Origin of the sequence: Streptomyces sp. NPDC086777 (genome assembly GCF_040702065.1) — a bacterium.
Taxonomy (GTDB): Bacteria; Actinomycetota; Actinomycetes; order Streptomycetales; family Streptomycetaceae; genus Streptomyces.
Window position 1 is genome coordinate 1 of record NZ_JBFBJI010000056.1, and the last position, 48281, is coordinate 48281.

Here is a 48281-nt window from a genome sequence, read left to right on the forward strand (position 1 = left end):
GGAGCGACCCGCTCGGAGATCAAGGTGCGCCCCCTTCGAAACCCGGGTCCCGAGGCGCCCCGAAAGGGGCGCGGGGAACCGCGCGACCAGACCCCACGCACCCGCTGCGATGCACGGCCCGCCACAAGGCCCTCGGCTCCCGCCGACCGGACAACGCCTGAGGGGTGACCGTCCAGTGACGGTCACCCCTCAGTCATGCTCTGTTCAGCCTGTCGGCCCCACCGGCGGAGCCGTCAGCGGCCCTGCTCGTCGCGCCGCCGCTGCCAGCGCTCCTCGATGCGGTCCATCATCGACCGCTTCGGCCGGCCCTGGCGCCGCGCCTGCGGACCCGCGGGCTGCTCGCCGGGCTTCGGAGCCTTGCGCCAGCCGGTGACGGCGAGGACCGCGCAGCCCAGCATGACGAGGAAACCCACCACGCTGACCCAGACCTGCTGGACGACCATTCCGGCGATGAGGAGCGCGATACCCACGAGGAAGCCGGCCACCGCCTGGTAGACCCGTCGCCTGGTGTACGTCCGCAGGCCGCTTCCCTCAAGCGCTGTCGCGAACTTGGGGTCTTCGGCGTACAGCGCTCGCTCCATCTGCTCAAGCATTCGCTGCTCGTGCTCCGAGAGCGGCACGGCGTCCTCCTCATCGTGCAGTCGCCGGGGCGACCCGGGGGGTCCCTTCAGGATAGGCAGGGAATCGCCCCCGTGAAACCCGCCCCTCTAGGCCAATTGGCCAACCGGAACCCGCCATGGCAGTCCCGGCTCGCTGAGGCTTCCATTCCCCGGGAGCCGACCCGTCATGCCGGGCTGGTCTCCCTCGATCATACGGCGCAAACCCCTCGATCGGGGGGCCTGTGGCGTACTCCATCCGCTGTCGAGCCCCTGATCAGCGGGCGAGTCCCAGGAGGATCTCAGACCCCGGCGGCACCCGGTGTCTCGCCGAGTACGTGCAGCTGGGTGGCGACGGCGTGGAAGGCCGGGAGCTCGGCCGCGGCTGCCTCCAGCTTGAGCAGGGCCTCCAGGGCTCCCGGCTCGGTGTCCACGAGGACGCCGGGGACCAGGTCGGCGAAGACCCGTACGCCGTGCACGGCGGTGACGGCAAGGCCCGCTCCCTCGACCAGGCCGGTGAGCTGCTCGGCGGTGAAGCGGCGCGGCATCGGGTCGCCGCTGCCCCAGCGCCCGTCGGGGTCCTCCAGGGCCTGCTTGGCCTCCGTGAAGTGGCCGGCGAGGGCGCGCGCGACCACGGCTCCGCCGAGCCCGGCGGCGAGCAGGCTGAGGACGCCTTCGGAGCGCAGCGCGGCCACCGTGTTGCGCACGCCCTCGGCCGGGTCGTCGACGTGCTCCAGGACGCCGTGGCACAGGACCACGTCGTGGGCGCCGCGCTCGACCACGTCGAAGAGGCCGAGGACGTCGCCCTGGACGCCCTTGACCCGGTCGGCCACGCCGGCCTCGGCGGCCCTGCGCTCCAGCGCGAACAGTGCGTTCGGGCTGGGGTCGACGACGGTGACGCGGTGGCCGAGGCGGGCCAGGGGGACGGCGAAGTTGCCGCTGCCGCCGCCGGTGTCCAGGACGTCCAGTGCGTCCCGGCCGGTGGCCTTGACCCGGCGGTCGAGGGCGTCCTGAAGAACCTCCCAGACCACGGCGGTACGGAGAGAAGCGCGGGGTCGAGTGGGGTCCGGCACGGCAGTTGACTCCTCGGCGCGGCACCGCCTGTTGCCCGGCGGCGCGAACTCGGTGCCTGCCCGGGCCCGGAGTGCGGGAGGCGGGAAGGCTTCAGGCGCTGTCCACCCTATTGCCTCCGCCGCCCGTTGCCTCCGTCGCCTTGCCTGGTCATCCCGCGTCGGGCAGCTCTCTTGCCGGGTCGCCGGGCGGCCGCTCGCCGTCCTGCAGGCGCGGCCGCGGCAGCACCGGCTGCAGGACGAGCATCCGCTCGACGATACGGACGAACATCGCGACGTCCCGTATCAGGTCGTCGGCGTCCCGGCGGCCCGCCGCGCCCAGGATGCCGGCCTCGGCGCGGGCCCGGCGGGCGGCGCCGGAGGCGAACAGGGCGCTCCACTCGGTGAGCTCGGGCGCGACCTCGGGGAGCACCTCCCAGGCGCTGCGGATCCGGGCCCGGCGCCGGGGCGAGGTCTCGGGGCGGGCGCGGGCGGCGAGCACGGCGGCGGCCGTGCGCAAGGCGGCCAGGTGAGCGGTCGCATAGCGCTCGTTGGGGGTGTCGAGCAGTTCGGCCTCGTCGAGTGCGGCGCGGGCCTGGGTGAGCAGGTCGAGGGCGGCGGGCGGGGCCGTGGCCCGGCGGAGCACGGGGTGCACGTCGCTCGCCGGGCCGGTCAGTGAGGGGGCAGGGCCGGTGGTGCGGCGCCGGTGTGCGGCGGACGCTGACGAGTTGGCCATGACGAACCTCCTGTCGTCTGAGTGACGGCGCCCTCACACGGGGTGCCGTATGTGCCCATCGTGGGGTATGGCACTGACAATCCGTTCTGACCTGGGGTTTTGCTTCGCTCGCAGGTTCGGAGTAGTTTTTGCACTGACCAGTCAGTTCAAAAACCAGCTTCCGAAGAGAGAGGCGGGGGAACCTGTGCACGGCGTACCTGTCACGGCCGAGCGCCTCGGGCTCGAGGGCCCGCGGGGCTGGGCGTTCCGGGACATCTCCCTGGACGCCGGGCCCGGCGCGCTGATCGCGGTGGAGGGGCCGTCCGGCTCCGGCCGCACCTGTCTGCTGCTCGCGCTCACCGGCCGGATGAAGGCGACCGAGGGCATCGCTACCGTCGGCGCGGCCCGGCTGCCCAGGCAGCTCGCGGCGGTACGGCGGATCAGCGCGGTGGCCAACGTGGCCGGGGTCACCGACCTCGAACCCGCCCTGACCGCCGGCGAGCACCTGCGCGAACGGGCCCTGCTGCAGCGCCGGTTCGGCGACTCCCTGCGCGATCTGGTGCGGCCGCGCGCGGAACGCCGGGCGGGGGCGCAGCAGCGGATCGACGACGCCCTGGCCGCCGCCGGACTCGATCTGGAGTCGCTGCCCAAGGGCGCCCGGACGGCCGTGCGGGATCTGGAGCGGATCGAGGCGCTGCGGCTGTCGGTGGCGCTGGCACTGGTCGGCAAGCCGCGGCTGCTGGCCGTGGACGACGCGGACCTGAAGCTGTCGGAGTCCGAACGGGCCGAGGTGCGGACACTTTTGGCGTCGATCGCCGAGGCCGGGACGACGGTGGTGGCGGTGTGCGGAGAGGCGATGCCGGGGGCCGTCGTCGTCCACACCGGAGGCACCGGAAGCACCGGAACCACCGGAGGCACCACCGCAACCGGGCCGACCGAGACGGCGCAGACGCCGAAGGCGCCGGAGACGCCGGAGACGGCGGAAACGGCGGAAACGGCGGAAACGGCGGAGACGGCGAAGGCGGCCGAGACAGCGAAGGCATCGGAAGACGAGGAGGCCGGCGATGCGCTCGCCGCGACTGGCCGCGCTTGAGCTCAGGCGCTTCGGACGGGGCAGGCTGCCGCGCGCGGCCCTGGTGGCCCTGCTGGTGCTGCCGCTGCTGTACGGCGCGCTGTACCTGTGGTCGTTCTGGGACCCGTACGGCCGCCTCGACCGCGTTCCCGTGGCGCTCGTCAACGACGACAGGGGCGCGACCGCGGGCGGGCAGCGGGTCACGGCGGGCGACGACATCGCGGCCGGGCTCAGGGACAGCAAGAGCTTCGACTGGCACCAGGTGAGTGCCGCCGAGGCCCGCCGGGGCGTCGAGAACGGCACCTACTACCTGTCGCTGACCGTGCCCGCCGACTTCAGCGCGCGCATCGCCTCCAGCGCGGGCGACTCCCCGCAGACCGGCGCCCTCCAGGTGCGCACGAACGACGCGAACAACTACATCGTCGGGCAGATCTCCCGCACGGTCTTCAACGAGGTGCGCTCGGCCGCCTCCACCAAGGCGTCCCGGTCCTTTCTGGACCGGATCTTCGTCTCGTTCGCCGACATCCACGGGCAGACCGTGAAGGCCGCCGAGGGCGCCGACACCCTCGCCGGCGGCATCGGGAAGGCCGAGAAAGGATCGAAGGACCTCGCGGACGGCCTGGCGGACGCCAGGACCGGCAGCGGGAAGCTCGCCAAGGGGATCAGGAAGCTGGACGCGGGCGCGGGCACCCTGGCGGACGGCTCCCGTCAGGTCGCCGACGGCACCCAGGCCCTGGCCGACCGGGTCGACGGTGTCTACGGCAGGGTCGGCCCGTACCTGGCGCAGAACGAGAAGACCATCGGTGACACCGCCCGGCTGGTCGCCGACTCGGCGCAGACCGTCCGCGACAACCTGGGCGTCCTGGTGAAGACGGCACCGGCGGCCGCGAGGACCGCGCACGCGGCCGCGGACACCCTGGACGGGGTCTACGCGGCGCGCTGCTCGGCGGACCTGCTGACCGACCCGGTCTGCCCCGACCTGAAGAAGGCCAGGGACGCGGCCGACGACGTGGCCGCCGTCGCCGACGACCTGAACACGCTGATCGCCGACCAGAACGGCGACCTGAAGACGCTCGACAAGAACCTCGGCACGCTCCAGACCCAGGCACGGGCCCTCGCCGACCGCGCCCCGCACCTCTCCGAGGACGTGGCCGACGCCGTCGAGAAGATCGACAAGCTGAACGACGGCGCGGCCCGGGTCGCCTCGGGCGCCGCCGAGCTGCACACCGGGCTCGGCACGGCCGTCACCGGCGCCACCGGCCTCGACAGTGGCCTCGGCAGGCTCGAGTCCGGCGCCTACGACCTCAACGGCGGGATGTACCGGCTCGCCGACGGGTCCAACACGCTCGCCGGCGGCCTGCACGACGGCGCGGCGAAGATCCCCGACTACGACAAGCAGGACCGGGACGAGCGCACCGGGGTGATGTCCGACCCGGTCCAGCTCGCCTCGCGCGACCTGCACAAGGCGCCCAACTACGGCACCGGGTTCGCCCCGTACTTCATCCCGCTCTCCCTGTGGGTCGGCGCGATGGTGGCGTACATGCTGATCCAGCCGCTCAACCGGCGTGCCCTGGCGGCGGGTTCCGCGGCCTGGCGGATCGCGCTGGCCGGCTGGCTGCCGGTGGTCGCGATCGGGGTGCTGCAGACGGCCGCGCTGATGGCCGTACTGCACTGGGCGATCGGCCTGGAGATGGTCCGCGCGGCCGGGACGGTCGGGTTCCTGTTCCTGGTGGCCGCCTGCTTCGCGGCGATCGTGCAGTGGCTGAACGCGCGCTTCGGGGCGGCGGGGCGGATCCTGGTCCTCGCCCTGCTGATGCTCCAGCTGACGTCGGCGGGCGGCACGTATCCGGTGCAGACCAGCCCGGGCTTCTTCAACGCGATCCACCCGTTCCTGCCGATGAGCTACGTCGTGTCGGCGCTGCGGCGGCTGATCACGGGCGGCGGTCTCGGACCGGTTTGGCAGGCCTGTGCCGTCCTGGTGGCGTTCACGGCGGGTGCCCTGGCGCTCACCGCGCTCTCGGCCCGGCGCCGCCAGGTGTGGACGCTGGACCGGCTGCATCCCGAGCTGAGTCTGTGAGGACCTCCATGACCTCGTCTTCCGTGCCCGCGGGGGCCACTGTTCCTGTGAGAATCGGGACCATGGAAAGCAGCAGCACCACGGGCGGCAGCACACGCCGTGAAGCCACCCGGCAGAAGCTCTACGAGGCCGCCGTCACGCTCATCGCCGAGCAGGGCTTCTCGGCCACCACGGTGGACGAGATCGCCGAACGGGCAGGCGTCGCGAAGGGCACGGTCTACTACAACTTCGCGAGCAAGTCGGTCCTCTTCGAGGAACTGCTGCGGCACGGCGTGGGCCTGCTCGCCGCCTCCCTGAAGGAGGCCGCCGAGCAGACCGCGCGGGAGGGCGGCAGCCGCGTCGACGCCCTGGACGCGATGGTCCGCGCGGGCCTGGTCTTCATCGACCGCTACCCGGCCTTCACACAGCTGTACGTGGCGGAGCTGTGGCGCACCAACCGGGCCTGGCAGTCGACGCTGATGGTGGTCCGGCAGCAGGCCGTGGCGGTCGTCGAGGGGGTGCTGCGCGAGGGCGTGGCGAACGGCGAGTTCAGCGACGAGATCGACGTCCAGCTGACGGCGGCCGCACTGGTCGGGATGGTGCTGGTGGCCGCGCTGGACTGGAAGTCCTTCCAGCCGGAGCGCTCCCTGGACGACGTCCACGCGGCGCTGTCGCGGCTGCTCCAGGGGCGGGTGAGCGGCAAGGGCTGAGCGGCCTCGCGCAACCGCCACGCGCGCGTGGGCGTGCGAAGGCGCCGGTCCGCCGGCGGCCGCGTCCCCCGCGGGCCGCCGGCGGACCGGCGCCTTCCGTGCACCCCCGTGCTCCCCCGGTTTCCCGCTGTTCCCCCGGGTCCCCTCTCCCCCGTGTCTCGCTTCCGCCGAGCGAATCGGCGGAAGGAGCGGTCGAGGGCGAAGGTGCCGTTCCGCCGCCCCGTGTCGGCGGTACCGGGCCCCGCGCCCTTCTCCGTGCCTCCACTCTCCCGTTCACGCAGGTCGCGGCCCATCCGTGCGCGTACTCAACTCGTTCCCTGGGTACCCGTACTCAGATCTGCGCACCGAGGCCCACGACGCGCGGCCGCCGACTGGTTACGATCGCGTCCGTGTCGGTACTCCCCTTGGTCTTCACCACCGGCTGGGCCAGCGGAATCAACGCCTACGCGGTGGTGCTGCTGCTCGGTCTCTTCGGCGCGACGGGCCTGAGCGACGACGTACCCCAGACGCTGCAGCGCCCCGAGGTGCTGATCGTCGCGGGCGTGCTGTTCCTGTGCGAGGCCGTCGCCGACAAGATCCCGTACGTCGACTCGGTGTGGGACTCCGTGCACACGGTGATCCGGCCGGTGGCGGGCGCCTGGGTCGGCGCGCTGCTCGCCGGGCACAGCGGCTCGGTCAACGACGTGGTGGCCGGGCTGGTCGGCGGTTCCACGGCCCTGGCCAGCCACACCGTGAAGGCCGGGACCCGGATGGCGGTCAACACCTCGCCGGAGCCCTTCAGCAACATCGTGCTGAGCTTCGCCGAGGATCTCGGGGTCGCCGGGATCGTGTCGTTCGCGATGTTCCACCCGCTGGCCGCGGCGATCATCGCGGCGGTGCTCCTGGCGACCGGCCTCGTCGTGGTGGTGTTCCTGATCTCCCGGATCCGGCGCTTCTGGCGCCGCCGGGCCCAGCGCCGGGAGGAACGGCGGCTCGCGGCGCAGACGGGACGGCCACCCGGCTGACGGCCCGCCCATCCAGGCTGTCGGTGGCGGTCGATAAAGTCGCGGGCATGGGACGGATTGCGGTGATCGGCGCCGGGATGGGCGCCATGGCGGCGGCCGCCCGGCTGGCCGTCGCGGGCCACCGGGTGGCGGTGTACGAGCGCACGGAGACGTACGGCGGCGGGGTGCGGCGGTTCGAGCGCGACGGTTTCGCCTTCGACACCGGCCCGGGGCTGCTGCCGCTGCCCGCCGTCTACCGCGACCTGTTCGTCAAGACCGGCAAGGAGCCGCTGGAGGACTGCGTCGAGCTGGTCCAGGTGGACCCGACGGCGCGGCACGTCTTCGCGGACGGTACGGAGGTGTCCCTGCCGAACGCGTCCCGCGCGGGCGTCGTCACCGCCCTGGACGAGGCCCTCGGCGGGGGTGCCGGGCAGCGCTGGGGCGACTTCCTGGTGCGCGCCCGGGAGGCCTGGGACCGCACCCGGCGCCCGCTCCTGGAGGAGCCGCTGTGGCCGAACTGGCAGATGCTGGCCGAGCGCGAGCCTTACCCGTCGGTCCCGCACAAGAGGCTGCTGCGCACCCGCCGGGCGACCACGCTCCACGAGATCGGCGCCTGGGAGCTCGCAGACCCCCGGTTGAGTGAGCTGCTGGACGGTTACGCGCTCGCACACGGTATCGATCCCGGGATCGCCCCGGCGAGCGCGGCCGTGCTGCCGTACCTGGAGCACGCCTTCGGCACCTGGTACGTGCGGGGCGGCATACGGGAGTTGGCCCGCGCCGTGTACGAGCGGTGTGAGAAGCGGCGGGTCGAGTTCGTCTTCGGCGCCGAGGTCGTCCGGGTCCTGGAGAAGGACGGCCGGGCGGCCGGGGTGGAGTTGGCCGACGGCACGGTGGCAGAGGCCGACTTCGTCGTCGGTACGGGGCCGTGGCGGCTCGGCGGCCTGGTCGCGGACAGGGAGCTGTACGGCGCCCAGGACGTACGCCCGGAGCCCGAGGACCGCTACCTGGGCCGGGTGGTCGTGTGTCTGGCGCTGCGCGGTGCGCGCGAGCCGGCCGCCGTGCACCGCACGGTGGTGCACGGCCCCGACGCCGAGGGTGATCTGGACATGTTGGGGCACGGGGAGCTGCCCGACCGGCCGACGGTCGTCGTGGACCGGCCGGACGACCCGGCCCTGCGTCCCGACGCAGGGCACGAGTCCGTGGTGGTGACGGCCACGGTGCCGTCGGCGGGCCGGTACGACTGGGCCGCTCCCGGGGCCGCGGACGCCTTCGCGGACCGCATGGTGGCCGCCGCGGAACGTGCCGTGCCGGGGCTGCGCGAGCGGTTGCTGTGGCGCGAGGTCCGTACGCCCGTGGACACCGAGCGGGAGACCGGCGCTCTGGGCGGTACGGTTCCGCCGCCTGCGCTGGCCGCGGCGGAGGGCGTGCTGCATCCGTCCAACACCACGGCGGTACCGGGTCTGTTCACCGCCGGAGGCTGGTCGCACCCCGGTGGCGGCCTCGCGCACGCGGGGATGTCGGGGGCGCTGGTGGCCGGGCTGATCGTGGAGGGGCCGGAGTTCCGCGGCTCGCAGTGAGCCGGGGCCGCGGGACGGCTTCAGAAACGGTACTGCTCGTCGTACCCGTTGCCCTGGTGGCCCTGCTGCCGTCCCTGCTCGTCGCCCTGGTAGGGGTACTGCTGCTCCTGCGGGAGCTCACCGCCGTAGGTCTCGTCGGCGCGCTGCTGCGGGACCCAGACACCGCCCGCCGGGGTCTCGCCGTACCCGCCGGTGCCGTACTGGCCCTGTGCGTAGCCCTGTTGGTCGTACTGCTGGGTGCCGTACGACGACTGGTCGTACCCGGCGCCGCCGTAGGTCTGGTTGCCGCCGTACGGGTCGGAGTAGTTGGCGTACTGCTGCTGGCCGCCGCTCGTGTCGTACCCGTACTGCTGCTGGCCGTAGCCGGAGTAGTCGTAGGCGTAGTTCTGGTCGGTGCCCTGGGCGGCGTACGCCTGGTCCTGGCCGGCGGCCGCGTAGGCGGCCTGCTGGTCGCCCGCCGCGGCGTAGCCGGCGGCGTCGCGGTAGACGCCGTAGGAGCCGGTGTCCTCGGGCATCGGCTGCGGCTCGTACACCGCGGTGGTCTCGGCCGCGCCGGGCTCCATGGTGCGGGCCGCCGGGGTGAAGACGTCGTCGCGGTCGTACTCGTCGCCACCGTAGGACTGGCCGCCGCCCGTCGCGGCGTAGCCGCCCTGCTGCTCGGCGTAGGAGGATCCGGCCGCGTCCGGGCCGGTGGCCTCCGCCCCCGGGTCCTCGTCCTCGTCGGGCTCGCCGCGGCGGCGCTTGGTCGGGCCGTGGCCGTCACCGTCCGCACCGGGGCGCTTGACCGCCCAGCCGGCCTCGAAGCCGCGGCGGAAGGACAGCGTGACGTAGGTCTGGCCGACCGCGAAGGCGATCGCGCCCACGCCGATCACGACGACCGACGGGATCAGGACACCGAGGACGACGCCGAGGAAGCCGCCGAAGGCGAGCAACCGCCAGCGCAGGCGCGCCTTGTACTGCAGCAGCACCTCGCCCAGCAGCCACAGCGCGACGATGCCGAACGCTACGTAGAGGACCGTCCAGCCCATGTACGCCCCTCTCCCTGTAACCGCTACGCAGTGTGTCGTACTCCGGTGCGGCCGGTCTAGGCCTGCGGAGGATGGTGCAGGCCCAGGTTCTCGTAGATTTCCAGCGTCGCCGTGGAGTTGTTGAGCGTGATGAAGTGCAGTCCCGGCACTCCCTCGGCCAGCAGCCGTGCGCAGAACTCCGTGGCGTGTTCGATGCCAATGGAGCGTACCGCCGCCGGATCGTCTTTCGCTGTGAGGATCCGCTCTTTCAGGACGTCCGGGAAGGCCGCGTTGCTGAGTTTGGGTAGCCGTTCCAGCATCTTCACACTGGTGACGGGCAGGATTTCCGGAATCACCGGGGTCTCGCAGCCGGCCGCGACGACCCGGTCGCGAAGGCGAAGGTAGGACTCGGGGTGGAAGAACATCTGCGTGATGGCGTAGTCGGCGCCCGCGCGGCACTTGTCGACGAAGTGCCGGACGTCGGTGTCCCAGTCGCTGGAGCGCGGGTGCATCTCCGGGAAGGCGGCGACGCCCACGCAGAAGTCGCCGGACTCCTTGATGAGACGGACCAGTTCGGCCGCGTAGGTCAGGCCCCGCGGGTGCGCCACCCATTCACCCATCGGGTCGCCGGGCGGGTCGCCGCGCACGGCGAGCATGTTGCGGATCCCGGCGTCCGCGTACTGGCCGATGATGTTGCGCAGCTCGGCGAGCGAGTGGTCGACCGCGGTGAGGTGGGCGACCGGGGTGAGCGTGGTGTCCGCGACGATCTGCTGGGTCTCCCGGACGGTGCCCGCGCGGGTGGATCCGCCGGCACCGTAGGTCACGGAGACGAAGTCGGGGGCGACCGCCTCGACCCGCCGGAGCGCGCTCCACAGGTTCCGCTCACCCTTGGGAGTCTTCGGCGCCGAGAACTCGAACGAGTACGTGGTCTTGCCGCCGGCGAGCATGTCACGCACGGTACGTGCGCGGTCAGTCCTGGTGGATGCGGTTCCGAGGGCCATACCCGCAGGTTAGTCAGGGGCGGCCGGTCACCCAACCGCACTCGGGACATTTGCCCGAATTGTCAACCTCTTGTGGAGCCTGTGTCCGGATACTGGACAAGTTTCCGGACAGCCGGGCCCCGCCACCCGCACCCGCACCCGCACCCGCACCGCGGCTAGAGCGATCGCAGCCGCTTCGCGAACTCGGCCGCCGCCGCGCCCGGGTCGTCGGCCGCGGTGAGCGCGCGGACCACGACCACCCGGCGGGCGCCCGCGTCCAGCACCTGGTCGAGGTTGCCGAGGTCGATGCCGCCGATGGCGAACCAGGGTCGGTCCGTGCCCAGCGCCGCGGTGTACCGCACCAGGTCGAGGCCGGGCGCGTGACGGCCGGGCTTGGTCGGGGTGGGCCAGCAGGGGCCGGTGCAGAAGTAGTCCACGCCGTCCTGCACGGCGGCCGCGGCCGCCTCGGACTCGGCGTGTGTGGAGCGGCCGATCAGGACGTCCGGGCCGAGGATCGCGCGGGCGGCCGGGACCGGCAGGTCGCCCTGGCCGAGGTGGAGCACGTCGGCGCCGGCCGCGTGGGCCACGTCCGCGCGGTCGTTGACCGCGAGCAGCTTGCCGTGCCGGGCACAGGCGTCGGCGAACACCGCGAGGTGCTCCAGCTCCTCGGCGGCCTCCATGCCCTTGTCGCGCAGCTGCACGATGTCGACACCGCCCGCCAGGACCGCGTCCAGGAACGGGGCGAGGTCGCCCTGCTCCCTGCGCGCGTCCGTGCACAGGTAGAGCCGGGCGTCGGCCAGCCGGGCGCGGGCGGTGTCGGTCATCGGTGGTCCCCCGTTGTGTCGGTACTGGCTGCCTCAGACGGCGAGCGCCTGGGCGCGGCGCTTCACCTCCGTGCCGCGATTCTCGCTGAGGGCCTGCGCGGGGGTGCCGGGCAGGGTCGCGTCGGGAGTGAAGAGCCACTCCAGCATCTCTTCGTCCGTGAAGCCGTCGTCCCGCAGGAGCGTCAGGGTCCCGGTCAGGCCCTTGACGACCTTGTCGCCGTCGATGAAGGCGGCGGGGACGTGCAGTGCCCTGTTCTCACCGCGGCGGACGGCGATGAGCTGGCCCTCCTTGACCAGCTGCCGCACGCGCGTCACCTCGACGTCCATCATCTCTGCGATGTCGGGGAGGGTGAGCCAGGCGGGGACGAGAGCATCGATCTTCGTGTCAATCTCGGTCACGGGACCAGGGTAGGCGGTCCGCTGGTTCGGGCGCGATGGGTGGGTGTCCCAGGTGCGGCGCCGTTGGGGCTGATCGCGCGGTTCCTCCCCCAGCCTTCGGCCGGGGAACCCGCCCCTAACGGGGCGCTGCGGTCGCGTTCTTCAGGGGGCGGGCCGGGTCGGCGAGGGCCTCGGGGTCCATCCGGGTGCTCGCCTCGATCAGGCGGCGGCCCTGGGCCAGGTCGCGTGGGCGGCCTACCGCCAGGAGGGCAACCAGGCGGGTCTCGCGGAGCCAGCAGACGCTCCAGGACGGGCCGGCCGGATCGCCGCGCCAGATCAGGTGGTCGGCGGCGGCGTGGTGACCGGCGTACTGGACGAAGCGGCCGAACTGTTCCGACCAGAAGTACGGGACCGGGTCGTAGACGGCGTCGGTCTCGCCGAGGATGTTGGCGGCGACCGTGCGCGGGCCCTGGAGGGCGTTGTCCCAGTGGTGGATCAGCAGGCGCTCGCCGTAGCGGCCGGACGGGAAGGACGCGCAGTCGCCGACCGCGTAGACGTCCGGGACGGTGGTGCGCAGGCGGTCGTCGGCGAGCACCTCGCGGTGCGTGCCCAGCCCGATGTCCGACCCGGTCAGCCAGGCGGTGGCCGGGCGGGCGCCGACGCCGACCACGACGGCGCCGGCGGGCAGCCGCGAGCCGTCGTCGAGCACCACCGCGCCGGGCTCGACACCCGCCACGCGCGCGTGCGTGCGCAGCTCGGTGCCGCTGTCGGCGTACCAGGCGGCCATCGGCGCGGCGACCTCGGCGGGGAGTGCTCCGGCGAGCGGCCGGTCGGCCGCCTCGACCACGGTGACCGCACAGCCGGCCTCGCGGGCCGCGGTGGCGAACTCGGCGCCGATCCAGCCCGCGCCGACGACCACGATATCGTGCTGCCGGGCGAGCACCGGCCGCAGCCGCTCGGCGTCGTCCAGGGTGCGCAGCAGATGGACGCCGGGCACGCCCTCGGTGCCCGGCAACGTGATCGGCTCGGCACCGGTGGCGAGGACCAGGACGTCGTACGGCACCGGTCCCGACTCGGTGTCCAGCTCGTGGTCGGCGGTGCGCACGCCCAGCGCCTCGCGGCCCAGCGCCAGCTCGATGGAGAGCGCCTCGAAGTCCACCTCGAAGGCGGAGCCCTCCGACGTGCCGAGCAGGACGGCCTTGGAGAGCGGCGGCCGGTCGTACGGCTGGTGCGGCTCGGCGCCGATCAGTGTGACGGTCCCGGCGAACCCCTGCTCGCGCAGGGCGACGGCGGTCTGCACCCCGGCCATCCCCGCGCCCACGACGACCACGCGCCGCGTCTGTGACGTGCTCCGTCGCTCCGTCTGCTCGCTCACGTGATCACCATAGACAAGAACGATAGACACCTGACAAAGAGTCAGTCATGGGTCGTGTCGGGTGACCTGTTCCACAGCACCGCCCGCGACGCCGTCCGGGGCCGTCTTACGGGGGCGCAGCCCCGCGGGCTAGGGTGGCGGTGAAGCACACGCGGGAGCCCGGACGCACCGGGCTGAGAGGGAGGCTGGCGGCCTCCGACCGTACGAACCTGATCCGGGTCATGCCGGCGAAGGGAGGGGCTGGACGCCCATGTCCTCACGTACGTCCGACGTCCTCGTCATCGGGGGCGGAATCATCGGCCTGGTCACGGCCTGGCGGGCGGCTCGGCGCGGGCTCGCCGTCGCCGTGGCCGACCCCGAACCCGGCGGCGGGGCGGCGCAGGTCGCGGCCGGGATGCTGGCCGCGGTCACCGAGCTGCACTACGGCGAGCAGACCCTGCTGGGGCTCAACCTGGCCTCCGCCCGCCGTTACCCCGACTTCGCCGCCGAGCTGACCGAGTTCACCGGCCACGACCTCGGCTACCGGCGCTGCGGCACCCTCGCGGTCGCGCTGGACGCCGACGACCGCGCCCACCTGCGCGAGCTGCACACCCTCCAGCAGCAGTCGGGCCTGGAGTCCGAGTGGCTGTCCGGGCGGGAGTGCCGGCGCCTGGAGCCGATGCTCGCGCCGGGCGTGCGCGGCGGGCTGCGGGTGGACGGCGACCACCAGATCGACCCGCGCCGGCTGGCGGCGGCGCTGGTGGCCGCGTGCGAGCGGTCCGGGGTGGTGTTCCACCGCGACTGGGCCGAGCGCCTGGAGGTGGTGCGGGAGCGGGCCGCGGGGGTCCGCACCCGCGCGGGCGACGCCCTGGGCGCCGGGCAGGTGGTGCTCGCGGGCGGCAGCCTGAGCGGGCGGCTGGCGGGCGTGCCCGACGACGTGCTGCCGCCGGTACGGCCGGTGAAGGGGCAGGTGCTGCGGCTCACCGTGCCCGCGCGGTACGCGCCGTTCCTCAGCCGGACCGTACGGGCCGTGGTGCGCGGCGGCAACGTCTACCTGGTGCCCCGGGAGAACGGCGAACTGGTCGTCGGCGCCACCAGCGAGGAGCTGGGCTGGGACACGACGGTCACCGCGGGCGGGGTGTACGAGCTGCTGCGCGACGCGCACGAACTGGTGCCCGGGATCACCGAGCTGCCCCTGACCGAGACCCGGGCCGGACTGCGCCCCGGCTCCCCCGACAACGCGCCGCTGCTCGGGCCGACCCGCCTCGACGGACTGCTGCTGGCCACCGGGCACTTCCGCAACGGGGTGCTGCTCACACCGGTCACCGGAGACGTCATGGCGGAGCTGCTGACCGGCGGCGAGCTGCCGGCGGAGGCCCGTCCGTTCACGCCGCGGCGATTCGACCCCGTCCCCCGTGTCCTCGTGGAGCAGACCGCATGAACCTCTCCGTCACCATCTCCGTCAACGGGGAGCGCCGGGAGATCGCCCCGGGCACCGCTCTCGACTCGCTCGTACGGTCCCTCACCGCCGCGCCCTCCGGAGTGGCCGCGGCCGTCAACGAGACCGTCGTACCGCGCGGGCAGTGGGCGACGACCGGACTCGCCGACGGCGACCGGGTGGAAGTCCTGACCGCCGTGCAGGGAGGCTGAGCACCATGGCCGACGATCCGTTCGTCCTCGGGGGTACGGCGTTCTCCTCCCGGCTGGTCATGGGGACCGGGGGTGCGCCCAGCCTGGAGGTGCTGGAGCGGGCGCTGGTCGCGTCCGGGACCGAGCTGACCACGGTCGCGATGCGGCGGGTGGACCCGGGGGTACGGGGCTCCGTGCTGTCGGTGCTCGACCGGCTCGGGATCCGGGTGCTGCCCAACACGGCCGGGTGCTACACCGCGGGCGAGGCGGTGCTGACGGCCCGGCTGGCGCGGGAGGCGCTGGGGACCGATCTGATCAAGCTGGAGGTCATCGCCGACGAGCGGACCTTGCTCCCCGACCCGATCGAGCTCCTCGACGCGGCGGAGACGCTGGTGGACGACGGGTTCACGGTGCTGCCGTACACGAACGACGATCCGGTGCTGGCCCGGAAGCTGGAGGACGTGGGGTGCGCCGCGGTGATGCCGCTCGGGTCGCCGATCGGGTCGGGGCTCGGGATCCGCAACCCGCACAACTTCCAGCTGATCGTCGAGCACGCGCGCGTGCCGGTGATCCTGGACGCGGGGGCCGGTACGGCGTCGGACGTGGCGCTGGCGATGGAGCTGGGGTGCGCCGGGGTGATGCTGGCGTCGGCGGTGACGCGGGCGCAGGATCCCGAGCGGATGGCTCACGCCATGCGGGCCGGGGTGGAGGCGGGGCGGCTGGCCCGGCTGGCGGGGCGGATTCCCCGCCGCTACCTCGCGGAGGCGTCCTCTCCTGCGGAGGGCCTGGCCGTGCTGGACCCCGAGCGCCCCGCGTTCTGAGGCCCTCTCCACTCCCGCCTCCTCTCCCACCCACGCACCACCCGAAACCGTCCGCCGAGAAGCGGGACTCTCCCGTGGGTGCCGCCCGCCGTCGGCGGCTGCGGGTGGGTGGGAGGCCTGCCCGGGGGGCGGGTGACGTCGGCGGCTATGGGGGGAGTGCCTGCTCGCTGCCGGGGGGTGGTGGCGGCTGCGGGTGGGTGGGCGGCCTGCTCGGCGGGTGGGTGGGAGGCCCGCCGGGGGGCGGGTGACGTCGGCGGCTATGGGGAGAGTGCCTGCTCGTGCCGGGGGGTGGTGGTGGCTGGGGGTGGGTGGGAGGTGTGTTCGGGTGGTGGTGGCTGGGGGTGGGTGGGTGCATATTCCAGCCAGGTGCAAAGCGTCACAGGTGCGCTGCAAGTCCCCCGGGAAAGCGGTCTCACCTGTGGGAGTGTCAGGAGGTACTCGTACACTCGCTGGGTGGATATGACCCTTCAGGACCCTCTCGTCGGGCAGGTGCTCGACGGCCGGTATCGCGTCGACGCGCGGATCGCCGTCGGCGGGATGGCCACGGTCTACCGGGCCCTGGACATCCGGCTGGACCGCGTGCTCGCGCTGAAGGTGATGCACCCGGCGCTCGCCGCCGACGGGGCCTTCGTCGAGCGGTTCATCCGGGAGGCGAAGTCGGTCGCCCGACTGGCCCACCCGAACGTGGTGCAGGTCTACGACCAGGGGGCCGACCGCTCGTACGTGTATCTGGCCATGGAGTACATCGCCGGCTGCACCCTGCGTGACGTGCTGCGCGAGCGCGGCGCGCTGCAGCCGCGGGCCGCGCTGGACATCCTGGAGCCGGTGCTGGCCGCACTGGGCGCCGCGCACCGGGCCGGGTTCGTGCACCGGGACATGAAGCCCGAGAACGTCCTGATAGGGGACGACGGCCGGGTCAAGGTCGCGGACTTCGGGCTGGTGCGGTCCGTGGACTCCGTCACCAGTACGACCGGGGCCGTGCTCGGCACCGTGTCGTACCTCGCGCCCGAGCAGGTCGAGAGCGGGGCCGCCGATCCACGCGTCGACGTGTACGCGTGCGGTGTCGTGCTGTACGAGATGCTCACCGGGGAGAAGCCGCACGACTCGGACTCGCCGGCGGTCATCCTCTACAAGCACCTGCACGAGGACGTGCCGCCGCCGTCCCGCGTGGTGCCGGGGCTCGCCTACCAGCTGGACGAACTGGTCGCCCACGGAACCGCCCGCGATCCCGCGGTCCGGCCGCACGACGCCGTCGCGCTGCTCGCCCTGGTGCGCCGGACGCGGGCCGCGCTCCGCGCCGAGCAGCTGGACGCCGTGCCGCCGCAGGCGCTGGCGGACGCGCACGACATCGCCGAGGACCGGACCAGTGTCATACCCCGGTCGCTGACGGTGCCCCGGCCGCTGCCCGTCAACGAGGAGGACGAGGGGGTGCTGCGGACCAGCAGGTTCGAGGCACCGCCGGTCCCGGAGCGGCGGCGCGGGGGCCGCCGGTCCCGGCGCGGGCTGCTGACGCTGGTCGTCGCCGTGCTGATCGTCCTCGGTGCCGGCGCCGGCGTCTGGTACATCAACTCGGGGCAGTTCACCAAGGTCCCGCCACTCCTGTCGAAGACGGAGGCGGAGGCCACCACGCGGCTCAAGGAGGCCGGCCTCGACGTCGGGTCGGTCGAGCACGCCTACAGCGACACGGTGAAGCGGGGCACGGTGATCAGCACCGACCCGGCGGCCGGCAAGCGCATCCGCAGCAACGACTCGGTGGAGCTCACCATCTCGGACGGCCCCGAGACGGTGAAGGTGCCGGACGTACAGGGACGCACGCTGGCCAGGGCCAAGCTGCTGCTGACCGCCGACGGGCTCGAACCGGGCATGGTGACGCGGGAGTTCAGCGAGGACGTGCCCAAGGGTTCGGTCATCTCGTCCGACCCGGGGGCCGGGACCGGGCGGCACGCGGGGACCGCGATCGCGCTCGTCGTCAGCAAGGGCGCCCCCGTCGACGTGCCGGACGTCACCGGCGACGACCTGGACGACGCCCGGCAGGAGCTCCAGGAGGCCGGGCTGAAGGTGACGGTGTCCGCCACCGAGGTCAACTCCGAGTACGACCAGGGGCAGGTCGCCCGGCAGACCCCGGCGGGCGACGCGCAGGCCGCCGAGGGGGACACGGTGACACTGACGCTGTCCAAGGGCCCGGAGCTGGTCGAGGTACCGAACGTGGTCGGGGCCACCGTGGACGACGCGACCAAGCTGCTGGAGCAGTCCGGCTTCCAGGTCAAGGAGGACCGCGGGCTGCTCGGGCTGTTCGGCGACAAGGTGCGGAAGCAGTCGGTGGACGCCGGGGAACAGGCGCCCAAGGGGTCGACGATCACGATCACCATCCGGTGACGGGGGCCGGGCCGCGGCGTGACACCCTGGACGGGTGAAGAGCGAGCAGCCGGGTCCTTCCCGCAACCCCGTCGGCGGCCACGTTCCGGTGGCCGGCGGTCTGCACTCCGTGGGACTGGCGTACGCCCGAGACCTGCGGGCCGAGACCGTGCAGGTCTTCGTCGCCAACCCGCGCGGCTGGGCCACCCCGGCGGGCAGCCCGAAGCAGGACGAGGCGTTCCGCGCGGCCTGCGCGCAGGAGTCGATCCCGGCCTACGTGCACGCCCCGTATCTGATCAACTTCGGCTCGCACACCGAGGCGACCGTGGAGAGGTCGGTGGAGTCGCTGCGGCACTCGCTGCGGCGCGGCCGGGAGATCGGGGCACTCGGGGTGGTCGTGCACACCGGGAGCGCGACCGGTGGCCGGGCCCGGGACGTGGCCCTGAAGCAGGTACGGACGCGTCTGCTGCCGCTGCTCGACGAGCTGACCCACGACGACGACCCGTTCCTGCTCCTGGAGTCCACCGCCGGGCAGGGCGCCTCGCTCTGCTCGCGGACCTGGGACTTCGGCCCGTACTTCGAGGCGCTGGACGCCCATCCGAAGCTCGGCGTCTGCCTGGACACCTGCCACATCTTCGCCGCCGGGCACGACCTGACCGGGCCGGACGGGATGCACCGGACGCTGGACCTGCTGGTGTCGACCGTCGGCGAGGGGCGGCTGAAGCTGATCCACGCCAACGACTCGAAGGACGTGGTGGGCGCGCACAAGGACCGGCACGAGAACATCGGCGCCGGTCACATCGGCGAGGACGCGTTCCGCGCGCTGATGACCCACCCGGCGACCGCGGGCGTACCGCTGGTGATCGAGACGCCCGGCGGCAAGGAGGGGCACGCGGCCGACGTCGAGCGCCTCAAGCGGCTCCGGGAGGGCTGAGCCGGCCCGGCGCCGGCGGCTCAGAGTTCCGGGCCGTCCCCCGGCTCCTCCTGGTAGGAGTAGCGCTGTTCCTTCCAGGGGTCGCCGATGTTGTGGTAGCCGCGCTCCTCCCAGAAACCGCGGCGGTCGGCGGTCATGTACTCGACGCCGCGGACCCACTTGGGGCCCTTCCAGGCGTACAGGTGCGGGACGACCAGGCGGACCGGGAAACCGTGTTCGGCGGTGAGCAGTTCACCGTCCTTGTGGGTGGCGAAGAGGGCGCCCTCGGCGGCGAAGTCCGCGAGCCGCAGGTTGGAACTGAAGCCGTACTCCGCCCAGACCATCACATGGGTGACCTCGGGAGCGGGCGGCGCGAGCTCCAGGACGGTCCGCGCCGGGATCCCGCCCCACTCGGCGCCGAGCATGCTGAATTTCGTCACGCAGTGCAGGTCGGCGACCACGGTGGCGTACGGCAGGGCCGTGAACTGCTCGTGGTTCCAGACGTGTGCGCCCCCGTCGGCGGTGGCGCCGAAGATCCGGAACTCCCAGCGCTCGGGCCGGAACCTGGGGACCGGGCCGTAGTGCGTGACGGGCCAGCCGCGCTGGAGTCGCTGTCCCGGCGGAAGCCCGGCTCCCGCGGTTTCCCGAGACGCGCGCTCCACCCGATGACCCATGCCCTCCATCCTGACAGACCACGGGCGGTGCACCTGACCAGGCGGATCCTCCGGAGATCGACAAATCGGTCAAATGGTGCCAAGCATTCACTTACTTACTAAGTACGCACTTACTGGACGATCTTCCACGCCGGTGCAATCATGCGCCGCAAGCACCCCAGTCCGTGGAAGGAGCCTCTGCGATGCAGGGCGACCCCGAGGTCATCGAATTCCTCAACGAGCAGCTCACCGGTGAGCTCACCGCGATCAACCAGTACTTCCTGCACGCGAAGATGCAGGAGAACTTCGGCTGGTACAAGCTCGCGAAGTACACCCGGCACGAGTCGTTCGACGAGATGAAGCACGCGGAGGTGCTCACCGACCGGATCCTGTTCCTGGAGGGGCTGCCCAACTACCAGCGGCTGTTCCACGTCCGCGTCGGGCAGACCGTCAAGGAGATGTTCGAGGCCGACCGGCAGATCGAGGTGGAGGCGATCGACCGCCTCAAGCGCGGGATCAAGGTGATGCGCGACAAGGGCGACATCACGTCCGCGAACATCTTCGAGGACATCCTGGAGGACGAGGAGCACCACATCGACTACCTCGACACCCAGCTGGAGCTGGTGGAGAAGCTCGGCGAGGCGCTCTACATCGCACAGATCATCGAGCAGCCCGAGACCAGCTAGGCGCTCTGCGGGAAGGGCCGAGGCGGAACGGCGGCCGTCCGCGGGTCCGTCGCGGCCGAGCGCGCCCCCGCGGCGGAGCCGCTGATGGACACGGCCCCGCGCCCTTCGGGGCGCTCACCGGCCAGCGCCGTCAGAACAGGCCTGCCCTCATCGGCCGGCTCGCGGCGCGGGCAGGCGCCGCGGCCGAGGATCGCCTGGATGCGACGGACGCACGAACCGCAGTCCGTGCCCGCCTTGCAGGCGGACGCTACCTGGCGGGGGGTGCAGGCGCCGTCCTCCGCGTGCTTCTTGACCTGGGCCTCGGTCACTCCGAAGCAACTGCAGACGTACACGCGGATTCACCTCCCGCCGGGATCGATCAATGGTGCCGTCCCGATGGATCGGTGAGGCAAACCTAACCTTACCCATCATTCGGCGGGCACAAAAGTGGGGTGGGGCGCGGATCGCGTGTGATCCGCGCCCCACCCCCATGGGGCCGCCTACTGGTCGCGGTACATCTCCGCGACGAGGAACGCCAGGTCCAGGGACTGGCTGCGGTTCAGCCGCGGGTCGCAGGCCGTCTCGTAGCGCTGGTGCAGGTCGGCGACGAAGATCTCGTCGCCGCCGCCCACGCACTCGGTGACGTCGTCACCGGTGAGCTCGACGTGGATGCCGCCGGGGTGGGTGCCGAGGGTCTTGTGGACCTCGAAGAAGCCCTTGACCTCGTCGAGCACGTCGTCGAAGCGCCGGGTCTTGTGGCCCGAGGCCGCCTCGAAGGTGTTGCCGTGCATCGGGTCGGTCACCCAGGCCACGGTGGCGCCCGAGGCGGTGACCTTCTCGACCAGCTCGGGGAGCTTGTCGCGGACCTTGTCGGCGCCCATGCGGACGACGAAGGTCAGCCGGCCCGGCTCGCGGTCCGGGTCGAGACGGTCGATGTACCTCAGCGCCTCCTCGGCCGTGGTGGTCGGGCCGAGCTTGAGACCGATCGGGTTGCGGATCTTCGAGGCGAACTCGATGTGCGCCCCGTCCATCTGCCGGGTGCGCTCACCGATCCACACCATGTGCGCGGAGACGTCGTACAGCCTGCCGGTGCGCGAGTCGACCCTGGTCAGGGCGGACTCGTAGTCCATCAGCAGCGCCTCGTGCGAGGAGAAGAACTCGACCGTCTTGAACTCCTCGGGCTCCGCGCCGCAGGCCCGCATGAAGTTCAGTGCGTTGTCGATCTCGCGGGCGAGCTGCTCGTAGCGCTGGCCGGACGGGGAGGACTTCACGAAGTCCTGGTTCCAGGCGTGCACCTGGCGCAGGTCCGCGTAGCCGCCGGTGGTGAAGGCACGCACCAGGTTCAGCGTCGAGGCGGAGGCGTTGTACATCCGCTTCAGCCGCTCGGGGTCCGGGATCCGCGAGGCCTCGTCGAAGTCGAAGCCGTTGACGGAGTCGCCGCGGTAGGTCGGCAGCGTCACGCCGTCACGGGTCTCGGTGGGCTTGGAGCGCGGCTTGCTGTACTGGCCGGCGATCCGTCCCACCTTCACCACGGGCACCGACGCGGCGTACGTCAGTACGGCACCCATCTGGAGGAGGGTCTTGAGCTTGTTGCGGATGTGGTCGGCGGACACCGCGTCGAAGGCCTCGGCGCAGTCGCCGCCCTGGAGGAGGAACGCCTCGCCCTTGGCGACGGCCGCCATCCGGGCGCGCAGCTGGTCGCACTCGCCCGCGAAGACAAGGGGCGGATACGACTCCAGCTCCGCAACGACCTTGCGCACAGCCTCGGGGTCGGGGTACTCGGGCTGCTGCGCCGCGGGCAGGTTTCGCCAGGTGTTGCCAGCACCGAGGCTGGTCTTAGCGTTCACGGTCACCTCATAAACACTACGGGGTCGTGTCGCCATATTTTCCTCCGGCTCGACTGGTGAGACGCCGCGATTGTCCTGTGGACAGGGCGGGCGGTGGGGTAAGGTTTTCGGCATGTTCGCGCATTCGATCCAGAACTGGTGGTGGACCGCTTCTCCGGCGGCCCACTGACTGCGCGTACGCAAGACTTCGCGAAGGCCGCCCGGAGGGGCGGCCTTCGGCGTTCCCGGGGTCGTTCCTCCCTCACCAGCCCGACCAGGCAGAGGAACCATGGACCTGACCCAGTTGCTCCACGACGACCGCCCCTTCGCCCTGCTCCGCCGCCGCACCCCCGGCCACGACGAGAGCACGGTGGAGCTCCTGCTCGGCCCCGTCACCGCCCGTGACCGGCTCGCCGGCCTGCCCGAGGAGGGACTGGCCCTGATCCCGTACCGGCAGATCCGGGAGCGGGGGTTCGACGTACGGGACGACGGGACGCCGCTGCTGGTCCTGACCCCGACGGTGGTATGTCACATTCCACTCGACGAGGCCCTCGCCACCCTCCCCGCCCACGACGTCCACGTCGACTCCGGCGCCTTCGACGTCGACGACGACGCGTACGCCGAGATCGTCGGCCGGGTGCTGCGCGAGGAGATCGGCCGGGGCGAGGGCGCGAACTTCGTGATCCGGCGGACCTACGAGGGCCGGATCCCGGGCTTCGGCCGCGCCGACGCGCTGGCCCTGTTCCGGCGGCTGCTGGAGGGCGAGCGGGGCGCGTACTGGACGTTCGTCGTGCACACCGGGGACCGGACGCTGGTCGGCGCCAGCCCCGAGGTGCACGTGCGGATGTCCGGCGGCACGGTGGTCATGAACCCGATCAGCGGCACGTACCGCTATCCCGCCGAGGGCCCCACCCCCGAGCACCTGCTCGGTTTCCTCGCCGACGGCAAGGAGATCGAGGAGCTGTCGATGGTCGTCGACGAGGAGCTCAAGATGATGTGCACGGTGGGCGACATGGGCGGTGTGGTCGTCGGGCCGCGGCTGAAGGAGATGGCGCACCTCGCGCACACCGAGTACGAGCTGCGCGGCCGGTCCTCGCTGGACGTCCGGGAGGTCCTGAAGGAGACCATGTTCGCGGCGACCGTGACGGGGTCGCCGGTGCAGAACGCCTGCCGGGTGATCGAGCGGCACGAGGTCGGGGGGCGGGGCTACTACGCCGGTGCGCTGGCCCTGCTCGGCCGTGACTCCGGCGGCGCGCAGACCCTCGACTCCCCCATCCTGATCCGCACCGCGGACATCGACGCGGACGGCCGGCTGCGGGTCCCCGTCGGGGCCACCCTGGTCCGCGGCTCGGACCCGGCGAGCGAGGTCGCCGAGACGCACGCCAAGGCGGCGGGTGTGCTCGCGGCCCTCGGGGTGCGGCCGTCCCGGCCGCGCGCCGAACGGACCGCCCCGCGGCTCGCCGACGACCCCCGGGTGCGGGCCGCGCTGGACGGACGGCGGGCCTCGCTCGCGCCCTTCTGGCTGCGGATGCAGGAGCGGACCGGCGAGCCGGCCGGGCACGCGCTCGTGGTGGACGGCGAGGACACGTTCACCGCGATGCTCGCGCACGTGCTGCGGGCCGGCGGGCTCGACGTCACCGTCCGGCGGTACGACGAGCCGGGGCTGCGGACGGCCGTGCTCGCGCACCGGGGACCGGTGGTACTGGGCCCGGGGCCCGGTGACCCGACCGACCCGGACGATCCGAAGATGCGGTTCCTGCGGGAGCTGACGGCGACCCTGATCCGGGAGCACCGGCACGGGGTGCTGGGCGTCTGCCTCGGGCACGAGCTGATCGCGGCGGAACTGGGGCTGGAGATCGTCCGCAAGGAGGTCCCCTACCAGGGGGCGCAGACGACCGTGGACCTGTTCGGGCGGCCGGAGACGGTCGGCTTCTACAACAGCTTCGTGGCCCGCTGCGACGACGAGGCGGCGCGGGAGCTGGCGGCGCACGGCATCGAGGTGAGCCGGGCGGCGAACGGCGAGGTGCACGCCTTGCGGGGGCCGCGTCGTGCCGGAGGCGCGCCCGGAAACACGCTCGCCGGGGTGCAGTTCCATCCCGAGTCGGTGCTCACGTTGAACGGGGCGGTGATCGTCCGGGAGCTGGTGGGGCAGTTGCGCGGTACTGGAGCGGTTCGGGCTTGAGTTTCGGGTGCTGGTGCGTGGGGGCTTGTCGCGCCCGCGCGGCGGAGCCGCACATCGAACACAGCCCCGCGCCCCTCGGGTGTCTCTCCGTAGCCGGTGCGTAGAAGCTCGGCCTGGTGCCGGAGGCCTCTGCGCGCCGCCACGGTGACCGTGGCGGCGCGGGTCGAGCGGGGAAGCCGGCCGTCAGCCGAAGAACACCCCGACCTCCTCGTACAGCTTCAGGTCGACGGTCTTCAGCTTGGCCGTGGCCTCCGCGATCGGGACCCGGACGATGTCGGTCCCGCGCAGCGCGACCATCTTGCCGAAGTCCCCGTCACGGACGGCGTCGACCGCGTGCAGGCCGAAGCGGGTGGCCAGCCAGCGGTCGAAGGCGCTGGGCGTGCCGCCGCGCTGGATGTGCCCGAGGACGGTGGTCCGGGCCTCCTTGCCGGTGCGCTTCTCGATCTCCTTGGCCAGCCACTCGCCGACCCCGGAGAGCCGGACGTGCCCGAAGGAGTCCAGCGTGCCGTCCTTGAGGACCATCTCGCCGTCCTTGGGCATGGCGCCCTCGGCGACGACCACGATCGGGGCGTACGACGCCTTGAAGCGGGACGTCACCCAGGCGCACACCTGGTCGACGTCGAAGCGCTGTTCCGGGATGAGGATGACGTTGGCGCCGCCGGCGAGCCCGGAGTGGATGGCGATCCAGCCGGCGTGCCGGCCCATCACCTCGCAGACCAGGACCCGCATGTGGGACTCGGCGGTGGTGTGCAGCCGGTCGATGGCCTCGGTGGCGATGCCGACCGCGGTGTCGAAGCCGAATGTGTAGTCGGTCGCGGACAGGTCGTTGTCGATGGTCTTCGGCACGCCGACGACGGGCACGCCGTACTCGTCGGTGAGGCGGGCGGCGACACCGAGGGTGTCCTCGCCGCCGATCGCGATCAGCGCGTCGACCTCCAGCTTGGCGAGGTTGTCCTTGATCCGCCGGATGCCGTTCTCCTGCTTGAGCGGATTGGTCCGCGAGGAGCCGAGGATGGTGCCGCCGCGGGGCAGGATGCCGCGTACGGCGGAGATGTCGAGACGGACGGTGTCGCCTTCGAGGGGCCCGCGCCAGCCGTCCCGGAAGCCGACGAAGTCGTAGCCGTACTCCTGCACGCCCTTGCGGACGACGCCCCGGATGACGGCGTTGAGCCCGGGGCAGTCGCCGCCTCCGGTCAGTACTCCGACCCGCATGGAAATGTCCCTTCGCCGCGGTTGCCTGTGGGACTCACGCTAATGGTGATCCAGCTCACACAGGGATGGGCGCGGAAGGGCAATTCCGGTGAATTGTCGGGCGGTTGGTTTACGCGTCGCCCGACGATCAGATCAGATCAGTCGTCGGCTCATCCGTCGGCTCATCCGTCGGCTCAGTCGTCGGCTCAGTCGTCGTCGAGCCCGGCCTCTATCGCGTACCGCACCAGCTCCACCCGGTTGTGCAGCTGGAGCTTGCCGAGGGTGTTCTGCACGTGGTTCTGGACCGTGCGGTGGGAGATGACCAGGCGTTCGGCGATCTGCTTGTAGCTCAGGCCCTTGGCGACGAGCCGCAGCACCTCGGTCTCGCGGTCGGTGAGCCGGGGCGCGTCGGGCCGGTCGGGGTCCGCCTCCGGGGCGGGTTCGGAGGCCAGCCGGCGGTACTCGCCGAGGACGAGACCGGCGAGGCCGGGCGTGAACACCGGGTCGCCGACGGCGGTACGGCGGACCGCGTCGAGGAGTTCCTCCGTCGAGGCCGACTTCAGCAGGTAACCCGTCGCGCCGGACTTCACCGCCTCCAGGACGTCGGCGTGCTCCCCGCTCGCGGAGAGCACCAGGACCCGCAACGCCGGGTTGTGACCGACGAGTTCCTTGCAGACCTGGACGCCCGGCTTGGCCGGCAGGTTGAGGTCCAGGACGAGGACGTCGGGCGCGGCGGCCTTGGCGCGGCGCACCGCCTGGTCGCCGTCCCCGGCGGTGGCGACCACCTCGAACCCGGACTCGGTCAGGTCACGGGCGACCGCGTCCCGCCACATGGGGTGGTCGTCGACCACCATGACCTTGATGCTCATCGCCGCTCCGCCTTCCCCGGGGAGACCTTCGGTACCTTCAGCTCGACTTCCGTGCCCTGCCCGGGAGTCGAGAACAGCTCGGCGCTGCCGCCGAGGTCGCGCAGCCGCCCCCGGATCGACTGGGCCACCCCGAGCCGCCCCTCCCCCTCGGCCTGGGCCAGCCGCCCTTCCGGGATGCCGGGGCCGTCGTCCCGTACGGTGACCACGACCTCGCCGGGTTCGTCCTCGACCAGGATCCAGGCCCGCGCCTCCGCACCCGCGTGCCTGCGCACATTGTCCAGGGCCGCACCGACGGCGGCGGCCAACTCGCGTGCGGCGCCCGGCGGCAGCCCCACCGGCGCCCCGGGCTCGGCCAGGCTCACCCGGGACCCGGCGTACCGCGAGAGCAGCGTGCGCAGGTCGACGGGGTCGCCGTCGTCCGGCTCCTCGACCAGGCGTACGACCGCGCCCTCGGCCTCGTCCTCCGAGAGCCGCGAGGGCGGCACCAGCCCGCCGGAGACCAGCGTCCGCAGGGCCACTTCCTGGTCCCCGGCCAGCTGCCCGAGTTCGGCCGCCTCGCCGCCGAGGACCGCGCCCCTGCGCTGCACCATGGCGAGCACCTGGAGCACGCCGTCGTGGATGTCCCTGGCGAGCCGCTCCCGTTCCCGGGTCGCCGCCTCGATCTCCAGGGCGCGGGCGAGGGTGCGCTCGGAGGCGCGGGCGACCTCGACGACGTACCCGATGGCGATCGAGGCGACCCAGACCAGGATCACGTTGTGGACGGTGTCGCGGGCCGGGTGGCCGCGCTCGATCAGGTTGGCGGCGGCGACCGGCGTGGAGGCGAAGGCGGCCCAGCGCCAGCCGCCCTTGAGGGCGTAGGCGAGGACCGAGCCGGCGGTCCAGATCGACGGCAGGGTCGGGCCGCCGCGGTCGATGTGGCCCTGGGTGACCACCCAGGGGGTCAGCACGATGCCGGTGAGCGCGATGGCGAGGTCGACGGCGAGGAAGCGCTTGGTGCAGGCCGCCGCGTTCTGCACGCGGGGCAGGGTCGCCAGGGTCCAGACGGCCAGGACGGCGTAGTAGGCGATGGCGACGCCCGCGCGGTCGTAGTCGTCGTAGGCGGAGGCGAACAGGCCGACGGCGTACAGCAGGGTCAGTACGCGGTAGCCGGTGAGGGCGCGCCACAGCGGCTGCTCGACCGACATCCGTACGACGCGTTCCCGCTTGCTCATGTCCCCCAGTCCCCCTGCCCGTCCCCGGCCGCCGGTCCCCCCGGCTGCGGGCCCCCTGCCGCCGGCCTAGGACTCGGCGGCCTTCTTCTCGGCCTTCGCCGCGTCCTTCTCGGCCTTGGCGGCCTCCGCGATCTGCCGCTTGGCGGCCGTCGCGTAGATGTCCACGTACTCCTGGCCGGAGAGTTTCATGATCTCGTACATGACCTCGTCGGTCACCGCGCGCAGCACGAACCGGTCGTGCTCCATGCCCTGGTAACGGCTGAAGTCCAGCGGCTTGCCGATCCGGATGCCCGGCCGCATCAGCTTGGGCATCACCTGCCCCGGCGGCTGGATCTTCTCGGTGTCGATCATGGCGACCGGGACGACCGGCGCGCCGGTCGCGAGCGCCACGCGCGCGAGGCCGCCGGGCTTGCCCCGGTAGAGGCGGCCGTCGGGCGAGCGGGTGCCCTCCGGGTAGATGCCGAACAGCTCGCCGCGCTCCAGCACGTCTATGCCGCTCTGCACCGCGGCCTCGCCGGCGCCGCGCGCGCCGGAGCGGTCGACGGGGAGCTGCCCGACGCCCTTGAAGAAGGCGGCCGTGAGGCGGCCCTTCAGCCCGGGGGTGGTGAAGTACTCGGCCTTCGCGATGAAGGTGACCTTGCGGTCCAGCACCGCGGGCAGGAAGAACGAGTCCGAGAAGGACAGGTGGTTACTGGCCAGGATCGCCGGGCCCTCGGCCGGGACGTTCTCCAGGCCCTCCACCCAGGGCCTGAAGGTGACCTTCAGCGGTCCCCCGATAGCGACCTTCATCGCGCCGTACAACAACCGAGTGCCTCCTGTTTCCGTCGATCAGACCTTAACCCGGAGCGCCGGGAATGGGCCCGACGACCCTGGTCGGTGTCAGTGCCGTCGCGTACGGTGAAGCACAACCGGAGTCGTCGTCCACGGCTCCCCCGGTTTCGCCCCCTCGAACGAACTCGAAACGAATTGGAGACCGAAGGTGCCGGTTCTCCCCGGAGCCGAGCCGTACCGCCATGACGGCGGGGAGGCCGGCGTCCTCCTCTGCCACGGTTTCACCGGCTCGCCCCAGTCGCTGCGCCCCTGGGCGGAACACCATGCGGCACACGGCCTGACCGTGTCCCTGCCCCTGCTGCCCGGGCACGGCACCCGCTGGGAGGACATGGCGGTCACCGGCTGGCAGGACTGGTACGCGGAGGTGGACCGCGAGCTGCGGCTGCTGCGCGAGCGCTGCTCCCAGGTGTTCGTGGCGGGCCTGTCCATGGGCGGCACGCTGGCCCTGCGGCTGGCCGCGCGGAACGGTACGGGTGTGGACGGCCTGGTGATCGTCAACCCGGCGAACAGGGTGCACGGCCTGTCGGCGTACGCCCTTCCGGTGGCCCGCCATCTCGTGCGCACGACGAGGGGCATCGCCAGCGACATCGCCAAGCCGGGCGCCGCCGAGGTGGGGTACGACCGGGTGCCGCTGCACAGCGCGCACTCGCTGCGGAACTTCTTCCGGCAGGTGGACAAGGAGCTGCCGCAGGTGACGCAGCCGCTGCTGCTCCTGCGCAGCGCCGTGGACCATGTGGTTCCGGCGGTCGATTCCGCCCGCATCCTGAGCCGGGTGTCCTCCACGGACGTAACGGAGGTCGTGCTGGAACAGAGTCACCATGTCGCGACGTTGGACCATGACGCGGACCGGATCTTCGAGGAGAGCCTCGCCTTCATCGGCCGGCTCGCACCCAGTGTCGGCAAGGAAGGGACGGCCGCAGTTGGCTGAGCACGACTCCGACCGCGAGGACCGCGAGCCGGACGAGACGGGGGTGCCCTTCGACGAGGAGGCCGCCTGGGCGGCGATCGTCGCGGGGTACGGCGACGAGCCGCCGGATCCGCCGGGCACGACGCCCTTCAAGCCGGTGAAGGACCTCGCGCTGCCGGCGATGGACGAGGACGAGACCGACGCGGGCGCCGAGCCCGCCGGGACGGGCGCCGGGGCGGCCGAGGAGCAGCGTCCCGTGCAGCCGCTGGGCAGCTCGGTCTCCTTCGCTCCCGGGGTGGGCGGCCCGCGCGACTACACGGCGCCGGAGCCGTCCGAGGACGACTTCGACGAGGACGACGAGGGGCACTTCGTGCCGCCCGAGCCGCCGCCGCTGCCGGAGGCGGACGTCACGGCCAAGTTCGCCTGGCTCGGCGTGGTGGGCGGGCCGATCCTGCTGCTGCTCGCGGTGCTGCTGGGCTGGGACATGACCTGGTGGCTGGCGACGGTGGGCATCGGCGGCTTCCTCGGCGGTTTCGCCACGCTGGTGACCAGGATGAAGACCGACGACGAGGACGACGGGGACCCGGGCCGGGGCGCCGTGGTCTGAGGCCTCGCGCCCGCTCTAGGACGGTGCCGGAATTCTGAGGGCGGCCAGGACCGGAAGATGGTCCGTGGCCGCCCTCAGGTCTGCCCCGGTCACACCGGGCAGGTCCGCGGGGACGCCGCAGCCGAGTACCTCGATGCCCTTCGTCGCGAAGATCGCGTCGATGCGCTGGTGGGGGTCGGTGGATCCGGAGGTGAACTCGCCGCCCCAGGGGGCCGCGGTTCGGCAGTCCTGGTAGGCGTCGGCCAGGCGGCGGAAGGTGCGGCCGTCGGGGCGGTCGTTGAGGTCGCCGCCGGCGATGGCGTGCTCCACGCCCAGGCCGGCGACCCGGTCGAGGAGCATGCCGCCCTGCTCGTAGCGCTCGTCCTGCTGGAGGCTGAGGTGGAAGCTGGTGACCCCGAGGCGGGCGCCGCCGATGCGGACGACGGCGGTCGCGAGGCCCCGGCGGTGCAGGCCGGGGGTGAGCGGGAGCAGGACGTCCTCGGTGCGCTCCACGGTGGCGCGCAGGTCGCAGAGGATCGCCGGACCGGCCGCCGTGCCGCCCCCGGTGAGGATCACCAGCTCGGAGGCGGAGGCCAGGCGGGCGAGCTTCTTGCGCCAGCGGAAGAAGCGGGGGGCCTCCTGGACCAGGACCAGGTCGGGGGCGCAGGCCCTGATGACGCGGGCGAGGGCGTCGCTGTCGTCCCGCATGGAGCGGATGTTGTAGCTGAGGACGCGGATGACCGCGGAACCGTCGGGCTCTGTGCGGGACTTGGGGAGCGACGCCATGTGGATCAATGTACGCCGGACGGAGGGCCGTGCGCCTGGTGGGGTGGGGCGCGAGGTACGTGCGCGGCTGCCGGCGCACGGTGGCCGGTCGCGCAGTTCCCCGCGCCCCTGGGTGGGACCGGTGGACGGCGTTTACATGATCGGGTCGGGCTCCCGGGCCAGGTCCGCCGCGCCGACCAGGCCGGCGTCGTTGCCCAGCTGGGCCGCGATGACCTCGGCCACCGGGCGCCAGTTGCCGCCCACCAGCCAGCGCTTGTAGGACTTGCGGATCGGGTCGAGGACCAGTTCGCCCTCGTCCGAGAGACCGCCGCCGACGATGAACGCGGAGGGGTCGAAGAGGGAGGCCAGGTCCGCGAGGCCGGCGCCGGCCCAGCGGGCGAGCTCGCGGTAGGAGTCGACGGCGACCGGGTCGCCCTGGCGGGCGGCCACGGAGATGTGCTTGCCCTCGATGCCCTCGGGGGTGCCGTCACCGAGGGCGAGGAGCACCTCGGCGTGCTCCGGGGTCGCGTTCGCGCGCTGCTTGGCGTACCTGACCAGGGCGCGGCCGGAGGCGTACTGCTCCCAGCAGCCCTGCGAGCCGCAGCCGCACAGCAGCCCGTCCGGGACCATCCGGATGTGCCCGAACTCGGCGGCGACGCCGAAGTGCCCGCGGCGCAGCTTGTTGCCGATGATGATGCCGCCGCCGAGGCCGGTGCCGAGGGTGATGCAGATGACGTTGCGGTGGCCCTTGCCGGCACCGAACTTGTACTCGCCCCAGGCGGCGGCGTTGGCGTCGTTCTCCACCACCACGGGGAGGCCTACGCGGGCCTCGACCTCGTCCTTCAACGGCTCCTGGCGCCAGTCGATGTTGGGCGCGAAGTAGACCGTGGAGCGCTGCCGGTTCACGTAACCGGCGGCGCCGATGCCGACACCGACGATCTCGTGCCCGGCGCGGGCGCCCTCTACGGCGGAAGCAATGGCGTCCACGATGCCCTCGGGCGTGCCCGGGGTCGGCACCTTGTGGGTCGAGAGGATGTTGCCTTCCTCATCGACCACGCCGGCCGCGATCTTCGTGCCGCCGATGTCGACGCCGATGGTGAGTCCCATGAATCCCTCAGTTTCGGTCGAGCCCCGCTACGGCCAACCGTACCCGAGGGGGCTGTCAGTCGAGATCGATGCGTTCGCCGGGGCCGTCGTCCTCGCCCTTGTCGGAGGCGCCGGAGGCCCAGCGGGTCTCCTGGGCCTGGACCGCGGAACGGTAGGCGGCGAGGAGCTCGCTGCCGGCCGCGGCCAGGTGGTCGAAGACGTCCGGGTTGCGCTCTATGACGGGCTCGACGGCGTTCTTCGCCTGCTGGACGACCTGCCGGACCACCTGCTGGGCGGCGGGTCCGGCGACCGCCCCGAGCAGCGGGGTCTGGAGGCCGGAGAGCTTGTCGGCGACGGCGTCGACGAGTTTGCGCAGTTCCTCGGCGGCCGACCCGGGAGTCGGGCCGTACTGGGCACGGCGGCGGGCCTTCTCCGCCTCCAGGTCCTCGGCGCAGGCGGTGGCCCAGGCGTCGTCGTCCGTCGCCCGTACCTCGTCCGCGGCCTCGGAGGCGTCGGCTGCGGGGCGCTCTTCGCTCATGACGGACTCCTGACTACGGTTCGTCTCTCCGACGGTACCCGAACGGGCGTACCGGTTTCACCGTCAGCGCGGCCACAGCTCCGGGTCCGGCGCGAACCGCAGCCGCAGCTCGCCGTCGCGCAGGGCGGCCCCGGCGACGGTGCAGCGGCGCAGGGCCGACGGCAGGGCGACGATCCGGCGGAAGCCGCCCACGGTGATCACCACCTCGTCGCCGCGCCGGACGAGGTCGAGGTCGTCCCGTATCGCGCCGGGCAGCGGGATGTGCCAGACGAGGACGCCGTCCGCCTCGATCCGGTCGGCGACCGGCCACTCGACCGGGGCGGGCGCGGTGTTGACACCGGGCACCGCGAGCGCGGCGAGGTCGTCGGTGCCGCGCGGGTCGTGCCCGAGGTGGGCGACCGCGGTGACGTCGTACGCCTCCCCCCACTCCGCGAGGGCCTTGCGCTGCTGGGCGACCAGGGCGTGCAGCGAGGTGGCCTCGGGCAGCACGCGGTTGGCGACCAGGCCCGTGGCGGACAGGCCGCGCAGGGCGAGGGCGAGACGGGCGGCGCGGACGGCGTCGGCGCCGGCCGGGCCGGGTTCGGCGACCAGGCGTACGGCGGTGTCACGGTCGGCGAGGACGGCCTCCACGGCGGCCAGCTCGGTGTCCCAGCGTTCCGCGGTCTCGTAGAGCCAGTCGGCGGGCATGGGGACGCCGGCGAGCCGGCCGAGGACGGGGCGCAGGGCGCGGGCCGCCCGCCGCTCGGGCGGGAGCAGGCGGCGCAGGTAGCGGCGGAGCTCCTCAGGGAGGGAGAGGAGGGCGAGCGCCTGCGGGATGGGCGGGAGGTCCACGACGAGCAGTTCGTGGCGCTCGGAGAGGGCGGCGTCGCGCAGGGCGCGGAGGAAGGAGAGCTCCTCGGCGCCGGGCAGGGGGGTGAGTTCCTCGGCGTCCAGGCGGGAGGCGCCGAGCAGGTCGAGGACGTTCGCGGCGCGGGTCTGGAAGGCGGTCAGGTCCTCGCGGAAGCGGCCGGCGGCGTCGGGGCGCCAGGCGGTGAGGGTGGGGGTGACGCGGACGGGCTCCGCTCCTGTCGCCGTGCCCAGGGCGGCGCCGAGGGTGTCCGTGCGGTCGGCGCTCAGGACGAGGGTCGGGGTGCCGGCGGCCGCGGCGCGCAGGGCGGTGGCCGCGGCGACGGTCGTACGGCCGCTGCCGCCGGGGCCGGTGATCAGGATGGTGCGCATGAGGGTGAACCGTAACGGACGTCCAGGTGAGCCCCCGCTGCAGCGGGCGCAGGGAGTGTCGCTCACCGGCGTTGGCAGGGTGCCGCCCCGTCAGGGGCGCTGGGGGTACCCCCGGCCGAAGGCTGGGGGAGGAACCGCGCGAGCAACCACCGACGACCGCACCCGGGGTCCCCCGCGTACCCCTACGGCGCCTCCCTACCTCACTTCTCCCCCGACTCGACCCTCTTCTTCAGGCCCGCCAGCGCCCGGTCGATGATGACCTTCTCCGCCTTGCGCTTGATCATCCCGAGCATCGGGATCTTGACGTCCACCGTCAGCGAGTACGTGACCTCGGTCGAGCCCGCGCCCGCCGGCTTCAGCAGGTACGAGCCGTCCAGCGAGCGCAGCATCTGGGACTTCACCAGCGTCCAGGAGACCTCGTTGTCGCCGGTCCAGGTGTACCCGAGGACCTGGTCGTCCTTGATCGCACCGGCGTCCATGACCAGGCGGACCTGCTCGGCGCGGCCCTGGGTGTCGGTCTTCAGAACCTCCGCCTCCTTCACCTCGCCGGTCCAGTCCGGGTAACGCCCGAAGTCGGCGATGACCGCCATGACGTCGGCCGGGGCCGCCTCGATCGTGATGTTCGAGCTGGTGTGTTCCGCCATCGCCGTGGCTCCTCCAGATGCGGGCCGGTGGGACCGGTGGGACCGGTAAAGGGGTCGGCGTGCGCGGGCGTGCGCACACGCGTGCCGCGTGAAGGCTACCGCGCGTCCGACCAGCCGACTTCACCCCCTGTCCGGGCTCGTCACCATTCCAGCGCCCAGGGCCGGCCGGTACCGGCGAAGTGCCCGACGTTCACGCACTCGGTGGCCCCGATCCGCATCCGCTTCACCAGGGGCTGGTGGACATGGCCGAAGAGCGAATACCGGGGGCGGGTGCGGCGGATGGCGTCCAGCAGCGCCCGGCTGCCCCGTTCGAAACGGCGCGCCACCGTGTCGTACACCAACTCCGGCACCTCCGGCGGGATGTGCGTGCAGAGCACGTCGACCTCGCCGAGCGCATCGATCTTCGCCGCGTACTCCTCGTCGGGGATCTCGTAGGGGGTGCGCATGGGGGTGCGCAGGCCGCCGCCGACGAAGCCGAAGACCCAGCCGCCGATCTCCACCCGCTCGCCGTCGAGGACCGTCGTGCCCGGACCGGCGTACTCCTGCCACAGCGGCGGCATGTCGACATTGCCGTACGTCGCGTACGTCGGTGTCGGGAACGCCGCGAACATCTCGGCGTACTGCTTGCGTACCGCCTTCTCGATCGCCGTCGCCCGGTCCATGCCGATCCCGCCCCACAGCCGCGCTCCGAGTTCCCGGGCCTCCTCGAAGCGGCGGGCGGTGCGGAGTTCGACGAGGCGGTCCGCGTTCTCGACGCCGAACAGGTCGGGGAAGATGCCGCGGGAGTGGTCGGCGTAGTCGAGGAAGAGGACCAGGTCGCCGAGACAGATCAGGGCGTCCGCGCCGTCGCCGGCCCTGGCCAGGTCACGGGCGTTGCCGTGCACGTCGCTGACCACATGGACGCGGGTCCTTCGGATGCCGGGGGGTGTGGCTGCCATGGTGATCAAGGGTAGGCCTGTGCGGCAAACGTGAACAGGCGATGGCCGGGCCCGCGGTTACTGGTCAGTCACTAAAGGCGTGGACTACCGTACGCGAAGGAACACCAACCCGTGTGACGCAGCGAACATCTCGTCGGACCCCCCTGTCGAAGAAGCCATACCGACGGGTAACGTCCGGGCAGTCCAGTCGTGCTCAGGAATTCAACCAACGGATCTTCCAGCCCGTGCCGAAGCCCTGAGCACCTGCCCGAGCCTTGGACCGCACCGTCGCATCGCACAACGTCGTGGCGTCGGCGCCCTATGAGGAGCAGCAGTCTTGCGCGAGTTCAGCCTTCCGGCTTTGTACGAGGTCCCCGCGGACGGGAATCTGACCGACATCGTCCGCAGAAACGCCGCGCAGCATCCGAACGTCGCCGTGATGGCCCGAAAGGTCGGCGGTGTGTGGCAGGACGTGACCGCCGCCGCCTTCCTGGCCGAGGTGCACGCGGCGGCGAAGGGCCTCATCGCCGCCGGCATCCAGCCGGGCGACCGGGTCGGCCTGATGTCCCGCACCCGCTACGAGTGGACGCTCCTCGACTTCGCGATCTGGAGCGCCGGCGCGGTCACCGTGCCGGTGTACGAGACCAGCTCGCCGGAGCAGGTGCAGTGGATCCTCAGCGACTCCGGCGCGACCGCCTGCATCGTCGAACTCGACGGCCACACGGCAGCCGTCGAGTCGGTGCGCGAGACACTGCCCGCCCTCAAGCACGTCTGGCAGATCGAGGCCGGCGCCCTGGAGGAGCTCGGGAGACTCGGCCAGGGCGTCACCGACGCCACGGTCGACGAGCGCAGCTCGCAGGCGAAGGCGGACGACCCGGCGACCATCGTCTACACGAGCGGTACGACCGGCCGCCCCAAGGGCTGCGTCCTCACCCACCGCGCCTTCTTCGCGGAGTGCGGCAACATCGTGGAGCGGCTGCGCCCCCTCTTCCGCACCGGTGAGTGTTCCGTCCTGCTCTTCCTCCCGCTCGCGCACGTCTTCGGCCGCCTCGTCCAGATCGCCCCGATGATGGCGCCGATCAAGCTCGGCTGCGTCCCGGACATCAAGAACCTCACCGACGAGCTGGCCGCCTTCCGGCCGACGCTGATCCTCGGCGTCCCGCGCGTCTTCGAGAAGGTCTACAACTCGGCGCGCGCCAAGGCGCAGGCGGACGGCAAGGGCAAGATCTTCGACAAGGCCGCGGACACCGCGATCGCGTACAGCAAGGCGCTGGACACGCCGTCGGGCCCGACGCTCGGCCTGAAGATCAAGCACAGGACCTTCGACAAGCTCGTCTACAGCAAGCTGCGCGCGGTGCTCGGCGGCAGGGGCGAGTACGCGATCTCCGGGGGCGCCCCGCTCGGCGAGCGGCTCGGCCACTTCTTCCGGGGCATCGGCTTCACGGTCCTGGAGGGCTACGGCCTGACCGAGTCCTGCGCGGCGACCGCGTTCAACCCCTGGGACCGGACCAAGATCGGCACGGTCGGGCAGCCGCTGCCCGGCTCGGTGATCCGCATCGCGGACGACGGCGAGGTGCTGCTGCACGGTGAGCACCTGTTCAAGGGGTACTGGAACAACCCGGCCGCGACCGCCGAGGCGCTGGCCGACGGCTGGTTCCACACCGGGGACATCGGCACCCTGGACGAGGACGGCTACCTCAGGATCACCGGCCGCAAGAAGGAGATCATCGTCACCGCGGGCGGCAAGAACGTCGCCCCGGCCGTGATCGAGGACCGCATCCGCGCGCACGCGCTGGTCGCGGAGTGCATGGTGGTGGGCGACGGGCGGCCGTTCGTGGGCGCGCTGGTCACCATCGACGAGGAGTTCCTGGGCCGCTGGGCGGCAGACCACGGCAAGCCGGCGGGTGTCACCGCGGCGTCGCTGCGCGACGACCCGGATCTCATCGCTGCGATCCAGGACGCCGTCGACGACGGCAACGCCGCGGTGTCGAAGGCGGAATCGGTGCGGAAGTTCCGCATTCTGTCCTCCCAGTTCTCGGAGGAGTCGGGCCACCTGACGCCGTCCCTGAAGCTCAAGCGCAACGTGGTGGCGAAGGACTACGCGGACGAGATCGAGGCCATCTACCAGAAGTAGAGCGGCACTCGGGGCATCCGCCCGGTGGTCAGAAGTCCTCGGCGAGAACCCGTTCCATCGCCCGCTCGGCGAGCGCGGTGATGGTGACGAACGGGTTCACGCCGATGTTCCCCGGCACCAGTGAGCCGTCGGTGACGTACAGCTTCGAGTACCCCTTCACCCGCCCGTAGTCGTCGGTGGCCCTGCCCAGCACGCAGCCGCCCAGCGGGTGGTAGCAGAAGTCGTCCGCGAACACCTTGCTGCTCGACCCGAACAGGTCGTAGCGGTAGATCGTGGCGTTGGCCAGGTTGATCCGGTCGAACAGCTTCTTCGCCATGGCGACCGAGACCGCGCTCTGGGCCGCGGTCCAGCCCAGCTTCACCCCGTCGCTCGCGGAGTCGTAGGTGAAGGACGCCCGTTGCGGGTTCTTGGTGATCGCCAGGTACAGGCTCACCCAGGTCTCGAACCCGATGGGCAGCGGGGCGATCTCCGCGAAGACCGGGTTGTCGGTGTTGGCCCAGTCGTCGATGCCCATCACCGGCATGGTCGCCTGGTTGGCGCCGGTGGTGTCCCAGATGTGGTTGGCGCGCCCCAGCATGGTGTTGCCGTTGGTGCTCCAGCCCGCCCCCACACTGGAGTTGAGCGCGGGCAGCGCCCCCGTGTCCCGGGCCCGGACGAGCAGCTCGGTGGTCCCGAGACTGCCGCCGCCGAGGAACAGGTAGGTGCAGCTGTACTGCTTGCTCTCGACGACGTTCCCGCTCGTGTCGATCCGGTCCACGCTCAGCACGTACGACCCGTCGCTCGCCCTCGTGACGGCCTTCACCTTCTCCAGGGTGTGGATGGTGACGTTCCCGGTGCCGAGGGCGGCGGCCAGGTAGGTCTTGTCGAGGCTCTTCTTGCCGTGGTTGTTGCCGTAGATGACCTCCTGGGCCAGCGCGGACCTGGTGGCGGTGCCGGCGGCCTCCTGCTGCATGTACCCGAAGTCGTAGACGTTGGGTACGAAGGTGGTCTTGAGCCCGGTGTTGGTGGCGGCCTTCCTGGACGTCCGGGTGAACTGGTACCACTCGGTCGACTCGAACCAGGTGGTGTCGACGGTGTTGACGCCGAGCATGGCCCGGGCGCGCGGGAAGTACGTGCCGTACATCGCGGTCGCGTCCACGGTCGGGAACTGCTCGGTGAAGTACGACTGGAGCGGGGTGACCGCCATCCCCCCGTTGACCAGCGACCCGCCACCGACACCGCGTCCCACGTACACGGACATGTTGTCGAAGTGCACCCGGTCGAGCACTCCCGCGTAGGAGTCGATGTTCTTGTTGACGACGTCCAGCCAGAGGAAGGTGGCGAGCGGGGCCTCGGTGCGGGTCTTGAACCACATGGACCGCTTGTCCGGGGCGGCGGTGGAACAGAAGATCTTGCCGTCGGAGCCGGCCGTGTTCCACAGCTGGCCCATCTCGATCATGAGGGTCCGGATGCCGGCCTGCCCGAGCCGGAGCGCGGCCACGGCCCCGCCGTACCCCGAACCGACCACGATCGCGGGCGCGTTGTCGACGTCGGCCGCCTCCTCGGCGGCCTGCGCCGAGGGGAGTCCGACCCGGGTGAGACCGGCCGCTGCGGCGGTCTGGAGGGCGATCATGCCCAGGATGTGACGCCTAGTCAGCTGACGCTGCATCAGTTTTGCTGTCATGTGCGCAGCATGTGCGGATTTTCCGGTTCCGCCTAGGGATAGAACAGAGTTGGTGACAAGCGCCCCCGAAAGGGGCGCGGGGAACTGCGCGACCGGCCCCCACCGCCCGTAGCCGGGCGACGACCCAACCCTCTACAGCAACTCCTTCAGCCGCTCCGCAAGAAGATCCCACCGCCACTTCTCCTCGACCCACCGCCGCCCCCGCTCCCCCATCCGCTGCCGCAGCTCGGCGTCTCCCAGGAGCGCCACGATGCGCTCGGCGGCCTCCTCGGGGGACCCGCCCCGCACCACCCACCCGGTCTCCCCGTCGAGGACCGCGTCCGGCGCCCCGCCCGAGTCCCCGGCCACCACCGGCAGGCCCGTCGCCGAGGCCTCCAGGTACACGATCCCGAGCCCCTCCACGTCCAGCCCGCCCCGCCGGGTCCGGCACGGCATGGCGAACACGTCGCCGGCGCCGTAGTGCGCGGGCAGCTCCGCCCACGGCACGGCGCCCGTGAAGCGCACGGAGGCCTCTACGCCGGTCTCCTTCGCGAGGCGCCGCAGCTCCTTCCCGTACGGCCCGCCGCCCACGACCAGCAGCACCGCGTCCGGCTCGGCGGCCAGGATCAGCGGCATCGCAAGGATCAGGGTGTCCTGCCCCTTGCGCGGCACCAGCCGCGACACGCACACGACCACCGGCCGGTCGCTCAGCCCCAGCCGCTCCCGCACCTCGGCACCGCCCGACCCCGGGTGGAACGTCTTCTCGTCCACCCCCGGCGGCAGCTGCACCATCCGCGCCGCCGCCTCCGTACCGAGCGCGGTGGCGATCCTGGACCGCGTGTACTCGCCGAGGTACGTGATGGTGTCGGTCGCCTCCCCGATCCGCCCGAGCAGCTGCCGGGCGGCCGGCAGCTGGGCCCAGCCCGCCTCGTGCCCGTGGGTCGTGGCGACCAGCCGCTGCGCCCCGGCCCGCCGCAGCGCCGGCGCCATCAGGCCCAGCGGCGCCGCGGCCCCGAACCACACCGACGTGCACCCGTGCTCCCGCAGCAGCCCGACCGCCGTCCGGGTCGCCCCGGGCGTCGGCAGCAGCATCGTCGTACGGTCGCGCACGACGGTGAAGGGCTGCTCCGCGTCGAACGCGGCGGTGGCCTCGGCGCCCTCCCGGCCCCGCTTCCAGGTGGAGGCGTAGACGACCAGCCGCTCGGGGTCCAGACGCAGCGCCATGTTGTGCAGGAACGCCTGGATACCGCCCGGCCGCGGCGGGAAGTCATTGGTCACGACGAGCGTCTTGTTCATCGACGCCGACCCTACCCGCACGGTGTGCTCGGCCACGCTTCATGGCCCCCGCACAGGACGCCGGGGGATCATGTGGCCCACTCGACACGGCGTTGCCGACGGACAGGGGCTCAGGTGGACAGGACGGGCGGGCGGCGTGCCCTGGCGTTGTTGCTGGTCACCTGGGGTGCCACCCGGGTGGTGCTGCTGCTGTTCGTCCTGAAGGTGTTCGTCTTCCCGGGCGCGGACGTCACCAGCGACGTCTCCGTGATCTACCAGGGCTGGTACGAGGTCCTGCGGCATGGAACGTTTCCCCTGGACGACGTCACCTGGCAGTACCCGCCCGCCGCCGCCCTGGCGATCCTCTCCCCCGGCCTCCTCCCCTTCCTGGACTACCCGACCGCCTTCTACGTCCTGGCCTGCCTCGCCGACCTGGTGGTCCTCTCCCTCCTCCTGTACACCGGCCCGCGCCCCGGCCGCACCCTGCGCGGTGCCTGGGTCTGGGTGCTGGGCGTGCCGCTGCTCGGACCGACCGTCTACTCCCGCTACGACCTGATGGTCACCGCCGTCGCCGTCGCCGCGCTGCTCGCCGGGGCCCGGCACCCCCGGCTCATGGGCGCGCTGGCGGGCTTCGGCGCGATGGTCAAGGTGTGGCCGGCGCTGCTCCTCGTGGGTGCCGTACGGCGGCGGGCCTGGGCAGCCGCGGCCGGCACGGCGGGCGCGGTCGGCGCCCTGTTCGCGGTGGCCATGCCGGGGGCGTTCTCGTTCCTGACCTTCCAGCGGGACCGGGGCACCGAGGTGGAGTCCCTCGGCGCGCTGGTCCTGCACGTCGCCCGGCACTTCGGCTGGCACGGCGAGGTGCTGCTCAACTACGGCTCGATCGAATTCCTCGGCCCGCACGTGAAGGCGGTGAGCACGGCGGCCCTGCTGCTCACGGTGCTGGCCTTCGGCTGGCTGCTGCTGTGGCGGCTGTCGGCGGTCCGCTTCCGCTCCCACACGCTCGCGGACGCGGCCTTCACCGCCGTCCTGATGTTCACGGTCACCAGCCGGGTGATCAGCCCCCAGTACATGGTGTGGCTGGTGGGCCTGGCCGCCGTCTGCCTCTGCTTCCGCGCCAGCCGCATGACCCTCCCGGCCGCCCTGCTCCTGTCGGCGGCCTTCGTGACCGTTCTGGAGTTCCCCGTCGGCTTCTCGCACGTCGTGGTCAGCGACTGGTACGGCATCGTCCTGCTCCTCCTGCGCAACGGCCTGCTGGTGGCGGCGACGGTCGCGGCGGCCCGCGCCCTGTGGCACTCCACGGTGACCGAGGACACCGCCGCCCCGTTCCCGTCCCAGCCGTCCCGGGCCACGGGGACCCCGGTGTCCTCCTGACCCCGGGGCCGGCCCCGGGGCTCACCCCGGGCGCGGCCGGCTCAGTCGCCCAGCTGGGCCCGCACGTACTCCCGCCAGCGGGCGGTGAAGGCCGCGAGGGTCGTGCCGAGTCGGGTCTTCAGGGCGTCCTCCACGGCGCCCGCGCGTGCCCGGTGGGCGCCGACGGCGCGGTAGAAGGCGCCGAGCTTGTCCTCACCCCAGTGCGCGGCGATCATCCGGCAGGCCAGCCAGCCGCCCTCGTAGGCCTGGGCCAGTTTGGCGGGGTCGTCGGTGAAGCCGAAGTCCTGGTCGGCGGGGAGCTCTTCGGGGGTGTCCCCGGCCTCGACGGTGCGGGCGAGTTCGGGGGCCGCCTCGGTGGGCGTGCGGCCGGTGCCGAGGTAGCCGATCCAGTCGGCGTAGCCCTCGGAGAGCCAGAGCGGGGTGGCGGCCGTGGTGTGGGCGCGGGTGGCCACGTGGGTCGTCTCGTGGGTGAGGACGACCTGGCGGCCGACCGTGCCGAGGATCGCGTACGCCTCCGGGTTGAGGATGACCCGGTCCGCCGGTGCCTGACCGGAGCCTCCCGCCTCGCCGGTGGTGACGGCGGCGATGCCCTTGTAGTTGGAGGCGGGGGCGCCCAGCAGGCCCGCCATGCCGTCCAGCGACCCGGGTACCAGCAGGACCACCCGCTGCGTCCAGTCCGTGCCCCAGGCCTTGGAGACCTCGGGGACGGCGGTGTCGGCGAGCCGGGCGTAGTCGCGCAGCGTGGCCGCGGACTGGCCGACGCCGAGCACGAGGGCGTGGGTGGTCCTGACGGCGGTCACCCTGCCCTGGTCCCAGAGCTGCTGCCCGGACTTCCCGGCGGGCTTGTCGTATGTGACATACCACTGTCCGTCGGCCGTGCGGCTGAGGGTCAGTGCCCGGTCCGTCGTCACCGGTGCCTTGTCGTAGCCCTGTATCCGGTAGCTGAGCTGCGCGTCGGCGGTGGCTCCGGCGCCGTCGGGGTGGAGGGCGGTGAGCCGGTAGCGCCAGCCCGCGAGCGGTACGGCCCGCAGGTCGGCGTACGAACTCCGGGTGCCGGTCTCGGCGTACGCCTGCTCGTCGTGGCCGAGGACCGCGGCCGAGCGGCGGTCCAGGACCTGCTGCACCTCGGCCATCGCCGTACCGGTCGACGACTGCCCGCCGCCGCATCCGGTCAGCGGCAGGAGCAGCAGACACAGCCCCACCGCTCCTGAGCGCCACACCCGTCCACGACCAGCCACTTTCCGATCGTAAGGGCAGGAGCCCGGAAGTCAGGGCCTGGTGACGGAGGAGACCGGCATCATTCCGACCGGGTCGTAGCGGACCGGGGCGCCGGGGTAGGGGGCGTGGATGACCTGGCCGTTGCCGACGTACATGCCCACATGGCTGGCGTCGGAGCGGTAGACGACCAGGTCGCCGGGTTGCGCCTGGGAGAGCGGGACCTGGTGGCCGGCGAAGCGCTGCTCCTGCGAGGTGCGCGGGAGGTGGATCCCGGCATGCGCGTAGGACCACTGCATCAGGCCCGAGCAGTCGAAGCCGGTGGGGCCGTTGGCGCCCCAGACGTAGGGCCTGCCGAGGGCGGAGCGGGCCGCGGCGATCGCGGCGGCGGCGCGGGCGTCGGGGACGGCCGCCGCTGAGGGGTCGGACAGGTCGGCGCGGTCGTCGCCGCGGGAGGCGTGCTCGAAGGCGGCGCGGTCGGCGGCGGGCATCGTCTCGAGCAGCCGGCGGGCCTTGGCGAGCTTGCCCTCCACGACGGCCTTGTGCAAGGCGACGGCCTTGCGGCTCCGCTCCAGCTCGGCGAGGTTCCCGGTGGCCTCGGTGCGCTCCTGGGCGAGTTCGCGCATCGCCGTCCGGAGCTGCCTGAGCTGCCCGGCCTGGCGGGCGTCGACGCGGTCGAGGAGGGAGGCCCGGTCGAGGTAGTCCTGCGGGTCGTCGGAGAACAGCAGGGCCACGGTCGGGTCGAGGCCGCCGGAGCGGTACTGGGCGCCGGCGAGCGAACCGAGCGCCTCCCGCATGGTGTTGATGCGCTGCTGCTGGCGGGCGATGCGGTCCTGGGACTCGTTCACCTCGCGGCGCAGGGCGCCGGCCCGCTCGTCGGCCTTGTCGTAGGCCTGGGTCGCCTCCTCGGCCTGCTGGTACAGCCGGTCCACCTCGGCACGGGCGTCGGCGTGCGGCGCGGCGCTCGCCGGTACGGCACCCAGCGCGGCGGCCGCGGCCGAGAGCGCGCAGATTGCGGCACCGGCGCCCCGGTTGAACCCGGACGACGGTGCGAGACGGCGATGAGACCCCACGGCGGTCCTTCTGCTGGCGGACGGGAACCGCTTCCCCCGGCGCGGGGAACGGGGATGCCCCGGACGCCGGAGGAAACGCGCCAGACAGTAGCCGCGCGACCGCACCCCGGCCAAAGACCTCCGCGGCCACGGAACGTGACGCCCCGCCGCTGACGCAGGTCACCGGCGGGGCGTGGAGTCAGTTCTGGTTGCCGCGATTCGCCCGTTCGGGCGTCCCGGCGAGTCGATCTTCGGCCGTACGGGTGTCGCCGTACCCCGGCGGGGTCAGATCCGGACGCCGAACTCGAAGGTCATGTCGCTCATCGCCTCGTAGCGGACGACCGCGCCGGTGTGCGGGGCGTGCAGCACCTGGCCGTTGCCGGCGTACAGGCCGACGTGGTGGTAGTCGCCGTAGAAGATGACCAGGTCGCCGACCTTGAGGTCGCTCGCGCTGTAGATGCGGGTGCCGGCGTTGGCCTGCGCCTCGGAGGTGCGCGGGATGGTGACTCCGGCCTGGGCGTAGGCCCACGAGGTCAGGCCCGAGCAGTCGAAGGCGGACGGGCCGGAGGCGCCGTAGACGTACGGCGAGCCGATCACGGACTGGGCGGCGGCGAAGGCGGCGGCGGCCCGGCCGGAGGCGGAGCCCGTGTTGCCGAGGTCCACGCGGGAGGAGGCGCGGCTGGCGGCCTGGGCCTGCTCGGCGTCGAGGGCGGCCTTCTCCTTGGCGGTCAGCGTGTTGAGCAGCTTCTGCGCGTCGGCGAGCTTGGCCTGGACGGCCTTCTTCTGCTTGGCCAGCTCGGTGCGGGTGGCGGAGAGGTCCTTGAGCTTGTCGCTGGCCTCTGCCCGCTCCTGGGCGAGTTCGCGCTGTTTGTCCTGGATCTTCTTCAGGGCCTCGACCTGCTGACCGCTCAGCTGGTCGAGCGTGGACGCCTTGTCGAGGTAGTCGTCCGGGTCCGACGAGAGGAAGAGCTGGACCGAGGGGTCGATGCCGCCGGAGCGGTACTGCGCGGTGGCCAGCGAACCGAGGCTGTCCCGCAGCTTGTTGAGGTCCTCCTGCCCACGAGCCACGTTGTCCTGGATCGTGGATATCTCCTTCTGCAGCTTCTGCTGCTTGTCCTTGGCGCCGTCCAGCTTCTCGGTGGCCTGCTCGGCCTCCTCGTAGAGCTTGTCGACCTTCGCCTTGACCTCGTCCTTGGTCAGCTTCTCGCTGGGCGCCGCGTTGGCGGCGTTGGCGCTGAGGACTACGGCGGCGGCTGCTGCGGTGGTGAGCACGGTCACGCGCGCACGGCTCGGCTGCTTGGGTCGACGATGGGACGCCACGGAGACGGGCTCCTTCGTTTGAGTGATCACCCGTGTGGAGGTTCGAGCCCAGACCCTAGTGACCTACCTGTGATCAGTTCAAACCCAGCAGCCAAAAAAGTGGTCACGCAACGCACTCTTTGCACATAACTCACGAGCAGTAGTGCGCGATTGACGCTACGTTGCGTGACGGTTCGGTCAATTCGGGCATTGCATATGCGGGTTGCACGTTCAGGACAGTCGCTTCAGAAGCATCGCAGAAGCGACCGGACGCGCCCCCGCCTTCGCCACCCCGTCGGCGACCTCCCGGTCGGTCGAGGCGACGATCACCGGCCGCCCCGGGGGCTCGGCGCGCACCAGCTGGCGGATCAACTCGTCCGCGGTGACGCCGGGCTTGGAGAAGAGCACCCGGACCCCGCGCGGCGGGGCGAGCAGCACCGGCGCGGCCAGTTCGGCGCCGTCGAAGACACAGGTGACCTCGGCGCCGGTCTGGGCGGCGAGCTGGGAGAGCTGACCGAGCAGCCGCAGCCGCTGCTTCTCCAGGGGCATCTGCGGATAGCCGGTCTTGGTCACGTTGTAGCCGTCGACGACCAAGTGCGCCTGGGGCAGGGCGAGCAGCTGGTTGAGGATGGCGGGGTCGTGCTCGGAGAGCGCACGCGCCGCGATGTCCTTCGGGGTCATTCGTCCCGGTTCGACCGCGTCCACGGTCTCGGCGGGCCGTACCGACACCGGCGGCAGCGCCAGCTCCCGGCGCAGCCCCTGGGCCGCGTCGAGGACGGTGTCGAGCAGCAGCCGCAGCCGCATGTCCTCGACGCTGCGCCCCTCGCGGGCGGCCCGGCGGCTGGCCTCCAGGGCCGCCTCGGTCTCCGCGAGCCGGGCCTTGAGCCGCCGGCTCTCGCTCTCCGCGGCGGACACCAGGGTCTGCCCCTCGGCCCGCCCGGTCTCCATCTCGCCGTGCAGCTTGCGCAGCGCCGCCTCGCCGCGCTTCACGTCGCTCAGGGCGGCCCGCAGCTTGCGGTGAAGCGATTCCGCTTCCTTCTTCGCCGCGTCCAGCTCGGCGCGCAGCCGCTCCGTCTCGGACCGGGTCAGCTCCCGGGCCCGGTCGAGCTCCTCGCGCAGCCGCTGCAGTTCGGCCCGGCTCTCCTCGTCGGCCCGCTCGGCGTCCGCCCGCTGGGCCTCCTCGCCGGCCGCCGCCACGAGCTTCACCCAGCCCGCGGGACGCAGTACGTAGGCCGCGGCCGCCACGTCGAGCGGGTCCGCGGCCGGAGGCGGGGAGCCGGAGTCCAGGGCGCCGGCCAGTTCCGGCTGGGCCTCTCTCAGCTTCTCCCCGATCCGCTGCCGGAAGAGGGTGTCCGTCTCCAGCGCGGCCGCCATGGCGTTCCCCGCGAACTTGGCCCGGCGGTTCGAGGCGAAGCGGGCGTACTGCCTCAGCTGGGCGGGCAGTTCGGCGACGGTCAGGCCACCGAACCCGTCCGACACGATCTGTACGACCCGCCGCCGCACGCCGTCGGGCATCGGACGGTCAAGCACCTCGGCGGTGCCGTCGCCCGGCCCCCCGCCCGTGGTCTCCACCATCCGTCACACCCCATCACCTGTACGGGGCCGGCTCCCGGTATCAGGAGTCGGCGCCCGGCCTGTCCACGAGCTCCACCTGGTCCACCGCGTTGCACCAGCGGCAGCGCACCGACTCGATGGTCTCACTGACCACCTCGCGCTCCTCGACCTTCGGCTCACCGGCCAGGTCGAGGTGGATGTACTCGACCACCTTCGACGAGCGGGTCACGTCGAAGCGCGTGAGGTTGCCGCAGAGGGTGCAGCGCCACCGCGTCGTGGCGGTCGGCAGGGGAACCGTCATCGTGGCTTGTTCGCTTCCTTCTAGTGTCCGTGACGCGCCGTCCCGACGCGTGTGGCTCGTAACCCTACGGCCTGGCGGGTACTCGACGCCGCCCTGTCCACGGCGGCGAGGCGATCTGCACCAGTGCGTCCCGTTACGCCATGCTCTATGTCCATGATCGGCAACTGGAACACCACGGCGGCCCGGACCCTGCGGAGTCTGCGGGGCACGTCCGCGCCCATGACGTACACCCTGATCGCCGTGTGCTGCCTGATCTTCGTGCTCGGCCCCGCCTCCGGCTTCACCCCGTCCTACGGCACCGGAGAGGCCCTCGCGACCGCCCAGCGGGCATACTTCCGGCACTGGGGCGTGGTGCCCGCCGACCTGTTCGACGATCCGGCGCGGGAGGCGCTCACCCCGGCCACGGCACTGTTCATCCACGGCAGCTGGGTGCACCTGCTCGGCAACATGCTCTTCCTCTTCGTCTTCGGGGCGATGACCGAGGAACGGATGGGCCGCGCGGAGTTCACCCTTTTCTACATCGGCTGCGGCTACCTCGCGCTGCTCGGCTACGCGGCCGCCAACGCCACGTCCCCGCAGTCACTGGTGGGCGCGTCCGGGGCGATCTCGGCGGTCCTCGGAGCGTTCCTGTACCTGTTCCCCAGCGCCCGCGTGACCAGTCTCCTCCCCTTCCTCTTCTTCCTTCCGCTCCGCTTCCCGGCCTGGGTGGTCCTCCCCTTCTGGGCGGCCCTCCAGTGGCTGGCCCTCGACCAGGCCCCCTCCGGCCCCGGCGTGGCCTACCTCGCCCACCTGGTCGGCTTCGGACTCGGGTTCGGCTACGCGTGGGTGCGGTACAGAAAAAAGAAGGGCGCGGAGCGCGGCCTCGGAAGGGCGGTGGCGGGTGACGGGCGGGCGACTAAAGTGAAGGCCGCCCCAGCTCCGGCACCCGAGGGAGAGAACCAGCCGTGATCACCGCGATCGTCCTCATCAAGACCAGCGTGGACCGGATCCCCGAGATCGCGGAAGAGATCGCCGCGCTGGAGAGCGTCAGCGAGGTCTTCTCCGTCACCGGCACGTACGACCTGATCGCCATGGTCCGGGTCCGTGAGCACGAGGACCTGGCCGAGGTGATCCCGGGCCGGATCAGCAAGATCCAGGGCGTGGAGGGCACGGACACCCACGTCGCGTTCCGCACGTACTCCCAGCACGACCTGGAGGCGGCGTTCGCGATCGGCCTGGACAGCTAGCAGACGCCGTTCATCCGGGTCCTCACCGCGATGGGCTTGGTCAACACACGTAACGGCAGCCGGGCGGTTGTGACCGCCCAGGGCGACACCCTGCTCGCGGTGTC

47 protein-coding genes and 1 riboswitch are annotated in these 48281 nt (G+C 72.2%); of the genes, 19 read left to right on the plus strand and 28 right to left on the minus strand.

What is annotated here, in order from left to right; genetic code table 11:
- Nucleotides 1-233 precede the first annotated feature (233 nt).
- The 3 genes from AB0472_RS42280 to AB0472_RS42290 all read right to left on the minus strand — a co-directional run bounded on the left by AB0472_RS42280 (nt 234) and on the right by AB0472_RS42290 (nt 2381).
- Nucleotides 234-620 (minus strand): DUF3040 domain-containing protein, encoded by a 387-nt coding sequence (locus tag AB0472_RS42280; RefSeq protein ID WP_093504067.1) that lies wholly within the window; start codon nt 618-620, stop codon nt 234-236.
- Between the two features lie 278 nt (nt 621-898).
- Nucleotides 899-1669, minus strand: a complete 771-nt coding sequence (locus tag AB0472_RS42285) for a methyltransferase (RefSeq protein ID WP_366364704.1) — start codon at nt 1667-1669, stop codon at nt 899-901.
- A gap of 148 nt (nt 1670-1817) precedes the next feature.
- Entirely contained in the window at nt 1818-2381 is a 564-nt protein-coding gene (locus AB0472_RS42290; RefSeq protein ID WP_366364705.1) for an SAV_6107 family HEPN domain-containing protein, read from the minus strand.
- Nucleotides 2382-2565: 184 nt separating this feature from the next.
- On the opposite strand from AB0472_RS42290, the gene AB0472_RS42295 reads away from it, so the two are divergent.
- The 5 genes from AB0472_RS42295 (at nt 2566) to AB0472_RS42315 (ending at nt 8758) form a co-directional block, all read left to right on the plus strand.
- Nucleotides 2566-3453 (plus strand): ATP-binding cassette domain-containing protein, encoded by an 888-nt coding sequence (locus AB0472_RS42295; RefSeq protein ID WP_366364706.1) that lies wholly within the window; start codon nt 2566-2568, stop codon nt 3451-3453.
- A complete protein-coding gene (locus AB0472_RS42300) occupies nt 3425-5509 on the plus strand; it encodes a YhgE/Pip domain-containing protein (RefSeq protein ID WP_366364707.1) in 2085 nt (694 codons plus the stop codon). Before AB0472_RS42295 ends, AB0472_RS42300 begins: the two co-directional genes overlap by 29 nt.
- 62 nt (nt 5510-5571) lie before the next feature.
- A complete protein-coding gene (locus tag AB0472_RS42305; RefSeq protein ID WP_366364708.1) occupies nt 5572-6198 on the plus strand; it encodes a TetR/AcrR family transcriptional regulator in 627 nt (208 codons plus the stop codon).
- Between the two features lie 389 nt (nt 6199-6587).
- The gene (locus tag AB0472_RS42310) at nt 6588-7202 is read left to right on the plus strand and encodes a DUF4126 domain-containing protein (RefSeq protein ID WP_366364709.1); all 615 of its coding nucleotides are present in this window, start codon (nt 6588-6590) and stop codon (nt 7200-7202) included.
- 47 nt (nt 7203-7249) lie between these two features.
- Nucleotides 7250-8758 (plus strand): NAD(P)/FAD-dependent oxidoreductase, encoded by a 1509-nt coding sequence (locus tag AB0472_RS42315; protein ID WP_366364710.1) that lies wholly within the window; start codon nt 7250-7252, stop codon nt 8756-8758.
- A gap of 20 nt (nt 8759-8778) precedes the next feature.
- Here AB0472_RS42315 and AB0472_RS42320 read toward each other — a convergent pair whose 3' ends face one another.
- The 5 genes from AB0472_RS42320 to AB0472_RS42340 all read right to left on the minus strand — a co-directional run bounded on the left by AB0472_RS42320 (nt 8779) and on the right by AB0472_RS42340 (nt 13322).
- Nucleotides 8779-9786, minus strand: coding sequence for a hypothetical protein (locus AB0472_RS42320; RefSeq protein ID WP_366364711.1), 1008 nt, complete (start codon nt 9784-9786; stop codon nt 8779-8781).
- Between the two features lie 56 nt (nt 9787-9842).
- Complete coding sequence (metF, locus tag AB0472_RS42325) at nt 9843-10766, minus strand: methylenetetrahydrofolate reductase [NAD(P)H] (protein ID WP_366364712.1); 924 nt, start codon at nt 10764-10766, stop codon at nt 9843-9845.
- Between the two features lie 155 nt (nt 10767-10921).
- Nucleotides 10922-11569, minus strand: a complete 648-nt coding sequence (thiE, locus tag AB0472_RS42330) for a thiamine phosphate synthase (RefSeq protein WP_366364713.1) — start codon at nt 11567-11569, stop codon at nt 10922-10924.
- Between the two features lie 33 nt (nt 11570-11602).
- Nucleotides 11603-11968: an Rv2175c family DNA-binding protein gene (locus tag AB0472_RS42335; protein ID WP_093504045.1), complete on the minus strand. Its 366-nt coding sequence runs from the start codon at nt 11966-11968 to the stop codon at nt 11603-11605.
- A 115-nt stretch (nt 11969-12083) separates the two neighbouring features.
- Nucleotides 12084-13322: an FAD-dependent oxidoreductase gene (locus AB0472_RS42340; RefSeq protein WP_366364714.1), complete on the minus strand. Its 1239-nt coding sequence runs from the start codon at nt 13320-13322 to the stop codon at nt 12084-12086.
- Nucleotides 13323-13463: 141 nt separating this feature from the next.
- Nucleotides 13464-13575, plus strand: a riboswitch (TPP riboswitch).
- On the opposite strand from AB0472_RS42340, the gene thiO reads away from it, so the two are divergent.
- The 5 genes from thiO to AB0472_RS42365 all read left to right on the plus strand — a co-directional run bounded on the left by thiO (nt 13573) and on the right by AB0472_RS42365 (nt 19040).
- Complete coding sequence (thiO, locus tag AB0472_RS42345; RefSeq protein ID WP_366364715.1) at nt 13573-14742, plus strand: glycine oxidase ThiO; 1170 nt, start codon at nt 13573-13575, stop codon at nt 14740-14742. It overlaps the preceding riboswitch by 3 nt.
- Nucleotides 14739-14951: a sulfur carrier protein ThiS gene (gene thiS / locus AB0472_RS42350; RefSeq protein ID WP_351490443.1), complete on the plus strand. Its 213-nt coding sequence runs from the start codon at nt 14739-14741 to the stop codon at nt 14949-14951. Before thiO ends, thiS begins: the two co-directional genes overlap by 4 nt.
- Nucleotides 14952-14956: 5 nt before the next feature.
- Complete coding sequence (locus AB0472_RS42355) at nt 14957-15751, plus strand: thiazole synthase (protein ID WP_366364716.1); 795 nt, start codon at nt 14957-14959, stop codon at nt 15749-15751.
- A 453-nt stretch (nt 15752-16204) separates the two neighbouring features.
- Complete coding sequence (gene pknB / locus AB0472_RS42360; protein WP_366364717.1) at nt 16205-18127, plus strand: Stk1 family PASTA domain-containing Ser/Thr kinase; 1923 nt, start codon at nt 16205-16207, stop codon at nt 18125-18127.
- Nucleotides 18128-18161: 34 nt separating this feature from the next.
- Nucleotides 18162-19040 carry a deoxyribonuclease IV gene (locus AB0472_RS42365; protein ID WP_366364718.1) on the plus strand — a complete coding sequence of 293 codons (879 nt, stop codon included), beginning with the start codon at nt 18162-18164 and terminating at the stop codon, nt 19038-19040.
- 20 nt (nt 19041-19060) lie between these two features.
- Here AB0472_RS42365 and AB0472_RS42370 read toward each other — a convergent pair whose 3' ends face one another.
- Nucleotides 19061-19693: a sulfite oxidase-like oxidoreductase gene (locus tag AB0472_RS42370; protein ID WP_366364719.1), complete on the minus strand. Its 633-nt coding sequence runs from the start codon at nt 19691-19693 to the stop codon at nt 19061-19063.
- Between the two features lie 182 nt (nt 19694-19875).
- On the opposite strand from AB0472_RS42370, the gene bfr reads away from it, so the two are divergent.
- Nucleotides 19876-20358 (plus strand): bacterioferritin, encoded by a 483-nt coding sequence (gene bfr, locus AB0472_RS42375; RefSeq protein ID WP_366364720.1) that lies wholly within the window; start codon nt 19876-19878, stop codon nt 20356-20358.
- Here bfr and AB0472_RS42380 read toward each other — a convergent pair.
- A complete protein-coding gene (locus tag AB0472_RS42380; protein ID WP_366364721.1) occupies nt 20355-20690 on the minus strand; it encodes a (2Fe-2S)-binding protein in 336 nt (111 codons plus the stop codon). The two genes, bfr and AB0472_RS42380, sit on opposite strands and share 4 nt — an antisense overlap.
- Before the next feature lie 147 nt (nt 20691-20837).
- A complete protein-coding gene (locus tag AB0472_RS42385; RefSeq protein WP_366364722.1) occupies nt 20838-22190 on the minus strand; it encodes a class II 3-deoxy-7-phosphoheptulonate synthase in 1353 nt (450 codons plus the stop codon).
- 106 nt (nt 22191-22296) lie between these two features.
- On the opposite strand from AB0472_RS42385, the gene AB0472_RS42390 reads away from it, so the two are divergent.
- Together AB0472_RS42390 and AB0472_RS42395 are read left to right on the plus strand one after the other, a co-directional pair.
- The gene (locus tag AB0472_RS42390; protein WP_142195936.1) at nt 22297-22353 is read left to right on the plus strand and encodes a trp operon leader peptide; all 57 of its coding nucleotides are present in this window, start codon (nt 22297-22299) and stop codon (nt 22351-22353) included.
- A 99-nt stretch (nt 22354-22452) separates the two neighbouring features.
- Entirely contained in the window at nt 22453-24345 is a 1893-nt protein-coding gene (locus AB0472_RS42395; RefSeq protein ID WP_366364723.1) for an anthranilate synthase family protein, read from the plus strand.
- A gap of 183 nt (nt 24346-24528) precedes the next feature.
- Here AB0472_RS42395 and AB0472_RS42400 read toward each other — a convergent pair whose 3' ends face one another.
- The 4 genes from AB0472_RS42400 to AB0472_RS42415 form a co-directional block, all read right to left on the minus strand.
- A complete protein-coding gene (locus AB0472_RS42400; RefSeq protein ID WP_366364724.1) occupies nt 24529-25557 on the minus strand; it encodes a 6-phosphofructokinase in 1029 nt (342 codons plus the stop codon).
- Between the two features lie 185 nt (nt 25558-25742).
- Complete coding sequence (locus tag AB0472_RS42405; protein ID WP_351715910.1) at nt 25743-26405, minus strand: response regulator transcription factor; 663 nt, start codon at nt 26403-26405, stop codon at nt 25743-25745.
- A complete protein-coding gene (locus AB0472_RS42410; protein ID WP_366364725.1) occupies nt 26402-27616 on the minus strand; it encodes a DUF5931 domain-containing protein in 1215 nt (404 codons plus the stop codon). The genes AB0472_RS42405 and AB0472_RS42410 overlap by 4 nt, the downstream gene beginning before the upstream one ends.
- A 66-nt stretch (nt 27617-27682) precedes the next feature.
- Nucleotides 27683-28405 (minus strand): lysophospholipid acyltransferase family protein, encoded by a 723-nt coding sequence (locus AB0472_RS42415; protein ID WP_366364726.1) that lies wholly within the window; start codon nt 28403-28405, stop codon nt 27683-27685.
- A 190-nt stretch (nt 28406-28595) separates the two neighbouring features.
- Here AB0472_RS42415 and AB0472_RS42420 point away from each other — a divergent pair, with 190 nt between their 5' ends.
- Nucleotides 28596-29375, plus strand: a complete 780-nt coding sequence (locus tag AB0472_RS42420) for an alpha/beta fold hydrolase (RefSeq protein WP_366364727.1) — start codon at nt 28596-28598, stop codon at nt 29373-29375.
- The gene (locus AB0472_RS42425) at nt 29368-29961 is read left to right on the plus strand and encodes a hypothetical protein (protein WP_366364728.1); all 594 of its coding nucleotides are present in this window, start codon (nt 29368-29370) and stop codon (nt 29959-29961) included. Before AB0472_RS42420 ends, AB0472_RS42425 begins: the two co-directional genes overlap by 8 nt.
- A gap of 15 nt (nt 29962-29976) precedes the next feature.
- Here AB0472_RS42425 and AB0472_RS42430 read toward each other — a convergent pair whose 3' ends face one another.
- The 6 genes from AB0472_RS42430 to AB0472_RS42455 form a co-directional block, all read right to left on the minus strand.
- On the minus strand, nt 29977-30726 hold the full coding sequence (locus tag AB0472_RS42430) for an endonuclease/exonuclease/phosphatase family protein (protein ID WP_366364729.1): 750 nt from the start codon (nt 30724-30726) through the stop codon (nt 29977-29979).
- A 132-nt stretch (nt 30727-30858) separates the two neighbouring features.
- Nucleotides 30859-31812: an ROK family glucokinase gene (locus tag AB0472_RS42435; protein WP_366364730.1), complete on the minus strand. Its 954-nt coding sequence runs from the start codon at nt 31810-31812 to the stop codon at nt 30859-30861.
- Nucleotides 31813-31867: 55 nt separating this feature from the next.
- Nucleotides 31868-32329 carry a DUF5304 domain-containing protein gene (locus AB0472_RS42440; RefSeq protein WP_366364731.1) on the minus strand — a complete coding sequence of 154 codons (462 nt, stop codon included), beginning with the start codon at nt 32327-32329 and terminating at the stop codon, nt 31868-31870.
- 63 nt (nt 32330-32392) lie between these two features.
- Complete coding sequence (locus AB0472_RS42445; protein WP_366364732.1) at nt 32393-33547, minus strand: ArsA-related P-loop ATPase; 1155 nt, start codon at nt 33545-33547, stop codon at nt 32393-32395.
- 200 nt (nt 33548-33747) lie between these two features.
- Nucleotides 33748-34191: an SRPBCC family protein gene (locus AB0472_RS42450; protein ID WP_366364733.1), complete on the minus strand. Its 444-nt coding sequence runs from the start codon at nt 34189-34191 to the stop codon at nt 33748-33750.
- A 140-nt stretch (nt 34192-34331) separates the two neighbouring features.
- On the minus strand, nt 34332-35129 hold the full coding sequence (locus AB0472_RS42455; protein ID WP_366364734.1) for a metallophosphoesterase: 798 nt from the start codon (nt 35127-35129) through the stop codon (nt 34332-34334).
- A 316-nt stretch (nt 35130-35445) separates the two neighbouring features.
- Between AB0472_RS42455 and AB0472_RS42460 the strand changes: the two genes are divergently transcribed.
- Nucleotides 35446-37242, plus strand: coding sequence for an AMP-dependent synthetase/ligase (locus AB0472_RS42460; RefSeq protein WP_366364735.1), 1797 nt, complete (start codon nt 35446-35448; stop codon nt 37240-37242).
- A gap of 28 nt (nt 37243-37270) precedes the next feature.
- Here AB0472_RS42460 and AB0472_RS42465 read toward each other — a convergent pair whose 3' ends face one another.
- Both AB0472_RS42465 and AB0472_RS42470 read right to left on the minus strand, forming a co-directional pair.
- Nucleotides 37271-38854: a GMC oxidoreductase gene (locus AB0472_RS42465; protein WP_366364743.1), complete on the minus strand. Its 1584-nt coding sequence runs from the start codon at nt 38852-38854 to the stop codon at nt 37271-37273.
- A gap of 183 nt (nt 38855-39037) precedes the next feature.
- Nucleotides 39038-40180 (minus strand): glycosyltransferase family 4 protein, encoded by a 1143-nt coding sequence (locus tag AB0472_RS42470; RefSeq protein ID WP_366364736.1) that lies wholly within the window; start codon nt 40178-40180, stop codon nt 39038-39040.
- 114 nt (nt 40181-40294) lie between these two features.
- Between AB0472_RS42470 and AB0472_RS42475 the strand changes: the two genes are divergently transcribed.
- On the plus strand, nt 40295-41530 hold the full coding sequence (locus AB0472_RS42475; RefSeq protein WP_366364737.1) for a glycosyltransferase family 87 protein: 1236 nt from the start codon (nt 40295-40297) through the stop codon (nt 41528-41530).
- 41 nt (nt 41531-41571) lie between these two features.
- Here the strand turns inward: AB0472_RS42475 and AB0472_RS42480 are convergent, their stop codons facing one another.
- From AB0472_RS42480 to AB0472_RS42500, 5 genes are all read right to left on the minus strand, one after another.
- A complete protein-coding gene (locus tag AB0472_RS42480) occupies nt 41572-42768 on the minus strand; it encodes a hypothetical protein (protein WP_366364738.1) in 1197 nt (398 codons plus the stop codon).
- Nucleotides 42769-42798: 30 nt separating this feature from the next.
- Complete coding sequence (locus AB0472_RS42485) at nt 42799-43818, minus strand: NlpC/P60 family protein (protein ID WP_366364739.1); 1020 nt, start codon at nt 43816-43818, stop codon at nt 42799-42801.
- 264 nt (nt 43819-44082) lie between these two features.
- Nucleotides 44083-45117, minus strand: a complete 1035-nt coding sequence (locus AB0472_RS42490; protein ID WP_366364740.1) for an NlpC/P60 family protein — start codon at nt 45115-45117, stop codon at nt 44083-44085.
- 210 nt (nt 45118-45327) lie between these two features.
- Nucleotides 45328-46671: an NYN domain-containing protein gene (locus tag AB0472_RS42495; protein ID WP_366364741.1), complete on the minus strand. Its 1344-nt coding sequence runs from the start codon at nt 46669-46671 to the stop codon at nt 45328-45330.
- A 40-nt stretch (nt 46672-46711) separates the two neighbouring features.
- On the minus strand, nt 46712-46951 hold the full coding sequence (locus AB0472_RS42500) for a hypothetical protein (protein WP_361256516.1): 240 nt from the start codon (nt 46949-46951) through the stop codon (nt 46712-46714).
- Nucleotides 46952-47104: 153 nt separating this feature from the next.
- Between AB0472_RS42500 and AB0472_RS42505 the strand changes: the two genes are divergently transcribed.
- Complete coding sequence (locus tag AB0472_RS42505; protein WP_366364744.1) at nt 47105-47899, plus strand: rhomboid family intramembrane serine protease; 795 nt, start codon at nt 47105-47107, stop codon at nt 47897-47899.
- A complete protein-coding gene (locus tag AB0472_RS42510) occupies nt 47896-48177 on the plus strand; it encodes an Lrp/AsnC ligand binding domain-containing protein (RefSeq protein WP_366364742.1) in 282 nt (93 codons plus the stop codon). Before AB0472_RS42505 ends, AB0472_RS42510 begins: the two co-directional genes overlap by 4 nt.
- The last annotated feature ends 104 nt before the right edge of the window (nt 48178-48281 follow it).

Bases quoted from the DNA above. Each gene is read 5' to 3' on its own strand.
- AB0472_RS42470 (WP_366364736.1), bottom strand. From the start codon at position 40,180: ATGAACAAGACGCTCGTCGTGACCAATGACTTCCCGCCGCGGCCGGGC.
- AB0472_RS42400 (WP_366364724.1), bottom strand. From the start codon at position 25,557: ATGCGGGTCGGAGTACTGACCGGAGGCGGCGACTGCCCCGGGCTCAAC.
- bfr (WP_366364720.1), top strand. From the start codon at position 19,876: ATGCAGGGCGACCCCGAGGTCATCGAATTCCTCAACGAGCAGCTCACC.
- AB0472_RS42300 (WP_366364707.1), top strand. From the start codon at position 3,425: ATGCGCTCGCCGCGACTGGCCGCGCTTGAGCTCAGGCGCTTCGGACGG.
- AB0472_RS42450 (WP_366364733.1), bottom strand. From the start codon at position 34,191: ATGGCGGAACACACCAGCTCGAACATCACGATCGAGGCGGCCCCGGCC.
- AB0472_RS42435 (WP_366364730.1), bottom strand. From the start codon at position 31,812: ATGGGACTCACCATCGGCGTCGACATCGGCGGCACGAAGATCGCGGCC.
- AB0472_RS42405 (WP_351715910.1), bottom strand. From the start codon at position 26,405: ATGAGCATCAAGGTCATGGTGGTCGACGACCACCCCATGTGGCGGGAC.
- AB0472_RS42355 (WP_366364716.1), top strand. From the start codon at position 14,957: ATGGCCGACGATCCGTTCGTCCTCGGGGGTACGGCGTTCTCCTCCCGG.
- AB0472_RS42440 (WP_366364731.1), bottom strand. From the start codon at position 32,329: ATGAGCGAAGAGCGCCCCGCAGCCGACGCCTCCGAGGCCGCGGACGAG.
- thiS (WP_351490443.1), top strand. From the start codon at position 14,739: ATGAACCTCTCCGTCACCATCTCCGTCAACGGGGAGCGCCGGGAGATC.
- AB0472_RS42415 (WP_366364726.1), bottom strand. From the start codon at position 28,405: ATGAAGGTCGCTATCGGGGGACCGCTGAAGGTCACCTTCAGGCCCTGG.
- AB0472_RS42315 (WP_366364710.1), top strand. From the start codon at position 7,250: ATGGGACGGATTGCGGTGATCGGCGCCGGGATGGGCGCCATGGCGGCG.
- AB0472_RS42455 (WP_366364734.1), bottom strand. From the start codon at position 35,129: ATGGCAGCCACACCCCCCGGCATCCGAAGGACCCGCGTCCATGTGGTC.
- thiO (WP_366364715.1), top strand. From the start codon at position 13,573: ATGTCCTCACGTACGTCCGACGTCCTCGTCATCGGGGGCGGAATCATC.
- AB0472_RS42430 (WP_366364729.1), bottom strand. From the start codon at position 30,726: ATGGCGTCGCTCCCCAAGTCCCGCACAGAGCCCGACGGTTCCGCGGTC.
- AB0472_RS42395 (WP_366364723.1), top strand. From the start codon at position 22,453: ATGGACCTGACCCAGTTGCTCCACGACGACCGCCCCTTCGCCCTGCTC.
- AB0472_RS42445 (WP_366364732.1), bottom strand. From the start codon at position 33,547: ATGCGCACCATCCTGATCACCGGCCCCGGCGGCAGCGGCCGTACGACC.
- AB0472_RS42290 (WP_366364705.1), bottom strand. From the start codon at position 2,381: ATGGCCAACTCGTCAGCGTCCGCCGCACACCGGCGCCGCACCACCGGC.
- metF (WP_366364712.1), bottom strand. From the start codon at position 10,766: ATGGCCCTCGGAACCGCATCCACCAGGACTGACCGCGCACGTACCGTG.
- AB0472_RS42410 (WP_366364725.1), bottom strand. From the start codon at position 27,616: ATGAGCAAGCGGGAACGCGTCGTACGGATGTCGGTCGAGCAGCCGCTG.
- AB0472_RS42370 (WP_366364719.1), bottom strand. From the start codon at position 19,693: ATGGGTCATCGGGTGGAGCGCGCGTCTCGGGAAACCGCGGGAGCCGGG.
- AB0472_RS42465 (WP_366364743.1), bottom strand. From the start codon at position 38,854: ATGATCGCCCTCCAGACCGCCGCAGCGGCCGGTCTCACCCGGGTCGGA.
- AB0472_RS42505 (WP_366364744.1), top strand. From the start codon at position 47,105: ATGATCGGCAACTGGAACACCACGGCGGCCCGGACCCTGCGGAGTCTG.
- AB0472_RS42320 (WP_366364711.1), bottom strand. From the start codon at position 9,786: ATGGGCTGGACGGTCCTCTACGTAGCGTTCGGCATCGTCGCGCTGTGG.
- AB0472_RS42500 (WP_361256516.1), bottom strand. From the start codon at position 46,951: ATGACGGTTCCCCTGCCGACCGCCACGACGCGGTGGCGCTGCACCCTC.
- AB0472_RS42495 (WP_366364741.1), bottom strand. From the start codon at position 46,671: ATGGTGGAGACCACGGGCGGGGGGCCGGGCGACGGCACCGCCGAGGTG.
- thiE (WP_366364713.1), bottom strand. From the start codon at position 11,569: ATGACCGACACCGCCCGCGCCCGGCTGGCCGACGCCCGGCTCTACCTG.
- AB0472_RS42305 (WP_366364708.1), top strand. From the start codon at position 5,572: ATGGAAAGCAGCAGCACCACGGGCGGCAGCACACGCCGTGAAGCCACC.